Raw genomic sequence first — 56,643 nt, 5'->3', positions numbered from 1 at the left:
CATCCGGGTCTGCAGGGGCAGCAGGTCGCGGAAAATTCCCGAGAGCGTCATCATCACGTCGATTCGCGGACGCCCCAGATCTTCGAGCGGAATGAGATCGGCGCCGCAGAGCCGCCCAAAGGCGTCAAACCGCGGCTTTGCTCCGATCAGCGCCAGCGCCTGCGCCATCGGCGCGCCGTCGGACTTGATGTTGTCCGACCCCCAGAGCACCAGCGCCACCGACCGCGGCAGGCTCTTGTGAACATCGAGCAACCTCTGCGCCTGGCGCGCGCCGTCGCGGCAGGCAAATTCCGTGGGCATGCGGAACGGGTCGAATGCATGGATATTGCGCCCGGTCGGCAGGATATCGGGCGCGCGGATCAGATCGCCCCCCGGCACCGGTGCGGTATAGCGGCCATCGAGCGCCGCCAGCAGCGCGGGCGTCTCGTGATCGACCTGCAAGAGCGTATCGACCCGTGCGCGGGTGGCCGCATCGGCCCCGTCCATGATCGCCAGATAATCGGCGCGCGCCGCGTCGCTCATCGGGCGGCCCAACACATGCAGCCCCTCGGGAATGAGCGCCTGTTCGGTCTCCAGCAGCCTGAGCCAGAGCGCGCCCGCATCCGATCCGTCCATGTCGACCGCAGTGGCCTGCTCTGCGATCAGCGCTTCGACATCGGCGCGCTCGGGCGCATCGGCGGCCATTTCGCGCCAGCGGGTGAGGCTGTCCTTGAGCTCCGCCAATCCCTTGTAGAGCCCTGATACAGCCAGCGGCGGCGTGAGATGCGTAACCGTCACGGCGCCCGATCGCCGCTTGGCAAGGCTCGCCTCTGACGGGTTGTTGGCGGCGTAGAGATAGACATTGGGCATGTCGCCGATCAACCGGTCCGGCCAGCAGCCTGCCCCCGGTCCCGCCTGTTTGCCGGGCATGAATTCCAGCGCGCCATGCATGCCGAAATGCAACAGCACATCGGCGCGAAACGTGTTCCTCAGCCACAGATAGAACTGCGCGAATGCATGCGTGGGCGCAAAGCCGCGCTCGAACAGCAGCCGCATCGGATCGCCCTCGTAACCAAAGGCCGGTTGCAGCCCGACAAAGACCTTGCCGAACTGCGCGCCAAGTATGAACACGCCGCGCCCATCCGATTGAACCCTGCCGGGGGCCGCCCCCCACTGCGCTTCGATTTCCCTCAGCCACGGCGTGTCGCCGACGATCTGATCGGCGCTGACATGGGCGGCGATATTGGCCTCCTGCCCGTATTGCCGGGCATTGCCCTCAAGCACGCTGGCGCGCAGATCCTCGACCGTCGCGGGCGGCGTCAGATCGTAACCGCGCGCCGCCATTGCCTGAAGCGTGTTGTGCAGCGACCGGAACACATCGAGATAGGCCGCCGTGCCCGCCGCACCCGCATTGGGCGGAAACCCGAAAAGCACGATGCCGACGCGGCGCTGGGCCACCTCCTGCCGCCGCAGATGCGCACGCCGCGCCACGCGCGCGGCCAGCATCTCGATCCGCTCGGGGCAGGGGGCCATCGCCTTGACCCCTTCCGCGCCGCCGGTGCAGCGTTGGGCACAGCCCTCGCAGGCCACGTCGCCATGCCGCCCGGCGAATACCGTGGGGTTGGTCGCGCCGTCGAGTTCCGGCAAGGCCACCAGCATCGTCGTCTCGATCGGCCCGAGGCCCTGCGCCGACCCGGCCCATTGCGCCAGCGTCTGAAACTCCAGCGGATGCGCCGCCACATAGGGCACATCCAGACGGCTGAGCAGACCCACCGCCGCATCGCTGTCATTATAGGCCGGACCACCCACCAGGCTGAACCCGGTAAGCGACACCAGCGCATCGACCTGGCCCATGAAATACCGCTCGACCGCGGGCCGCCCGTCGAGACCCGAGGCAAAGGCCGGGATCACCCGCAATCCGCGCGCCTCGAAGGCGCGGATCACCGCGTCATAATGCGCGTGATCGCCCGACAGGACATAGCTGCGCATCAACAGGATCCCGACCGTACCCGTCGCCCCCGCAGGTGCGGGCAGGCTTGTGGGATCGGTGGTGATCCGCCCGGCCATATCGGGATGGTAGAGACCCACCTCGGGATATTCCTGCGGGGCGGGTGCGCGCAGGTTGCGCCATTCCACCCGCCGCCCGTAGCGCGACATGAGAAACCGCAGCATCGCCTCGATATTGTCATCCGAGGTGCCCAGCCAGTATTGCATGATCAGAAACCACGCCCGCAGATCCTGCGCCTTGCCGGGAATGAATTTCAGGATGCGCGGCAGCCGACGCAGCATGCGCATTTTCTTCTCGCCCGATTCGGCCGAGGGCTTGTCGGAACCGCGCAGCCGCTTCATCAGCTTGCGCATGCCGCTTTCGGGGGCAGTCATGTCCAGCGTGCCCATGCGCGTCAGCCGGACGATCTGCGCATCCGCGATGATGCCGATCATCGCATCGCAGGCATCGCGCCGCGTCTGAAGATCGGGCAGGATCGCCCTGATGTGATCCTCCAGAAACAGCAGGCTGACCAGGATCAGGTCGCCCCGCGCGATATCGGCGCGCGCCGCCGCGAGGGCATCGGCATTCCCGCCCCATTCGGCCGCCGCATGCACCCCGAGTGTGAGGCCGGGAAAATCGCCTCTCATCCGTTCAGCGACCCGCGCACAGGCCCCGGCGGCATGCGCATCCAGCGTCAGGATCACGACGCGGTAGGTGGCCTCGGCCATGGGGATCACATCATCTCGCATAATGCGCCTTTGCCTCGTAGAGCGTGTCGATGCCGATTTCTCTGAGGCCCTTCCGCGTCGCGAAGATCTCGGTGTTGCGCCGTGCCTTGCCGCGTACGAAGAACGGAATCTTGCGCAGCTCGCGCTCGGCATCCGCCAGCCAGATCACCTCTGCCCCTGCCTGTGCATTCTCTTTGGCGGAAATACCCCGGGGGGAAGCCGCAGGCTGGGGGGCTGGCCCCCCTGCCTCATTGGCCACATGCGCGCCGCCATGGTGGCTGGCCCCGGCCGCGTCGTGGAATTCGAAATCGTCGCGGAACATGTGCAGCAGATGCTCCTCGAGCCCCATCACCAGCGGATGAACCCAGGTGTCGAAGATGACATTGGCGCCCTCGATCCCCATCTGCGGGCTGTAGCGGGCCGGGAAATCCTGGACATGTACGGGCGCGGAAATGACGGCGCAGGGGATGCCGAGGCGCTTGCCGATCATCCGCTCCATCTGGGTGCCAAGGATCATTTCGGGGGCGAGCGCCTCGATGGTTGCCTCGACCTCGAGATAATCGTCGGTAATGAGTGGCTCGACACCATACTCCATGGCTAGCGCCCGGATGGGCCGCGCCATTTCGCGGTTGTAGCAGCCCAGGCCCACCACCTCGAACCCCATCTCGTCGCGGGCAATGCGGGCGGCGGCGGCGACATGGGTGCCGTCACCGAACAGGAACACGCGCTTGCCGGTCAGATAGGTGCTGTCCACGCTCGCCGAATACCACGGCAGGCGCAGGCGGCTTTCGTCCAGCCTGACCGGCAGGCCGGTCAGGACGCTGATCTCGGTCAGGAAGTCACGGGTTGCACCGACGCCGATCGGCACGGTGCGGGTAAAGGGCAGGCCCAGCTCGCGCTCCATCCAGCGGCAGGCGGCCTCGCCGGTTTCGGGATACATCAGCACGTTGAAGTGCGCCGCCCCGAGGCGTTTGATGTCCGACGGCGTGGCCCCATAGGGCGCAGTGACATTGACCGAGATGCCCATGTCCGACAGGAGCCCGGTCAATTCGGTCATGTCGTCGCGGTGGCGAAAGCCAAGGCCGGTGGCGCCGATCAGGTTGCAGGTGATCTGCGCGGTTCTGTCAGCCGGTCGCGCGAGCGCGCGGATGATCCGGAAAAGCGTCTCGTCCGCGCCGAAGTTTTCCTTGCGCTGATAGCTGGGCAGTTCCAGCGCGATGACCGGCACCGGCAGGCCCATGGTTTCGGCCATGCCGCCGGGATCGTCCTGGATGAGTTCGGCGGTACAGGAGGCGCCGACGATCATCGCCTCGGGACGGAAACGGTCATAGGCGTTCTGGCAGGCGGTCTTGAACAGGTTGGCCGTATCGGCCCCCAGATCGCGGGCCTGAAAGGTGGTGTAGGTGACCGGCGGGCGATGATTGCGTCGCTCGATCATGGTAAAGAGAAGGTCGGCATAGGTGTCGCCCTGCGGCGCGTGCAGCACGTAATGCAGCCCCTTCATCGCGGTGGCGACCCGCATTGCCCCGACATGCGGCGGTCCCTCATATGTCCAGAGCGTCAGCTTCATTCCGCCGCCTCCAGCCGCAGGGCCGCGCGGCGGCGCAGCGGGCGCGAGAAGAGCCCGGCCAGATCGCCCGCCTGTTCGTAGAAATGCACCGGCGTGAACACCAGTTCGATCGCCCATTTGGTTGCCAGCCCCTCGGCTTCGAGCGGGTTGGCAAGGCCGAGGCCGCAAACCGTCAGGTCGGGCCGCGCGGCGCGGCAGCGGTCGAGCTGGCAATCGACATCCTGCCCCTCGGCCAGTTGCGGGCCGGTCTCCAGCAGTTCGAGATCGGGGCCGACGATGGATTTGTGGATGAAGGGCGCGCCGACCTCGATCGCGGTCATGCCGCATTCGCGCGTCAGGAACCGGGCCAGCGGAATCTCTAGCTGGCTGTCGGGAAAAAAGAATACTGACTTTCCGGCCAGCGTTTCGGCAGCCTGTGTCACGGCGCGCGCGGCGCGGGTGCGCGGGGCGGCGGTGACTCGTTCGAACGTGGCGTCGTCAACGCCGAATTCATCGGCAACCGCGCGCAGCCAGGCGGTGGTGCCCTGCTCGCCGAACGGAAACGGGGCCGGGAGATGGCGCGCGCCACGCCGTTCAAGCGCGGTCAGCGTATCGCCAAGAAAAGGCTGGGTCAGGGCGAAGACGGTGTTTGGCCCCACGCTGAGCGGATCGTCGCGGCGTCTGGTGGGCAGCACGCAGACCGCTTCGATCCCCATTTGCGCCAGCAGTTCGAGCGCCTGATCCTCGACCACATCGGGCAGCGCGCCGACCAGCATGAGCTGGCGTGCATCCGTTTCCGGAAGGGTAGGCACCATCGACGCGAGACAGGCATCCTCGCCCTGGGTAAAGGTCGTTTCGATGCCGGAACCCGAATAATTCAGCACCCGCACATGGGGGCTGTGTGTCAGGGTCAGGCGCTCGGCGGCGCGGGCAAGGTCGAGCTTGATCACCTCTGACGGGCAAGAGCCGACGAGGAATAGCTGCCGGATGTCGGGGCGGCGCGTCAGCAGGCGGGCGACCTCGCGCTCAAGCTCGTCCTGCGCGTCGGCAAGGCCCGCAAGATCCGTCTCTTCGAGAATCACCGTGCCGAATCGCGGCTCGGCAAAGATCATCACGCCTGCCGCCGATTGCAGCAGATGGGCACAGGTTCGACTGCCCACGACGAGAAAGAACGCATCCTGCATCTTGCGGTGCAGCCAGATGATTCCGGTCAGGCCGCAGAACACTTCATGCTGGCCGCGCTGCTTGAGGATCGGTGCATCGCGGCAGCCGGCGGCCGGGGGTGTATCGAAACTCATGCCGCTTCTCCCGCCTGAAGGCGCGCCACGCGCAGCTTCCACAGGAATTGCGCCGCGTTGATCGCATAGGCCGCATAGGCCGCCAGAGCGAGGCCCATCAGCCCCCCAGGGCCGAACGTCCCCGACCAGAGCGCCAGCAGATAGGCCGTGTGCAAGGCAATGACACCAAAGCTGAAAACGTCTTCCCAGAAGAAGGCGGGCGCGAAAAGGTATTGCCCGAACACGACCTTTTCCCAGATCGCCCCGGTGACCATGATGAGATAGAGAATCCCGGTCTTGAGCACGATAGACCAGGTTGCGATGACATAGCCCTCGCCGGTCATGAGATAGCGCAGCACCAGCGCGAGCGAGATCAGGAAGACCAGAAATTGCAGCGGTGCGAGAACGCCCTGCACCAGCGTCCAGGCCGAGGTATCACGCCGGATGCGCTGTTCGACCGTGTAAAGCGCCCTTTTGCCGCGTTGAACCTGGGCTTGCCGGGCCATCTCTGTTCCTCACCTTTCAGACATCTGGCACCTTGATGCTACGGCTTGTGGGGCAAAAGTGTCAATTATAATTTACACAATGCGACACAAGTCATGTCTCGACATCTGGACAGGCCGGAGATTCGCGCGCTGGCGGGCCCAAATGGGCGATTTCCGAGCAGGTGAGCGGCTTTCGTCCGATATTTTCCGAATGATTTTCAGCGGCATGAGGTGTTTCTGACCTGGTGTGTCAGGATAATTTGACATTTGATTTTCCCGGGAACAGACTAATTTCCAACAAAGCAGAGAAACGCTTGTATCTGTTTTCTGCGCGCACATCGCGCTCGCGAGATGTGATGAGGACCGCAGAGCCGCAGAAGTGTCTGGGAGGGCATCGCATGGGTGGCGTCAAACGTATCGGCTCTGACAAGGCTCCGCCTCAGAAAGAGGGAATTCGGTTTCTCGTGGAATCCGCGCTGCGCAAGGTCGCCCTTGAAAAACACGGTGGGGAAAATCCCCGCACGCATGATGAATGGGTGGCGCGCCTCTGTGCCGTGCTGACGGACGAATCCGATACGGCCTACAAGAACCTGATTGCGGCCATGATAGCCAACGGTATCCCGTCCGAGGATATCTACGACCGATATGTGCCCGAGGCCGCGCGTTTCCTAGGCGAGATGTGGGTGCAGGACAAGGCGAGTTTCGTGGATGTGACGATCGGTGCTTCCCGTCTGCAGGCATTGTTCCGTAACCGCAACGCCACGGCAAATCGCAACTGGCTGGAGCGCAGCATTCCGCTGGGACAGTCGGTCCTGATGGTCGTGCCCATGTTCGAGGATCATTCCATCGGGGCGTTCGTGGTCGCCGATCAGTTTCGCCGGCACGGACTCTGGGTGCATATGGCGATCGGTCTTGAGACCGAGGAACTGCAGCATCTTGTGGGATCGGGGCGGTTTGCCATGGTGGGCATCACCAGCGGAAGCATCAAAATGCTTGAACCCCTGACCGAACTGATAGATTGTCTGCGCGCCAAGGGGCAAAATCGCCCGCCAATAGTTGTAGGCGGGCATATCGTTACTAAGTCAAGGGATGTGGAAAAGCGGATCGGTGCCGATTTCGCGGTCAGGACAGCACGTGAGGCGATTGAAAGATGCGGTTTGGCATCCGTCGCAGAGCCGCTGTCAATAGATTCGGGACCGTAGACGCTATCCTGAGTAGCCTTGCAGTTGGGGTAAATGCGTGACGAAAGAGACCAGAACGTCCAGAATACCCCTGCCGGGCAACATGCCCGAACCTTCAAGCGTTGATCGCCTGATAGAGCAGGCATTTGATATTGCCGTTTTCATTGACAATTCCCTCGTGGTTACTGCGATATCGGTCAGCCCGGATTCGCCCTCTCTGGGCCGTCTGGATCACTGGATCGGGCGCGAGTTCGAAAGCTTCCTGAACGTCGAGAGTCGTGAGAAGTTCGCCCAGCGCATCGCGCTGATGCGCGCCGACCCCGACAGCGTGCCGGGTCCGATCGAGCTGAACCACAGCGACAATGCAAACTGGGAATTCCCCGTGCGCTACACGTTGCACCGCGAGGCCGGCAGCGACGGTCTCTTGCTTCTGGGGCGCGACATGCAGCCGTTGGCTGAGATACAGCAGCGGCTGGTGCGCGAACAGGTGGCGCGCGAGCGCGAGGTCGAGAAATATCGCGGGATCGAGACCTGTTATCGCGTGGTGCTCGAGGCCTCCGAGACCCCGCTGGTGCTGGTCGAGCCGGAAGCGGGCCGGATCCGTGACATCAATTCCGCCGCTGCCCTGCTGCTGGGGTCAAAGCGCGACGTGCTGACCGGCAGCAGCTTTGCCCAGGTCTTCGAGGGTCAGCGCAGGGGTAACTTTATCGAACAGCTCAAAGCGGCGGCATCGTCGGACGATGTGACCGGGTTCGAGGCCGTGGCCCGGCGCAACGGGCGCGTGGTCAGCCTGAGCCCGAATTTCTTTCGTGCTTCCGGCGAGGTGCTGATGCTGTGCCGTCTGGCGCTGATCGAGGACGAAGATGCCGCGCGGCCCGAATCGGCGCAATCGCTCTCGGCGCTGTTCGAGGCGTCGAGCGATGCGATCGTCCTGACCGATGGCAACGGTGTGATCCGCGATGCCAACGAGGGATTTCTGATCCTCTCGGACGCCGCGCAACTGCGCGATGTGCAGGGCCGCTCTATGGCGGATTTCCTCTCGCGCGGCAGCGTTGATCTCAAGCTCATACTCGACAATACCCGCAAGAAGGGCCGGATGCGCAGCTATTCGGCGCAGTTTCAGAGCGTGGTGGGCACGCGCGCCTCGGTCGATATCTCGGCGACCAGCCTGCGCGGGCGCAACGCGGATCTTGGTGTGGGGTTGATCATCCGCGACGTGACGCCGCGCGATGCGCCGCTCGTTCAGGACAGCGGGGCTGCGGTCAGTGACGAGGCGATGCGCAATGTCATGGATCTGGTCGGCACCGCCTCGCTCAAGGAACTGGTTTCGGCCACATCGGATGTGGTCGAGAAGATGTGCATCGAGACCGCCGTGCGGCTGACCAACAACAATCGCGTCGCCGCCGCCGAGATGCTGGGCCTGTCGCGTCAGAGTCTCTATGTGAAACTGCGCAAATACGGGCTTTTGAACGCTCAGGACGAAGACTGAGTGCCAATCCGCAGGGCGAAGCCGGAGAATCCGCTTCCCTGAAATGGAATTGTATAGTTTAATTGACATTATGGATGTCTCTAAATCATTACATTTCCCGCACCGCCTGCCAGAGCCTCGGGCCCTGCTGATCCTGGTCAAGCCGATCACATGGTTCCCGCCCATCTGGGCCTATCTCTGCGGTGTGGTGTCCTCGGGCGTTTCCCCCTGGAGCAACTGGGGCATGGTGGTCCTCGGGATGGTGCTGGCTGGTCCGGTCGTCTGCGGCATGAGTCAGGCCGCGAATGACTGGTGCGACCGTCATGTGGATGCCATCAACGAACCACACCGCCCGATCCCATCGGGCCGCGTGCCGGGGCGGTGGGGGTTGTGGGTGGCTCTCGTCATGTCGGCACTGGCGCTTGGGATCGGCGCATTGCTGGGGCCATGGGGTTTCGGGGCGACGGTGTTCGGCGTGCTGGCCGCCTGGGCCTATTCGGCAGAGCCGGTGCGGCTGAAACGCTCCGGCATCTGGGGGCCGGGCCTGGTGGGATTGTGTTATGAGGGTCTGCCGTGGTTCACCGGGGCTGCGGTGCTGGCGGCGGGGGCGCCGTCCTGGCCGGTGATCATCGTGGCGTCGCTCTATGCGCTGGGCGCACATGGCATCATGACACTTAACGATTTCAAGGCGTTGGAGGGAGACCGGCAGACCGGTGTCAATTCCCTGCCGGTCACACTCGGGCCGGAACGCGCGGCGCGTGTCGCCTGCTGGGTGATGACCCTGCCGCAACTGGCGGTGATCGCCCTCTTGCTGGGGTGGGACCGCCCGTGGCACGCGCTGGCGATTGGCGCGCTGCTGATCGGGCAATTCTGGGCCATGCGGATCCTTCTTTCGGATCCCAAAGGCCGCGCGCCCTGGTATAACGGCACGGGCGTTCTGTTCTACGTGAGCGGCATGATGGTTGCCGCCTTTGCATTGCGCATGACCGGAGGCAGCGGATGAACCTCAACTGGATGCAGATCGTTCGCATGGGTCTGGTGCAGATGTGCCTGGGCGCCATCGTGGTGCTGACCACGTCGACGCTCAACCGGCTGATGGTGGTCGAACTGGCATTGCCCGCCGTGCTGCCGGGCCTGCTGGTGGCGCTGCATTACGGGGTTCAGCTCACCCGGCCCAACTGGGGCTTTTTGTCGGACACAAGCGGGCATCGCACACGCTGGATCATCGGCGGCATGGCGGTGCTGGCGGCGGGCGGATATCTGGCGGCTCTGGGCGTCGTGGTGATGGAGGATCGCCTTGCCGCCGGTCTGGCGCTGTCGATCGCCGCCTATGCGTTGATCGGGCTGGGCGTGGGGGCCTCCGGCACCTCTCTTCTGGCGCTGCTGGCCACGGCCACCGCACCGCGCCACCGCGCCGCCGCTGCGACGATCACCTGGCTGATGATGATCGCGGGCATTGCCGTGACCGCAACCACAGTGGGCGCGTTTCTGGATCCCTATACCCCTGCGCTCTTGTTGCGGATCGTGGGCATTGTCACCTTTGGCGCGGTGGTCCTGACCACGCTGGCAATCTGGGGTATCGAGTGTCAGGTGGGCGCACAGCCCGCGACCGCCGACAGACCGATGCGCTTTCGTGAGGGGCTGGCGGAAATCTGGGCGGAACCCGAGGCGCGGAATTTCACCATCTTCGTCTTTCTGTCGATGACCGCCTATTTCATGCAGGAACTGATCCTCGAACCCTATGCCGGCCTCGTTTTCGGTTTCACTCCGGGGCAGTCCACCCAACTGAGCGGCGCGCAGAATGGTGGCGTCTTTCTGGGGATGCTGACGGTCGGCATTGCCGCCACGGGGCTGCGCATCGGCTCGCTCCGGCATTGGGTGGTGACGGGTTGTCTTGGTTCGGCCTTGTCTCTCGCAGCGATCACGCTGCTTGGGGCCTCGGGCGCGGCGGCGGCCCTCGTCCCGGCTGTCGTCGCGCTCGGGGTTTTCAACGGCATGTTCGCCGTGGCCGCAATCGGAGCGATGATGGCGCTTGCGGGGCAGGGTCGCGATTCGCGTGAAGGCACGCGCATGGGTCTCTGGGGTGCGGCGCAGGCGATTGCGGCGGGGTTCGGCGGGCTGTTGGGTGCGGCCTCGGTGGACGCGATGCGCGCGGCCCTGAGTAGTGACGCGCAGGCATTCGGCGCGGTCTTTGCCTTTGAGGCCGCGCTGTTCGTGCTCGCGGCGCTGCTGGCGCTCCGGGTGATTGATCACGGCCGCGACCGGGGCGCGGCGCTGGTTGCGGGGGAATGATCATGTTTGATGTCGTTGTCATTGGCGGCGGGCCGTCCGGGGCCACGGCGGCCGAGGATCTGGCGCGTTCGGGGCACAGCGTGGCGCTCCTGGACCGGGCCGGACGGATCAAACCCTGCGGCGGCGCGATCCCGCCGCGCCTGATCGCCGATTTCGATCTGCCAGACGATCAGCTTGTGGCCAGGATCACCACGGCGCGAATGATCTCGCCCACCGGACGGCATGTGGATATTCCCATCGAGAACGGCTTTGTCGGGATGGTGGACCGCAAGGATTTCGACGAATTCCTGCGCGCCCGCGCAGCCGGGGCCGGGGCCACGCGCGTCACCGGCACCTATTTGCGGATCGACCGCAGTGATGCGACCCCGGCCGTCCTCTATCGCGACAAGGCCAGCGGTGAGGAGCGGCGTCTGGACACGCGCCTCATTATCGGGGCCGATGGTGCGCGCTCGACCGTGGCGCGCGACGAGGTGCCGGGGGCTGACAGGATACCCTATGTCATCGCCTATCACGAAATCATCGAGGCGCCTGCCGCCGCCGGCAGCTATGACCCGGCGCGCTGTGACGTGATCTATGACGGGGCTATCTCGCCCGATTTCTACGGCTGGGTGTTCCCGCACGGCAAATCCGCCAGCGTCGGCATGGGTTCGATGATGCGCGGCGTGGATCTCAAACAGGCGACCGCCGATCTGCGCGCCGCCTCGGGCCTGAGCGATTGTGCCACCCTGCGCCGCGAAGGCGCGCCGATACCTCTCAAACCACTCGACCGCTGGGACAATGGCCGCGACGTGGTGCTGGCGGGCGACGCGGCAGGCGTGGTGGCGCCGTCGTCCGGCGAGGGAATCTATTATGCCATGGTGGGTGGCCGCGTCGCCGCCGCCGCCGCAAGCGCCTGTCTGGCAACGGGGCGCGCGCGCGATCTGAAGCTGGCGCGGCAGCTTTTCATGCGCGAGCATAAAACCGTGTTCCGGGTGCTGGCCTCGATGCAGAATGCCTATTATAGATCGGACGAGCGGCGCGAGCGCTTTGTCTCTCTGTGCCATGACATCGACGTGCAGCGGCTGACATTCGAGGCCTACATGAACAAGAAACTGGTCAGGGCGCGACCGATGGCGCATCTCAGGATCGGGTTGAAAAACCTCGCGCATCTGACGCGGCTGGTGCCCGCGACCCGGATATGAGCGCGCTCATCCCGACATGGGTTGACGGCAGTCTGATCGCCCTCGACAAGCTTGAGGCGCATCAGCGCGGGCTGCGGCACATGGCGGTGTCGGTCTTTGTGATGGCGGGCGAGGATCTTCTGATCCAGCGCCGCGCGCTGGGCAAATATCACACGCCGGGGCTATGGGCGAACACCTGCTGCACGCACCCGCATTGGGGCGAGGAGCCGCTGGCCTGCGCGCAACGCCGATTGCGGGAAGAACTTGGCATCGGCGACCTCACGCTTACCCACCGCGACCGCGTGGAATACCGCGCCGATGTCGGTGGCGGACTGACCGAACACGAGGTGGTCGACATGTTCATGGCACGGCTGCCCGAACGCATCGCCCTCGACCCCGACGCCGAAGAGGTGATGGACACGCGCTGGATCAGCCTCGATGCGCTCAACGCCGCCATTCGCGCCGATCCGGCGCGCTACACCCCCTGGCTGCGGATCTACATGCGCGAGCACGCGGCGCAGATTTTCGCCTGATCGAGTGCGCGCGGCGCAGCTATTTCCCCTTCCAGACCGGGTCGCGCTTTTCTGCAAAGGCGCGCGCGCCCTCCTGCTGATCCTCCGAGGCATAGAGGATATCCACCGTCTCGAACTGCCGCCGGGTGATCCGGTTCAGCGCATCCTGGAAACGCATGGCCTCGGCCTCGCGCACGACCTCCTTGATCGCCGCATAAACCAGCGGCGGGCCAGAGGCGAGCTGATCCGCCATGGCGCGCGCCTCGTCCATCAGCCGCACGGCGGGGTAGATGCGGTTGACCAGCCCCCAGCGCGCGGCCTCATCGGCATCGAACCAGCGCCCGGTCATCAGCAGTTCCATGGCGATGTGATAGGGGATGCGCTTGGGCAGCTTGATGCTGGCGGCATCGGCCACGGTGCCGGAGCGGATCTCGGGCAGGGCGAATGTGGCGTGATCGGCGGCAAGGATGATATCGGCCGAAAGTGCCAGCTCCAGCCCGCCCCCGCAGGCGATGCCGTTTATGGCGGCGATCACCGGCTTGTTCAGACCGCGCAGTTCCTGCAACCCGCCAAAACCGCCCACGCCGTAATCGCTGTCGGGGGCCTCGCCCCCTGCCGCCGCCTTCAGATCCCAGCCGGGGCAAAAGAACTTCTCGCCCGCGCCGGTCAGGATCGCCACCCGCAGGTCGGGATCGTCGCGAAAATCGCGGAACACCTCGCCCATGATCCGGCTGGTGGCGGCGTCGATGGCGTTGGCCTTGGGGCGGTCGAGCGTCACTTCGAGCACGGTGCCACGGCGTTCCGTTCTGATGGGGGTATCGGTCATTGGTCCTCTCCCTTGGTGATAAGCGCATCCACCGCGACCGCATCAGAGGCGGTGCAGAGCAGCGGGTTGATCTCGACCTCTTCTACGGTCGCGGTCATGGCCGTGACATAGGACTGCACGGCCATGACCGCGCGCAGGATTGCGTCACGGTTCGCCGGGGGTTTGCCCCGGTATCCCGCAAGCAGCGGCGCGAGACGCAGGCGGTCCAGTGCTTCGGTCACATCATCCCCGGTGGCGGGCAGCAGCAACGAGACCGTATCACGCAGGATTTCCGTCAGTATGCCCCCCGCGCCGAGTGTCAGCACAAAGCCATGCGCGGGATCGCGCACCACGCCGACCAGCACCTCTGCCACCGCATCGACGATCATCTCCTCGATCAGCCAGCTTGTACAGGGCATGGCCAACGCGGCCTCCTGCGCGGCAGACAGCCCCGCGGCATCGCGGGCAAAGACCACGCCGCCCGCGTCCGACTTGTGCGCCAGACCCTCGGCCTTGATGACCAGCGGCAAGGAAAACCCGGCCAGCGCAGCCGTCAGATCCGCAGGAGTCTTCGCGCGACGGGACCGCGGAATGCGCACCCCATGGGCCGCAAGCGCGGCCTTGGCCTCAGCCTCGCGCAGGGTGCGCGGGTTTCGTGGTGCGCCGGGCAAGAGCAGCGGGGCAACCGGCGCTCGATGACGTCCCAGCCATGCGGCGCGGGCGATGGCGGCCAGCCCGTCATCAAGCCCGGCCAGAGGGATCAGCCCGCCCGCGACGGCCCGCGCGGCAACATCCTCCGGCAGACAGTCGGGCAGGGTGGCGACGAGCGCCAGCGGCTTGCCCACCCGGCGCCGCGCCTCGGCGCCCGCCGTAAGGATACAGTCCCAGGCCGCCGGATCGCAGCGGTCGGGCCGGGGGAAATCGGCGATCAGCACACCGATATCGGCAGGCCCGTCCAGCGCGGCGGCAAAGGTGGCGGTCATGGCGGGCACGTCGCCCCAGATGAAGGTGTGGTAATCCAAGGGATTGGCCAGCGCCACCTTGGGACCGAGCGCCGCACGCAGGGCATTGGATTGCTCGGCGGTGAGGATCGGCAAGGTGATGTCGTGATCAAGGGCGGTGTCGGCCATCAGGCTAGCCTCGCCGCCCGAACAGGAGATCGAGGCGACGGCATTGCCCGGCAGCGGTCCCGCGTAATGCAACAGTTTCAGCGTCTCCAGCAGTTGCGGCAGCGATGTCACCTGCGCCATGCCCAGCCGCGACAGCAGCGCCGCCGCCCCCGCCCCGCTGCCCGCCAGCGAGGCGGTGTGCGACTGCGTCGCGGCGCGCGCCTGCTCCGAGCGCCCGGATTTGAGCGCGACGATGGGCTTGCCCCGCGCCTGCGCCTCGCCGGCCAGCGCCTCGAACCCGCGCAGATCGCCCACGCCTTCGATATGCAGGCCCAGGGCGGTAACTCGGCTGTCAGCCAACAGCGCACGACCCAGATCGGCCAGCCCCAGCTGCGCCTGATTTCCGGCCGTCATGAGATAGGCAATCGGCAGGCCGCGCGCCTGCATGCTGAGATTGATGGCGATGTTCGAGCTTTGCGTCAGGATCGCGACACCGCTGTCGCAGCGCGCGCCGCCATGCTGATCCGGCCAGAGCAGCGCGCCGTCGAGATAGTTGATGAAGCCATAGCAATTGGGGCCGATGATCGGCATGTCGCCCGCGGCATCCAGAAGCCGCGCCTGCATCGCGGCACCATCGCCCAGTTCCGCCTCGGCCTCGAGAAAGCCCGCGGCAAAGCATACGGCGCCGCCCGCGCCCATATTTCGCAGCCTCGCGATGGTGTCGATGGTGGTCTCGCGGTTGACCCCGACAAAGACTGCATCGGGCACGCCGGGCAGGGCATCGAGCGATGGATAGGCGCGGGTGCCGCCGATCTCTGCCTTCGCGGGATGAACCGGCCAGACCGGCCCGGCAAAGCCGATCCGGCGGCACTGGTCGACCACATTGGCGCACCATGCCCCGCCGCCGATCACGGCGATGGAAGCGGGGCGCAGCAGACGCGAAAGGTCGGACGTCATGGCCGCGCACCGCGCCGCTGCGACCGGGCAAGAGAGGGGCGCTGCCCCTCTGGCCCTGCGGGCCATTCACCCCGAGGTATTTCCGGCCAGATGAAACGGTTGGTTAACCAATTTGCGGCAGCGTGGCGCTGCGGTACAGGCTGAGGAGCCGATGACCGCGCCAGGTGAAGCCCCCCGTTCGACAAGGGCGGGGGGCGCATCTGTTTCATCTGGCGAAAAATGCCTCGGGGGTTTGGGGGCGGCGCCCCCAATCTGTCCGTCCGGCAGCGTGCCGCTTGGGCTGTCATCACGCCCCCAATGGCCGCAGCATCTCGCGGCTGATGATGTGGCGCTGGATCTCCGATGTGCCGTCCCAGATGCGCTCGACCCGCGCGTCGCGCCAGAACCTCTCGATCGGCAGATCGTCCATCAGTCCCATGCCGCCGTGGATTTGCAGCGTCGCATCGGTGACGCGGGCCAGCATCTCGCTGGCGTATAGCTTGGCGCTGGCGATCTCGCGGTTGGCGGGCAGGCCCTGATCCAGCCGCCAGGCGGCGTTGAGAGTCAGCAGATCGGCCGCGTCGATCTCGGTGATCATGTCGGCGAGTTGAAAGCTGACGCCCTGGAATTTGCCGATCACCTGTCCGAACTGTTCGCGTTCGGCGGCATAGCCGAGTGCGTGATCGAAACAGCGGCGCGCACGGCCCACCGACATGGTGGCCACGGTGATCCGCGTGGCATACAGCCATTCGTTCATCACCGCGAATCCGCCGTCCACCTCGCCCAGCACCTGTGCGTCGGGCAGGCGGCAGTCGTCGAATTCCAGCACCATGTTTTTATAGCCGCGATGGCTGACCGAGTTATAGCCGTGGCGGATGGTAAAGCCCGGCGTGCCGCGATCCACGAGGAATGTGGTGATGCGTTTCTTGGGTCCGTGTGGCGTCTGATCCTCGCCGGTGGCGGCAAAGACGATGACGAAATCGGCGTGATCGGCGCCCGAGATGAAATGCTTGGTGCCGTTCAGAACCCAATCGCCGCCCTCGCGGCGTGCGCTGCATTTCATGCCGCGCACATCCGATCCGGCGCCCGGTTCGGTCATCGCCAGCGCATCCATCCGCTCGCCGCGCACCGCAGGCAGCAGGTAGCGTTCGACCTGTTCGCCGGTGCAGGCCATCAGGATGTTCTGCGGTCGGCCAAAGAAATGCGTGAGCGCCATGGAGCCACGCCCCAGTTCGCGCTCTACAAGGGCGAATTCGAGATGAGAGAGGCCCGCGCCGCCCACCGCTTCGGGAAAGTTGCAGGCGTAAAAGCCTAGGTCGATGGTTTTTTGCCGGATCGCCTGCGCCACGTCGTGCGGCACTTCGCCGGTGCGCTCTACCTTGGTCTCGTGCGGATAGATCTCGTTCTCGACAAAGCTGCGTACGGTCGAGACGATCATTTCCTGTTCGTCGGTCAGCCCGAAATGCATCTCATGCGTCCTTGTGCAGTTTTGCCAGCGTCTCGATCCGCGCCATGACATCGGCGCGCGGATCGCAGGAGCGGCGGGTTTTCAGATCGACATGCAGCATGAACTGGTCCGAGGTCGCCAACACTTCGCCGTCGCTTTCGCGTTTCATCTCGTGATAGCAGCGCAGTTTCTTGCCTTCGCCCTGGGTCACGCGGGTTTCGACGCGCACGCGCTCGCCGGCGTGCGCCTCGGCGAGAAACCGGATCGTGTTCTCGACGGTGAAATAGCTCAGCCCGCCCGCGATGTAATCGGCATCCGCTCCCACATGGGCCATGACCGCATCCGCCGCATCGCTGAAGATCTGGCCGTAACGCCCCTCGTTCATGTGTCCGTTGTAATCGGTCCAGTCACTCGGGATCACGCGGCGGACGCTGACGATGGGCGGACCGTCGGCAAGCGGGACGAGAAGTGTCGCCTGATGGTCATTGATCAGCCGTCCCGCCGCGTTGCCCTGCTGGCGCAGGGCGCGAATCATGGCGATGAGGTTGTTGTCACGCTTGCGTTCCAGTTGCCGGATCGTCAGATGCCCCGATTGCGCGTCGGACTGATCGGCGATCATCTGCGCCAGTTCATCTGTCAGTTCCGGCACGTCCATGAGTTTCGTCCAGGGCCATTGCAGGCAGGGGCCGAACTGGTCGATGAAATGCCGCATGCCCGCCTCGCCGCCCGCGATGCGGTAGGTCTCGAACAGGCCCATCTGCCCCCAGCGCAGGCCAAAGCCGTAGCGGATGGCGTTGTCGATTTCCTCGGTGGTGGCGATGCCATCCCTGATCAGCCAGAGCGCCTCGCGCCATACTGCCTCGAGAAAGCGGTCGGCGATATGGGCGTCGATCTCGCGGCGCACATGCAGGGGGAATTGGCCGAGAGAGGCGAGCGTTTCCCTGGCGCGGACGATGAGGGCGGGCGGGTTCTTTTCGGTCGTCACCAGTTCGATCAGCGGCAGGAGGTAGACCGGGTTGAACGGATGCGTCACCACGATCTGTTCGGGGCGCGTCGCACAGCCCTGCAATTCCGAGGGCTTGAAGCCGGAGGTGGAAGAGCCGATGATCGCGCTCGGGTCGCAATGTTCCTGAAGCGTCTGGAACACCTTGCGTTTCAGTTCCAGCCGTTCGGGCACGCTTTCCTGGATCCACTCCGCGCCCTTGACGGTTTCGGACATGGTGGGATGAAAGCTCAGCTTTCCCTCTGGCGGCAGCGCCACGTCATAAAGCATCGGCAGCGCATGGCGTGCGTTGGCCAACACCTCGCCGATCTTGCGCGTCGCTTCGGGGTCGGGGTCGAACACCCGCACGTCCCAGCCATTTAACAGGAAACGTGCGGCCCAGCCGCCGCCGATCACGCCCCCGCCGATGATCGCAGCGACGCGGCTCATTTCGGGGCCCGCTTGGTCAGGCGCAGTTTCTCGCGCACCTCTTCGGGGCCGATCACCCGCGCGCCAAGGCCCTCGATGATGCCTTTCGCCCGTTCGACCAGTTGCGCATTGGTGGCAAGCACGCCGCGATCCAGCATCAGGTTGTCCTCCAGCCCGACCCGAACATGCCCGCCCGCCAGCACCGAGGCCGCGACATAGGGCATCTGGTGGCGGCCCAGCGAGAAGGCGGAAAAGGTCCAGCCCTCGGGCACGTTGTTGACCATCGCCATGAAGGTGCCCAGATCGTCGGGCGCACCCCATGGCACGCCCATGCACAGTTGCACCAAGGCATCGGGTTCCAGAATGCCATCCTTGACCAGTTGCCTGGCATACCAGAGGTGGCCGGTGTCAAATGCCTCGATCTCCGGTTTCACGCCCAGGTCGGTCATCATCCGGCCCATGGCCTGCAACATGCCCGGCGTGTTGGTCATCACGTAATCGGCCTCGGCGAAATTCATCGTGCCGCAATCGAGCGTGCAGATTTCCGGCAGGCATTCCGCCACATGCGCCACGCGCTCGGTCGCCCCCGCCATGTCGGTTCCGGCGCGGGCAGGGGGCAGCGGTGATTCAACTCCGCCAAAGGTGATGTCGCCGCCCATCCCCGCTGTCAGGTTCAGCACCACGTCGGTGGCGCTGTCGCGGATGCGGTCGGTGAGTTCGCGAAAGAGTTTCGGGTCACGCGAGGGTGCGCCGGTTTCGGGGTCGCGGACGTGGCAATGCACCACCGCAGCACCTGCCTTGGCCGCCGCAATCGCGCTCTCGGCGATCTGTTTGGGCGAGCGGGGGACATGCGGGCTTTTGTCCTGCGTGGCCCCCGATCCGGTGACGGCACAGGTGATGAAAACCTCGCGGTTCATGGTGAGCGGCATGGCATCCTCCGGCTTGCGTGCAGGGATCAGCCTAGCGCGCTGGCGTGGCAGATGATTTTGCGCTATCAGACAATAATCATGCCGGAATGGACAAAATCACCCGACGCGCCCACGCGCATCGCGATCCTGCTCTTCGACAGGTTCTCGAATCTGTGCCTCGCCAATTGTGTCGAGCCGTTGCGCGCCGCCAATACGCTGGCCCCCCGGCGCGGATTCGACTGGCAGATTCTCACACCGGACGGCGCGCCAGCGCGCTCGTCGAGCGGGATCGAGGTGTTGCCGCACGGGGCGCTTGGGGGGCTTGCGGGCTGCGATTACCTGTTCGTGGTGGCCAGCTATGATCACGAGGGCCACGACACCGCCGCCACGCGCCGCGCCTTGCAGGCGGCGGCGCGGCGGGCGGGGGTGACGGTGGGGCTGGATACCGGGCCGTGGCTGCTGGCCTCGGCGGGGCTCCTGGACGGGCGGCGGGCGACGGTGCACTGGGATCTGCTCGACACCTTTACCGAGCGGTTTCTGGCCGTCACGCCAGAGCGTGCCCGGGTTCTGCGCGACGGGCCGCGCATGACCTGCGCCGGGGCGATGTCGGCGCTCGATCTCACGCTGGGGCTGATCAGCGATCACCTGGGCATGGCGGTGCGGCTGGATGTCGAGGCACTGTTTCTGCATGGCGACCCGCCGGTCGCGCCCGCGCGCGAGGGGGTCGCGGTGGGCGATCCGCTGCTGCGCCGGGCGCTTGGTCTGATGCGGGACAATGTGGAGAAACCGTTGCAACTGAGCGATCTGGCGCGGCGGCTGTCGTGCCAGCCGCGCACGCTGGACCGGCGGTTCCGCGCGGGGCTGGGCGCGCCGCCCGGCACGGTTTACCGGCATCTGCGTCTGGCTGCGGCGCGCAAGCTGGTCGAGAACACCCGCCTCGGGATTGCCGAGGTGGCGCTGCGCAGCGGCTACGATTCGCCGGCTGCGCTGACCCGTGCGCTGCGGCGGCATTACGGGGCCACGCCGCGCGACCTGCGCAGAGGCTAGGCCGCGGGCAGACGATACATGCCCGAACTGGAAAAGGCGATGGAGTTGCCATCCTCGATATCCTCGGCAAAGCAGTGCGCGATGACGCGCAGCGCCGTCTGCCGCCCCTTGTCGATCAGCGCGCGGCGCGACGGCAGGGTCGGACCAAGGCCGGGGCTGAGCAGGGTCTGCGACCAGATCAGCGGATGCAGTTCCTGCAGGTGGTTTTCCAGCAGCCAGTCGAGACAGGCATGGATGCGCTGCCGCGTCGCCTCGACCTGGGCGGGGGGCCGCGCCTTGCCGCTCTGCGCGGCCATCACGATCCCGCAGAACGCCGCAAGCTGGTTGATCACATGCTGGTCACGCTTGCAGGCCACGATGTCGCGCAGCCCGTCCACGAAAAGATCGGCATCCAGCCGGGTCATCGCCCCGGGATCGCGCGCCAGAGCATCGAGATAGACCCAGACGTAGCCGCCCGCGCCCCAGATCTCGCCGGTATGCGCGGCGGTGCGCCGCGCCTCGCTGTCCAGCATGTCGTAATCGCCATAGCGCGCGGGCAACAGCGCCTCGCCGAACGCGCGCATGTGGCGCGGACTGTCAGGATCGAGGTCGATCAGCTTCGCGTAATCCTCCGCCACCCGCTGACGTGGCTGCGGCCGCCCCGCCAGCAGCGCGCATTGCGCCGCCGCCAGGGACGGGGCGTCAAGATCCACCGGATCGAACGGGGCCAGAATCTCTTCGGCGCGTCTGAAATGATCAAGAAATCGTATCTCATGCGTGGCGGCCGCAGGCGGCGACACGGTGGCCCTCCAAGCGAGCCCAATGTCGATATGCGCCAGCGCCACCACCAGCGCGCAGGCATAGTTGTCCGGGAAATCGGTTGCGATCTCTTCCAGAGCATCAATCCCCGACGGGTCCGGCTCTGTCCCGTCGAACAGCGCGTCCTGTGCGGCAGCCAGCAGATCCGACCGCGCCCCGCCGGCCAGAAGCAATGTCGCGGGTTCCCCCGCAGGGGTGTGCAGCCGGGCTGTGTCGCAATAGTTGATCCGCCGCGCAAGATCCGCCCACATGTCCTGACGGGCCAGCAGCCGCCCGTAATCGTGATGGGTGGTGCAGGCCATGTTCTCGTCCGTCACCGGCAGCGACGGAAGCTGAATCCGCTGCATCAGCGTCTCGAAATCCATCGCTGGCCTGCGCCGCAAGAGCGCCAGAAGATCCGGCAGCCGCCGCGCGCGGGTTTTGCGCGCGCGCGGATCCTGGGGTGGTTCCTCGGGCGATACGATCGGGTCAAAGGACATGGTGTCTCCGGCAATCTGATACCTCCTAATTTGCCGCCGCATCTGGGCCAAAAGAGGGCAAGCGGCAGGTTACGGCGGGGAAAGTTTCCGTTGCGGGCAACCATTGCCGCAGTCTGCGATTTACGTCAGAATTGCCGGATGTTCAGGATTTCAACGCTTGCATTCATTGGGTTTTTCGCATGCGCCGTGCAGGCGCAAGAGGTGCGGACAACCGGATATGACCTCGACGTGCCGCTGCGCGACGGCAATATTCCGCGCACCAGGTGGGACCATCGCGCCGATGCGGCCCTGCTCACGCGCAGCGCGCTGTCGGCTCTCAAGGCGCACGGCGCGCCGCTCACCCGGATCGTGCCGGATGACATCGCCGCGTGGTGCCCGTCCTATCCGCGGGCGAACGAGGCGCGGCGCCGGGCCTTTTGGGTGGGGTTCCTGTCCGCGCTTGCCAAGCATGAGAGCACCTTTGACCCCGGGGCTATCGGTGGCGGCGGTCGCTGGCACGGGTTGTTGCAGATCCAGCCCTCGACGGCGCGCGGCTACAACTGTCGTGCGGGCACTGGCGAGGGGCTGCGTCACGGGCCTGAAAACCTGTCCTGCGCGATCCGCATCATGGCTCATACCGTAGCGCGCGACGGCGTGGTCTCCGAGGGGATGCGCGGGGTTGCCGCCGACTGGGGCCCGCTGCACAGCGCCGCAAAACGCAACGACATGCAGCGCTGGACGCAGCGCCAGGTCTATTGCAGGCCGCTGTCATCGGTGCGCCCGCGCGAGCGGCCGGCGAAACTCGCGCAGGTCACACAATAACCCGGCTCAGGCTCCCCGGATACGGTTGACCATCTCGGTGGTGTCCCGGCTCAGTCCCGGCGTGGCGAGGATGCGGTCCAGTTCGGCGGCGATCAGCCCCTGGCGGACGTCATCGTAACGCCGCCATGTCTCGAACGCAGAGCACATGCGCGCGGTGGTCTGCGGATTGAGCGGATCGAGGCGGATCAGCATATCCGCCAATAGCCTGTAACCCCGGCCCGATGCGTGGTGAAAGCCTGCGGGCGACATTGCCAGCGCCCCCAGCGTGGCGCGGAACCGGTTGGGGTTGCGCAGCGTGAAATCCGGGTGCTTGGTGAGGCGCGCGGCGATCCTTGCGGTCTCTTCAGGGGCGGCATGGATGATCTGCAGGCTGAACCACTTGTCGATCACCAGTCGGTCGTGTTTCCACTGCGCGTAGAAGGCCTCTGTCGCCCTGTCCCCCGTGCCTGCCTGCAACAGACAGGACCAGCCCGCCAGTTGCTGCGTCATGTTGTCGGCGGCATCATACTGTGCCTGTGCCATCGCCCCGCCGTCGCGCCGGGTGATCATCGCCAGGGCCGCATTGACCAGCGCCCGCGCGCCCGCCTGATCGGGATCCGGGCGGTAGTGGGCGGTGACCTGATGGCGTGCATAGAGGCCGCGCGCGGTCTCCTCCATGGTGGCGGCGCGGGCATCGCGCAGCCGTTCCAGCGCCTCCCAGATCGCCTGCGGGTCCGGGGTATGGCCCACCTCGAACAGCGTCTGCGCCAGATCGTCCTCGCCGGGCAGGCCAAGGGCCAGCGCACGGAACGCCGGATCAAGGCCTTCGTCGCGCGCCATGCGCTGCACGGCGTCGAGATAGGTGGGGTCCGGCCCGGCTCCCTCGCGGATCATGGCGATGAGCCCGTCACGGGCCAGCGCGCGCCCGGCCTCCCACTTGTTGAACGGGTCGGTGTCATGCGCCAACAGAAAGGCGCGCTCGGCGTTCGTCGTCTCGCGTTGCAGGATCACCGGCGCGGAAAAATTCCGCAGGATCGAGGGCACGGGACGTGCAGCCAGCCCATCGAAGGAAAAGCTCTGCCGCGCCTCGGTCATCTCCAGCACGCGGGTTTCCATCACCTCGTCGCCGTTGGGACCGAGCAGACCCAGGGCAATCGGAATGACGCGGGCGCGCTTTTTCTCCTGCCCCGGCGTGGGCGGGGTCTGCTGTTCGAAATGGAGCGTGTAGGTGCCGCCGTCGAACTCCTCCGTGACGCGCAGCCGCGGCGTGCCCGCATCCTCGTACCAGCGTTTGAACTGCGTCAGATCGCGGCCCGTCACATCCTCGAAAACCCGCAGCCAGTCCTCGATGGTGCAGGCCTGTCCGTCATGCCGGTCGAAATAGAGATCAAGCGCCCGCCTGTAGGCCGCATCGCCCACCAGCCGCTTGAGCATGCCGATCAGTTCTGCGCCCTTCTCGTAAACCGTCGCGGTGTAGAAGTTGTTGATTTCTATGAAACTGTCGGGGCGCACCGGATGCGCCAGCGGCCCCTGATCCTCGCGGAACTGCCGCGCGCGCAGGTCGATCACGTCGCTGATCCGCTTGACCGGAGAAGAGCGCATGTCGGAGGTGAATTCGCTGTCGCGGTAAACCGTCAGCCCCTCCTTGAGGCAGAGCTGGAACCAGTCGCGGCAGGTGATCCGGTTGCCGGTCCAGTTGTGGAAATACTCATGCGCGATGATCGCCTCGATACGTTCGAAATTGGCATCTGTCGCGGTCTCGGGGCTGGCCAGCACCGCTGACGAATTGAAGATGTTGAGTCCCTTGTTCTCCATCGCGCCCATGTTGAAATCGTCCACCGCGACGATGTTGAACAGGTCAAGGTCGTATTCGCGCCCATAGACCTCTTCGTCCCATTTCATCGACTTCTTCAGCGCCTCCATGCCAAAGGCGCATTTGCCCTCGTCACCGGGGCGCACCCAGATGTTGAGATCGACGTGACGGCCCGAGCGGGTGGTGAAGCTGTCGGAATGCGCCACGAGATCGCCCGCCACGAGGGCAAAGAGATAGGCCGGTTTCGGCCATGGATCGTGCCATTCGGCCCAGCCCGCGCCCTGCGCGACCGGATTGCCGTTGGACAGCATCACCGGCTCCGGCCCCTCGATCCGCACGGTAAACACGCCCATCACGTCGGGGCGGTCGGGGTAATAGGTGATCTTGCGGAATCCCTCGGCCTCGCATTGCGTGCAATACATGCCGTTCGACATATAGAGCCCCTCAAGCGCGGTGTTGTTGCCCGGATCGACCTCGACCTCCGCCTCAAAGGTAAAGGGCGCGTCGGGCACATCGGCGCGCAGCCCCTCGGCGGTTAATTCCGGGGTGATCTCCGCCCCGTCGATCCGCGCCCGGATCAGGCGCAGTGCCTCGCCATGCAGGAAAAATTCGCGCGATGTGGCCGCGGGATTGGGCCGAAACGCGATGCGGCTGATGACCCGCGTGGTGTGTGGCGCGAGGCGAAAGGTCAGATGCACCCGGTCCACCAGATAGGCGGGGGGCGTGTAATCCCTCAGGTAGATCGGCTGCGGCGCGGCATCTTTCATCGGCATCTCCTGTCTCTCTGGCGCGACCCTAAGGGCTGCTGTCAGGGGCCGCAATGGGGCTTTCCTTCGGGCGGCTTGCCGCTATCTGAGGCCGCATGGAACGCCCCGTAATCCTCTGGTTCAAACGCGATCTGCGGGTGCAGGATCATCCGGCCTTGACCCATGCCGCGCGGCTGGGGCCGGTGATCGCGCTCTATATCGTCGAGCCGGAGTTGTGGGCACAGCCCGATGCCTCGGGCCGCCACTATGCGTTTGTGCGCGAATCTCTGGACAGCCTGCGCGCCGATCTGGCGGGGCTTGGCCTGCCGCTGGTGCTGCGGGTGGGCGCGGCGGTGGCGGTGCTGGAGGATCTGCGCGCGGCGCATGGGGTGGCGCATCTCGTCAGCCACGAGGAAACCGGCAACCTCTGGAGCTATGCCCGCGACCGTGCCGTGGCGGGCTGGGCGCGGGGACAAGGGGTAGAGTGGCACGAACTGCCGCAATCTGGCGTGGTGCGCCGGCTGCGCAGCCGCGATGCCTGGCACGGGCAGCGCGAGGCGTTCATGCGCGCGCCGACTGTTCCGCCGGCGCGGGCCGTCCGCGCGGTCGACGTGGCGGGCGCGGCGTTGCCCGAGGCCGCGATGCTGGGCCTCGATGATCCCTGCCCGATGCGGCAAAAGGGCGGGCGCGGTGCCGCGATCCGGGCGCTCGACAGCTTTCTCACCACGCGCGGCGAGACCTATCAGCGCGCCATGTCCGCGCCGCTGACCGGCGCGCGCGCCTGTTCGCGGCTCAGCCCGCATCTGGTCTTTGGCACGCTCTCGCTGCGCGAGGCGGTGCAGGCGGGGCGCGATGCGCCCACGGGCAGGGGTGCGGATTGGGCACGCGCCATGCGATCGTTCCAGGCGCGGCTGGCATGGCGCGATCATTTCATGCAAAAGCTGGAGGACGAACCAGCGATAGAACAGCGCTGCCTGCATCCTGCCTATGAGGCGCTGCGCCGCCGCATCCCCGATCCCGTGCGGCTGGGGGCGTGGTCAAGGGGTGAAACCGGCCTGCCCTTTGTCGATGCCTGCATGCGGTCGCTCATCGCCACCGGCTGGCTCAATTTCCGCATGCGCTCGATGCTGATGGCGGTGGCCTCCTATCACCTCTGGCTGGACTGGCGCAGCACCGGCCCGGTGCTGGCGCGGGTCTTTACCGATTACGAGCCGGGGATTCACTGGCCGCAGGTGCAGATGCAGTCGGGCACCACGGGGATGAACACGATCCGCATTTACAACCCGGTCAAGCAGGGGCTGGATCAGGATCCGACAGGGGCCTTCACCCGTCGCTGGCTGCCGGAACTGGAGGCGGTGCCGGATGCGTTCCTGCAACGCCCGTGGGACTGGCCAGAGGCGGCCAGGCTGCTGGATCGCGCCTATCCCGCCCCCGTGGTGGATCATGTCGAGGCCGCCCGCACGGCGCGCGAGGTGGTCTGGGCCTGCCGCCGCGCCCATCGTGGCGACGCCGAAACCGCGCGCATCGTCACCCGGCATGCCAGCCGCAAACGCCCCAGGCGCGCCGCGCGGCCTGATCGTCAGCTGAACCTCGACCTGTAGATGCCACGCGCGCGCCGCAAATCTGACCTGCCGGTCAGGACGTGCGCCACCTGCGGGCGGCCAATGTGCTGGCGGCGCAAATGGGCCCGCGTCTGGGCCGAGGTGCGCCATTGCAGCGCCCGCTGCCGCCGCGTACGCAGGGCCGGTCGTGTGGACGAGGGCACCCCGACCGACCAGGACAGCCTCTGACCGGTCAAGCGGTCCCTGCGCCCACATCAAGAGGATGACGCCACAGGATTAAGAAATCGTGTAGCCGCCTCGGACAAATCCGCATCTCTGCACGGAAATATGTGCGTGGATTGATGTTTTGTTATTCCAATCGGGTCTATATTTTGGGCAAATCACCTGAAACACGGCCCAACCAGGAAAGATGACAATGAAACGCCCGATCGTTGGCATCATCGCCAACCAGTATCAGATCGACAACCGCTATCCGACCCATGCGGGCGGCACGATCAATTCCTCCGCCGTCGCCGATGTGGCCGGGTGCATGCCGCTCATAATTCCCTCGGATCCGCGCTATGTGACGGTGCCCGAGTTGATGCAGGTCTGCGACGGTTTTCTGCTCACCGGCGGGCGCCCCAATGTCCACCCCGAGGAATATGGCGAGCCTGAGACAGAGGCGCATGGCGCGTTCGACCGGGCGCGCGATGCGATCACCCTGCCGCTGGTGCGCGCCTGCCTGGAACGTGGGCAGCCGTTTCTGGGCATCTGCCGCGGCTTTCAGGAGGTGAACGTTGCCCTTGGCGGCACATTGCACCCTGAGATCCGCGATCTGCCGGGGCGCAGCAATCACCGCATGCCGCCCGACGGCACGATGGAGGAACAGTTCGCGCTGCGCCACAAGGTCCGCTTTGCCCGCGGCGGCGTCTTTCACCGCCTGATGGGGGCAGAGGAGGTCATGACCAACACCCTGCACGGACAGGGCATCCTGCGCGAGGGCCGCGGCGTGGTGGTCGACGGCTGGGCCGACGACGGTACGCCAGAGGCGCTTTATGTCGAGGGGGCGCCGGGCTTTACCCTGTCGGTGCAATGGCATCCCGAATACAACGCGGTCAACGATCCGGTCAGCCGCCCGCTGTTCTCCGCCTTTGGCGACGCGGTGCGCGCCTGGGCGGCAGGGCGCGCCGCCCCGGTTCTGCGATCCGCCTGACAGGGCCCGCCGCCGCCCGGTTCAGGTCACCGCCGCGCGGATGCGATAGGCGGGATCGTCCCACAGCCGCTCCGTCATCACGCTCGCCAGTCGCGCTGCCGCTTCCCCCACGTCCTCGGGACTGATGTAAAGCGGGGCAAAGCCAAAGCGCATGATATCCGGTGCGCGGAAATCGCCGATCACGCCACGGGCAATCAGCGCCTGTATCGCCGCATAGCCCTCGGCAAAGCGGAACGATACCTGCGAACCGCGCGCCGCCGGGTCGCGCGGGCTGGCCAGTTCCAGCATCGGGCAGGCGGCCTCGACCCTGGCGATGAACGCCTCGCTCAACTCTATCGAGTGGGCGCGCAGCGCGTTCATGTCCACGCCCTCCCAGACATCCAGCGACGATTCGAGCGCGGCCATCGCCAGCACCGGCGGCGTGCCCACGCGCATCCGTTCGATACCCGCGCCGGGCCGGTAGCCCTGCTCGAACGCAAACGGCGCCGCATGACCCAACCAGCCCGAGAGCGCTGGCGCGGCCCGATCCGCATGGCGCGGGGCCACGTAGACAAAGGCCGGCGCGCCGGGACCACCGTTGAGATACTTGTAGGTGCAGCCCACCGCGAAATCCACGCCGCACCGCGCGACATCGACCGGCAGCGCGCCCGCGCTATGCGCCAGATCCCAGACCGCCAGCGCCCCTGCCGCGTGTGCGCGCGCGGTCAGGTCCGCCATGTCATGCAGCCGCCCGGTGCGGTAATCCACCTCGGTGATCAGCGTCACGGCGACCTCTTCGGTGATCGCATCCGCCACGTCCCCGGGGGCCACGACACGCAGCTCATGCCCCCGCCCCAGCATGCGGATCAACCCTTCGGCCATGTAGAGGTCGGATGGAAAATTGCCGCTGTCCGACAGGATGACGCGGCGCTCCGGTCGCATCTCCAGCGCGGCGGCCAGCGCCTGATAGACCTTGACCGACAGTGTGTCGCCCAGCACCACGTGCCCCGGCTCCGCCCCGATCAGTCGCCCGATCCGGTCGCCCAGAGTGCGCGGCTGCGTCATCCACCCGGCGCGGTTCCAGCCGGTGATCAGCATTGCGCCCCATTCGTCCCGCATCGCCGTCCGCATCCGCGTCTCGGCTGCCACAGGCAGCGGCCCAAGGGAATTGCCGTCGAGATAGATCACCCCTTCGGGCAGCCGGAACATCGCGCGCGTCCTGTCGAAATCGGTCATTCTTTGCCAACCTCCCCGGTCATGCGGCACGCGGCCCCCACAGGATGATCGCTGCGCCGAACAGGCACAATGACGCGCCGGTCAGATCCCAATGATCGGGTCGGTGCCCCTCTGCCATCCAGAGCCAGATCAGCGACGAAACAATGTAGATTCCGCCATAGACCGCATAGGCACGCCCGGCCTCGCTTGCGGGGCTAAGGGTCAGCAGCCATGCGAACACCGCCAGCGACACGATCCCCGGTGCAAGCCACAGGATCGACCGATCCAGCCGTAGCCACATCCAGAAGGCAAAACAACCAAGGATTTCAGCAAACGCGGCAGCAAAATAGATCATGACTGTCTGCATGTATTCGTTCCTCGATGTGCAGGGTTCAGAACTGCCCGCCCGCGATCTCGATGGCCTGTCCGTTCACACTCTGCGATCCCGGACCACAAAGCCAGAGCACGGCTTGCGCCACCTCGTCCGGCTCGATCAGTCGCTTGTGGCGGTTGGCCCCGACCATGAGCGCGCGCGCCTCGTCCTCCGGGATGCCCGCCCGCTCGGCAATGGCGGTGACATTGCGGGTCACGATCTCGGTATCAACATACCCCGGACAGATCGCGTTGAAGGTCAGGCCCGTGCCCAGGTAATCCTCGCTCAGCGCCCGGATCAGACCGATCATCCCGTGTTTGCTGGCGGTATAGGCGGCGGCCCCCTTCAACCCCTTGATCCCGGCAATCGAGGAAATGGCGATCACCCGACCCCAATCCGTGCCGCGCATTTCCGACAGGCATTCACGCACCGTGTAGAAGGCACCATCGAGATTGGTCGCCATCACCTGCCGCCAGAAGGCCGCATCGGTCCTGTGCAGCGCGCGCCCCTCGGCGATGCCCGCGTTGGGGATGCAGATCTGCACCGGGCCACGCTCGGCCACGGCACGCGCGACACCCTCAACGACCTGCGCCTCGTCGGTCACATCCATCGCCAGCGGATGAATACCCGCGCCCGTCACCGCCTCGAGCACGCCCATGCGCCGTCCGGTGATCGTCACCTGCGCGCCAGAATCCGCCAAGGCCCGTGCAGTCGTCAGACCGATGCCGCTGCCGCCGCCGGTGATCAGCGCGTGTTTGCCGTTCAGTGTCATCTTGCCTCCCGCATTTCTCAGGCTACTGTAGCCACCTGCCGCGACGATGCAATCAGGCGTGGAACAGAGGATGTCGGATGCGCAAATGGATCGACATGCCGCCGGTCTGGCTGGCGGGATTTCTGGCGCTGGCCTGGATGCAGGCGGCGTATTTGCCTATGGGGCTGGGTTTCGGCGGGGGCTGGGCCGATCTGGCCGGGGGATTGCTGGTCGGCGGGGGGATATTGCTGATCGTGCTGGCCGCCGCCGAATTCCGCCGCCATCGCACCACCATCGTCCCCCATCGGGAGGCCGAGCGCCTGATCCGCTCAGGCATCTTCAGCCGCTCGCGCAATCCGATCTATCTGGGCGATTCCCTGATCCTTGCCGGGCTGATCCTGAGATGGGATGCGGTTCTGGCGCTGCCGCTCATTCCCGTCTTTGTCTGGATCATCGAAAAACGCTTCATTCTCCCCGAGGAGGACCGGCTCAGGCGCAAATTCCGCATGGATTATGCGCAATATTGCGAAAAAACGCGGCGGTGGGTTTGAAAGTTCCGACAATCTTGATATCGCCACTCGCCAAATTGTGTGAAATAACGACCTTCGAAACAGCGAAACCGGCACCCGCATCACCGGGGCCTACAGACCAATTGATCTGCCAGAGGGGGAGACAGCATTGAAGATCGGAACGCCAAAGGAAGTGCTTGAGGGCGAGAACCGGGTGGCAATGACGCCCGAATCGGCGCTGCAACTGCAGAAACTCGGCCATACATGCGCGATCGAGAGCGGCGCGGGCGAGCGCGCCGGATTTTCGGACGCCGATTACGAGGCCGCCGGGGTCGAGGTGATCAAGACCGCCGCCGCGCTGTGGAAGGGCTGCGACATCATCGCCAAGGTGCGTATTCCGACCGATACCGAGGTCAAGCGCCTGCGCGAGGGGCAGACGCTGATTTCCTTCTTCAATCCGGGCGGCAACGAGAAACAGCTCAAGATGGCCGCCGAAAAGGGCGCCACTGTCATCGCCATGGAAAGCGTGCCGCGCATTTCCCGCGCGCAGAAGATGGATGCGCTGTCCTCGATGGCCAATATCGCGGGTTACCGCGCGGTGATCGAGGCGGGTAACAATTTTGGCCGCTTCTTCACTGGCCAGATCACGGCGGCGGGCAAGGTGCCGCCGGCCAAGATTCTGGTCATCGGCGCGGGCGTTGCAGGGCTGGCGGCCATCGGCACCGCGACCTCGCTGGGCGCGATCACCTATGCCTTCGACGTGCGCCCCGAAGTGGCCGAACAGGTCGAATCGATGGGCGCGCAATTCGTCTATCTCGATTTCGAGGAGGCCGCACAGGATGGCGCCGCGACGGGCGGCTATGCCTCGGTTTCCAGCCCGGAATTCCGCGAGGCGCAGCTTGCCAAGTTTCGCGAACTGGCCCCCGATATGGACATCGTGATCACCACCGCCCTCATTCCCAACCGCGAGGCGCCGGAACTGTGGACCGAGGACATGGTCAAATCCATGAAACGCGGCTCGGTCATCGTCGATCTCGCGGCGGAAAAGGGCGGCAACTGCAAGCTGACGGTGATGGACGAAAAGATCGTCACCGAGAATGGCGTGACGATCATCGGCTATACCGATTTCCCGTCGCGCATGGCGACGCAGGCGTCGATGCTCTACGCCACCAACATCCGCCACATGCTGACCGACCTCACGCCCGGCAAGGACGGCGTCGTCAATCACAACATGGAGGATGACGTGATCCGCGGCGCGACCGTGACCCATGCGGGCGAGGTCACCTTTCCACCGCCGCCGCCCAAGGTGGCCGCGATAGCGGCGGCCAAGCCCAAGGAAAAGGCGAAGGATCTGACGCCCGAGGAGCGCAAGGCGCAGGAAATGGCGACCTTCAAGGCGCAGACGAAACAGCAGGTCACGCTGCTGACCGTGGGCGCGGTGCTGCTGCTGGCCGTGGGGCTGGTGGCCCCTGCCAGCTTCATGCAGCATTTCATCGTTTTCGTGCTGGCTGTCTTTGTCGGCTTTCAGGTGATCTGGAACGTCTCGCACAGCCTGCACACGCCATTGATGGCGATCACCAACGCGATCTCGTCGATCATCATCCTCGGGGCGCTGATGCAGATCGGGTCGGGGTCGTTTCTGGTGATCCTGCTGGCGGCGCTGTCGGTCTTCATGGCGGGGATCAACATTTTCGGCGGCTTCCTCGTCACCCGGCGCATGCTTGCCATGTTCCAGAAATCGTAAGGAGTAGAGGATAATGGATTTCGGCTTCACAACCGCCGCCTATGTCATCGCGGCGATCCTCTTCATTCTGGCGCTGGGCGGGCTCTCGGGACAGGAGAGCGCCAAGCGCGCGGTCTGGTACGGCATGGCGGGCATGGCGCTGGCGATCATCGCCACGCTGATCGGCCCCGGCGCGGGCCTGTGGCTCCTGTCGCTCCTTCTCATCGCGGGTGGCGGCGTCATCGGCTGGGTGGTGGCGACGCGGGTGCAGATGACGGAAATGCCACAGCTTGTGGCGGCGATGCACAGCCTCGTCGGCCTGGCGGCGGTCTTTGTCGGCCTGAACGCCGATCTCGAACTGACGCGCGTTCTGGCGCTTGACGAGACCGCCCGCAAGGGGCTCGAAGGTTTTGCCGCCGTTCTGGCCAAGAAGGATGCGGTCGAGGTTTCGATCCTGCGGGTCGAGGTGTTTCTCGGCATCTTCATTGGTGCTGTGACCTTTACCGGGTCGGTCGTGGCCTTTGGCAAGCTGGCGGGCAAGGTGAACTCGGCGGCGAAAAAGCTGCCCGGCGGGCATATGCTGAATGCCGGGGCGGCGATCCTGTCGGTGATTCTTGGCATCCTCTATTTCAACGAGGCCGGTGTCTGGACGCTGGTGGTGATGACACTGCTGGCCTTTTTCATCGGCTATCACCTGATCATGGGGATCGGCGGGGCCGACATGCCCGTCGTGGTCTCGATGCTCAACAGTTACTCGGGCTGGGCGGCGGCGGCCATCGGCTTCAGCCTCGGCAATGACCTGCTGATCGTGGTGGGGGCGCTCGTGGGCTCTTCGGGTGCGATCCTGAGCTACATCATGTGCAAGGCGATGAACCGGCATTTCATCTCGGTGATCCTCGGCGGTTTTGGCGGACCGCAGGGTCCGGCGGCGGAAATGGAGGGCGAGCAGATCGCGATCGACGCCGACGGCGTGGCGACAGCCCTCAACGAGGCCGACGAGATCATCATCGTGCCGGGTTACGGCATGGCGGTGGCGCAGGCGCAGGGGGCGGTTTCGGACCTGACCCAGAAACTGCGCGCCAGGGGCAAGACCGTGCGCTTCGGCATCCACCCGGTCGCGGGCCGTCTGCCGGGGCACATGAACGTGCTTCTGGCCGAGGCCAAGGTGCCCTATGACATCGTGCTGGAAATGGACGAGATCAACGAGGACTTCCCCAATACCGACGTGGTGATCGTCATCGGCTCGAACGATATCGTCAACCCGGCGGCGCAGGACGATCCCAACTCGCCCATCGCCGGAATGCCGGTGCTCGAGGTGTGGAAGGCCAAGCAGGTGTTCGTGTCCAAACGCGGGCAGGGCACCGGCTATTCCGGCATCGAGAACCCGCTTTTCTACAAGGAAAACACGCGGATGTTCTACGGCGACGCCAAGGACAGCGTCTCAAGCCTGCTGAGCAGGATCGACTGATCCCAGGGGGGCTTGTGAACTGGAAGGGGCGTGGCCAGAGGGCCGCGCCCCTTTCCTGTTGTTTCGCCTTTGGCGGGTCGCGGATTCGGGGTATTTAGACCAAGAAGAAGCCGAGGCGTTGGGCAGTATACGGTCGCATTCCGCTAAATCATTGGCTTTGCTTGAGAAAACGCTTTTTCGTGTCGGCGGGACAGGTTATGGAGGCGCTGACATCAGGAGACCGGCGCATGTCCCCCATCAAAGATCATCCGCTGCGCTATGAGCTGGCCAACGAGCTGCACGCGCGGCCCTTTCCCTCGCTTACCGCGCCCTGCACGGCGGTGTTTCTGGCCGTAAAGCAACCGCATGACGCGGCCAAGCGCGACCGGGCGGCGGATCTGGCGCATCTGACGGCGCTTCTGGATCGTTACGGGGCCACGCACCCGCAGCCTGGCGCCACGCATTACTCGGGCCAGATCGGGCGGCACAGCCTGAAATGGGAAAGCCATACCGAGATGGTGACCTACACCGTCTTTACCGAAGGCGTCAGTTCCCGCCCCTTCGATCCGGCGGATTTCGAGGTGTTTCCAACCGAGTGGCTGGCCGCCGCGCCGGGTTTGCGGGTGACCTCCGCGATGATCCGTGTTGCGCCATGGAAAAGCCGCGAGACCACCCGCGACGAGATCGATCATTGGTTCGTCTCGGAAAGCGTGGCGGTGGCGCGTGTGCTCGACGATGCCGCCGTGATCGCGGGGGATTTCCGGATCGACCCGGCGGGGCACCTGCGCTTTTCACTGCATGTCGCGCCCACGACCGGCGCGCGGCGGATCGGGCGGATCGTGCAGCGCCTCTGCGAGATCGAGACCTACAAGGCGATGTCGATGCTGGGCTTTGCCCGCGTCCGCGAGATGGGCCGCCAGATGGGCGAGACCGACAGCCAGCTAAGCCGCCTCATCGGCGACATGACCGGCGGCAGCCAGCCCGCCGAGCAAACCCTGCAGAGCCTGCTGCGCGTCTCGGCGGAACTGGAATCGCTGGTGGCGCAATCCTCGTTCCGGTTCGGCGCGACCGCGGCCTATGAGCAGATCGTGCATCAGCGCATCGCGGTGCTGCGCGAGGAACGTTTCGAGGGCCGCCAGACATTCGCGGAATTCATGATGCGCCGCTATGATCCGGCGATGCACACCGTGCGCGCCACCAAGGACCGGCTGTCGGCCATGGCCGACCGGGCGATGCGCGCCGGAGAATTGTTGCGCACCCGCGTCGATGTGGACCGCAGCGCGCAGAACCAGGCGCTGCTGGAGAGCATGGACCGCCGCGCCGATCTGCAACTCAGGCTGCAACGCACGGTCGAGGGGCTGTCGGTGGTGGCGATCAGCTACTATGCCGTGTCGCTGGCGGGCTATCTGCTCTATCCGGTATCGGATGTGTTTGGCGTGAGCAAGGGCATGATCACCGCCGCCGTGACCCTGCCGGTGGTCGCACTGGTCTGGTGGATGGTGCAGCGGATTCGGAAAAAGTTGCATTAATTTCATTGCGTAGTTGGTCTGCGCCGCTCAAGCTGAAGCTTTCCAAGCAAGAGGTGACGCAGATGAGCTTTCCCAATTTCATCATGGGCTTCCCGTCAATCGACGTTCCCTTTTCCGAAGACGTGGTCCAGACGCGGGCAATCCGCTCTGATCATGGGCTGTGCGTGTTCTTTACCTTTCTCAAGGATATGGAACTGCCGCCGCATCGTCACGGGGCACAATGGGGAACGGTCGTAGAGGGCGAGATCGAGTTCACCATCGGTGGCAAGACAAGGGTCTATGGTCCGGGTGACAGCTATTCGATCGACGCAGATGTAGAGCATGGCGCGCTGATCAAGGCGGGCACGCGGGTGATCGACGTGTTCGCCGAACCAGACCGGTATCCGATCCGGATCACCTGATCCCGCATGGCCGCGCGGCAATGAGCCGTGTCATGTCACGTAGTGTAACCGGTCAAAGCTCTGCCGCCATTCCGACACTTCCGGCAACAGCGCGTCCGGGTCATTGCCCCTGAGCGCCCGCGCGATCAGCCCGGCCATTCGGGTCGCATCTTCTGGCGTCACACCCCAGCGGACCAGTTCCGGCGTACCGATGCGCAGCCCGTTCATGTCGCCGACCACGGGAGCGATCGGCAAGCCGATGCCGCAGGCCAGAAATCCCGCCCGGCGCAGCGTCTTTGATGCCGCCTGACCGCCGCCAAACCCGGTCGCCTCGACCGCGAACTGATGCGACTGCGTGGCGCCCTGCGCCGCCTTGAAAACCGGCAGCCCCTCATCCTCCAGCGCCGCCGCCAGCGCCTGCGCCACGGCCACCATCTGCGCCGCATAGGCGCGCCCATGCACCCGCCAGTCCAGCAGCGTCACCGCCAGCGCCGCCGATTTCGCCGCGTCGAAATTGGCGGTCATGCCCGGAAAGGCGATGGCGTCCAGCCGTTCGGCCAGACCCGCCTCATTCGTAACGATAAGGCCCCCGGCGGGGCCACCGAGGCTCTTGTAGGTGCTCATCGTCATCAGATGTGCGCCCTCGTCCAGCGGGTTCCGCCATGCGCCCCCCGCGATGATCCCGCACTGATGCGCGGCGTCGAACAGCAGCTTTGCGCCCACCTCGTCGGCAATCGCGCGCACCTCGCGCACCGGATGCTCACACAGGTTCAGGCTCGCGCCCAGGGTAATCAGCCGGGGCCGTTCGGCCAGCGCCAGCAGGCGCAGCGCCGCGACATCGACCGTATAGCCATCCGCGTTCACGGGGGCCTCAAGAATCCGCAAGCCGTAAAGCCCCGCGCAACCCGGCGCATGATGCGTCACATGCCCGCCGATGCTGGCAGGCGGGGCGATGATCGTGTCGCCCGGCCGACAGGTGGCCATGAAGCCGTAGAGATTGGCAATCGCCCCCGAAGGCACACGAATTTCGGCATGGGTCGCGCCGAATACCTCGGCCGCCAGCTCTGCCGCGATCACCTCGATTTCCTCGATCGCCTCCAGCCCCATCTCGTATTTGTCGCCCGGATAGCCCAGCGACGGGCGCGACCCGATGCCAGAGGACAACAGCGCCTCGGCGCGCGGGTTCATCACGTTGGTGGCGGGGTTGAGGTTGAAACATTCGGCCTCGTGGATGCGGCGGTTTTCCTGCGCCAAGGCCTCGATCCGTGTGGCGATCGCATCCGCGCCCTCGGCGGCGGTGCGGCTGGCAAGCGTCTGGATCAAATCCTCGCAATGGGCGGACACCCAGGGGCGGCGGGCAAGTGTCATGGTCGACCTCTCAGGAATATTTCCGCACAGTCTGAGGCCTGGCGCGGAGGGGTGCAAACCTTAAATCGCATGGCGAGGCGGCGCCAATCCCCTCTGGCCATTGCCGTCCGCCTGCGGTATCCGGGCCGGGCTGCATGCTGCGAGGGGGATCATCCCATGTCCGACACCGTCCCGTTCGAGAAACCCGGCCCCGTCGAGGCCGACCTGCGCCATGCGATCTCTCCCACCGAGGAAATCATCCGTGAGGCGCGCGCGGGGCGCATGGTGATCCTTGTCGATCACGAGGACCGCGAGAACGAGGGCGATTTCGTCATCCCCGCCGAATTCGCCACGCCCGAGGCGATCAACTTCATGGCCACTCACGGGCGCGGCCTGATCTGCCTGCCGATGACCGCTGAACGGATCGACCGGCTGGGCCTGCCGATGATGGCGGTCAACAATTCCTCGCGGCATGAAACCGCCTTTACCGTCTCGATCGAGGCGCGTGAGGGCGTGAGCACCGGCATTTCCGCCCATGACCGGGCGCTCACCATCGCCACCGCGATCAACGAACAGAACACCATGGCCGCGATCGCCACGCCCGGCCACGTCTTTCCCCTGCGCGCCCGGCGCGGCGGGGTGCTGGTGCGCGCGGGTCATACCGAGGCGGCGGTCGATATCGCGCGGCTGGCGGGGCTGAACCCCTCGGGCGTGATCTGCGAGATCATGAAAGAGGACGGCAGCATGGCGCGCCTGCCGGATCTGATCGAATTCGCCGCGCGCCACAAGATGAAGATCGGCACGATTTCCGATCTGATCGCCTATCGCCACAAGCATGACAACCTGATCACCGAGACGCGCCGCGAACAGGTGACGTCCAGCCATGGCGGCGACTGGGACATGCGCATTTTTGCCGACCAGATCACCGGCACCGAACATGTCGTGCTGGTCAAGGGCGACATCACCGACGGTCGCCCGGTCCTGGCGCGCGCCCATGCGCTCAACGCACTTGAGGACGTTCTGGGCATCGGTCTGACCAGACGCACCCATGGCCCGACGGGCAAGCTGCCGCGCGCGATGGAGATCATCGCCCGCGAGGGGCGCGGCGCGGTGTTCCTGTTCCGGCAACCCCGCCCCAAACTCTCGGGAGAGATGGAGGATGACGACACCCCGCGCACCGTCAAGCAGACCGGGCTGGGTGCGCAGATCATGTCGACCATGGGCATTCACGAGCTGATCCTGCTGACCGACAGCCCGCGAACCCGCTATCTGGGTCTGGACGCCTATGGCATCTCCATCACCGGCACCCAGCCTTTGAGCGAGGATTGAGGCCATGGCCGAACATGAATACAGCCTGCCCCGCGCGGAATTCGACAAGCCGGTGAAGCTGCTGATCGTGGTGGCGCCGTTCTATCGCGACATCGCCGACAACCTGATCGCCGGGGCGGTGGCAGAAATCGAGGCTACGGGCGGCACATACGAGATCGCCGAAGTGCCCGGCGCGCTGGAGATTCCGACTGCCATTGGCATCGCCGAACGCATGTCGAATTTTGACGGCTACGTGGCGCTTGGCTGCGTCATCCGGGGCGAGACGACGCATTACGAAACCGTCTGCAACGACAGTTCGCGGGGGATCACCCTGCTGGGGCTTCAGGGGCTGTGCATCGGCAACGGCATCCTCACGGTCGAGACCCGCGCGCAGGCCGAGGTGCGCGCCGATCCCGGCCGGATGAACAAGGGGGCAGGGGCGGCGGCGGCGGCCTTGCATCTGATCGCCCTCGCCCGTAAATGGGGCGGTCCGCGCGAGGGCGTGGGATTTCAGCCCGCCACCGAGGATTACCGGCTGGCGGGCGGGACAAAGGACAAGCCATCGGCATGAGCGACAAACCCGCCCTCTCGGGCAACCGGAAACGCCAGATGAAATCCGCAGCACGGCTTTACGCCGTGCAGGCGCTGTTCCAGATGGAACATTCCGGCCAGACCTCTGACGCGGTGCGCGAGGAATTTCTTGAGCACCGGTTCGGCGCCGAGGTGGACGAAGGCGTCGAGATGGCCGAAGGCGATGCCGACCTCTTCCGCAGGCTCATCGACGATGCGGTCAACTGGCAGGCCAGAATCGACCAGATGACCGATCGGGCGCTGGTGGCGAAATGGCCGATCGCGCGGATCGACCCGACCTTGCGCGCGCTCTTTCGGGCCGCAGGGGCAGAGATGACACAATCGGATACGCCGCCCAAGGTGGTGATCATGGAATTCGTCGACGTGGCCAAGGCGTTCTACCCCGAAGGCAAGGAGGCGAAATTCGTCAACGCCGTGCTCGACCACATGGCGCGCGAGGCAAGGCCCGACGCCTTCTGAGGCGCTCGGGCGCAGACCATGATTGGGGGCCAGCCCCCAAACCCCCGGAGTATTTTGAAGAACAGTGAAAGAGTGTTCTGGTCCTCCCGGCATCGTCACGGTGCTGTGAGACCCGGTTAACCCCGCGTTGATAATTCCCTCGCCCATCGCACCGGCCATGCGCAAGGCGCGCGCAGGCTGCGGGACAACGAAAGGGAACTCCATGAACAAGGCAATCACCGACGGCATCGTTTTCATGCCACTGCCCTTTGCGGCAGGATTGGGTCAATGGTCAAGCGGCGACGGCACGCCCGGCTCTGACACCTATGAAGGCGCCGCCAATGCGACATTTGTGCCGGCGGATCAGGATTTCGGCGGCGCGCTGGAACTGCAGAAGACCGAAAGCCTGCAAAAGCTGCGCTACATGGGCGAGACACCGATCCTGCCCGGCTGTTATTTGCAGATCCGCGCGCGGATCAAGGCCATAGCGGGCAACCTGCCCGAGGTGCGGATTGCGGGCTTTGCCGGGGGTGCGGGTGGCGTGCCGCTGGCGGGCGTGACGCTCAGCGGGCCGTCGGTGACGCTGACCAGTTATGGCGAGGTGGTCGAGGTCAGCGCCATCGTCGGCACCGGCGCGCGCATGGGGGTGGATATGGTCTGGGGCCGTGACGCCCTGTTCGGACATTTCGGGATTGATCTGACCGGACCCAGTGGTGGCATCGTGCGAATCGACGACATCACCATCGAGGATGTCAGCGCGGTCTTTCTGGGCAAGATCGTGAGCGCGGTCGATGTGCGCGATTACGGTGCTATCGGTGACGGGGCGACGGACGATCACGCCGCTTTCGAGGCCGCCGATACGGCGGCGCAGGGCCGCGAGATCATCGTGCCCGCCGGCACCTATTTCCTGGGTCAGAGCACCACGATCCAGAGCCGCATCAGGTTCGAGGGCAGTCTGGTGATGCCCGATGCGGCGATTCTGGCGCTGACCGCCAATTTCGATCTGCCCGCCTATATCGACGCCTTCGGCGATGGCGAGTTGGCCTTCAAGAAGGCGTATCAGGCGCTGCTGAACAATCCGGGCCATGTCGCGCTAGACCTGCGCGGGCGCAAGGTGGCGCTGCGTGCGCCGATTGATATGGCGGCGGCGGTCGGCAACAAAAGCAGCTACAATCAGCGCCATGTGATCGAGAATGGCCAATTCTCGGTCTTTCCCGGCGCGGCCTGGGATACCGAGGTGCTGACCTCGCAGGCGACCTATGATCCGGCGGATGCCAAGCGGCTGAGCAATGTGGTGGATGTCGCCAATATCCCGGTTGGGGCATTGATCCAGGGCAATGGCGTGGGCCGCGAGGTCTATGTCACCGCAAAGAATGTCGCAGCGCAGCGCCTTGATATCAGCCAGCCGCTGTTCGACGCGGCGGGCACGCAGGTGTTCACCTTCCGGCGGTTCAGATACATGCTCGATTTCAGCGGGTTCGCGGATATTTCGCGCATGGTCTTCTCCGAGATCGACTTTCAGTGCGGCGGCCATTGCAGCGCGGTCATGTTGCCGCCGCAGGGGTCGGCCAACCATTTCCGCGATTGCTTCATTACCCGGCCCAGGGATCGTGGCATCACCAGCCATGGCGAAGGCGATCAGGGCATGATGATCGACCGCTGCCAGTTCCTGTCCGATGAAAGCCCGCTCCTGTCGACCCAGCGTGTCTCGATCGGGTTCAACGCCAACGCCAATGACATCAAGGTGCGCGACAATCGCGTGGTGCATTTCCGGCATTTCGGCGTGATCGCGGGGTCCAGTTCGATTCTGTCGGGGAACCATGTGTTCCAGGGCGACTCGGCACAGAACGGCATCCGCACGGCGGGGTTCGTGCTGACGCGGACCAACAATCGTGGCACGCTCACCGGCAATTACATCGACAACTGCTTTGTCGAATGGGGCAACGAACACGATCAGGCGCCGGAATTCGCCAGCGAGTTCTCGTTCAGCGCGCTCAGCCTGATCGGCAACGTGTTTCTCGCCAGCGATGTGGCCCCTTGGTTCACTTTCCTGATGGTCAGGCCGCATGGGGCGGGCCATTTCCTTAACAATCTCAACGTGACTGGCAATTCCTTTCGGATCATCGGCGCGAATACCGATCGGGTCGAGGCGGTGGATACCAGCTTTGCCGATCTGGATTATGACCGGATCCGCAACATCACCTTTGCCGGGAACGCCTTTCACAACGTGAACACAAGCGTGGCAAGCCCGCTCGCGCTCCAGCATACGGAAAGCAGCGCACAGGCGGCATGGGTCGTTTCGCCTGCGCCGAAACTGCCTTTCGGGGCATGGGCGCAGACCGTCGAGTCGGTCGTCGCCGCGGGACCGTTGCGTGATGCGTCCGGGGCGGTCGTCTTTGCCGCACCCTATGCCGAGGCCGGGCAGGGGGGCGCTGGCGATCAGATCACCCTGCGCTGGCCGGGGCCGGTATCCGGCACAGTCGTCCTGCGCGTGCGGATCGACGATCCGTTATGAGCCGCAGGCTCTGGCCTGGGTCAGAACCTGCGCCAGAGACCCAGCCTGATTCCGTTGTCGCCCCCTCCGGCGATGGGTGTGATCACGCCCAGTTCGACCTGCTGGCCCGGTTTCGTCTCGTAGATGAGCGAGGGGGCGAACCGGGCATAGGGATCGCCCGTATCGGGCCGTCCGGATTGCAGTTGCAGGATCATCCTGGTTTTCCGGCTGGCCGACAGCCCGAAAGTGATATCACTTTCCAGGGCCACGTCACGCCCGCCAAAGAGCACCGCGCGACCATCCACTGCCAGCCAGCCTTGACGTCCGCCCAGCATGAAACCGCGCCCCAACGACAGGCCGGGGCGCAGGGCGTTTTTTTCTTCGACCTGTCCGGCGCCCAATTCGAAGGCAAGTTTCAGAGACCTGTCCACCCGCCCCAGTGGCCAGCGCAGAAAGGCAATCGTCTTGTTCATGCGCAGCGCGTCCCCGCCCAGATCGACGCCCAGCGTCAGCCGTCCGGTCACGCCGTATTCGGCATAGAGCGCGTTGCTCTGCCGGTAGAACCCGAATTCATCCGGCCCCTCGATCTGTCCCGAAAGCACGGCAAAGACCTGCCCCTTGTCACGCGGCCACGCGCCTGCGGTGGCCATGACCGCCAGCCACGGCATCAGGATCAGCCCGAGGATCAGGAGTCGCGACATGGTTACCTCTGCGCTAACCATGATTAAAAATGGTAAAGCGGCGGTTAAGACATGTGCGGAATTTACCGTTGCATGCCTGCGTGTTAGGCTAGATCCACAAAGGAGGTGCCCGATGCCGCATATCACCACCGACACCAGCCACCAGACCGTGATCACCACCTTCGAGGTGACGCCGGGCACATGTCAGGATCTGCTCGACCTGCTGACCGAGGCCTACGAGGCGTTCATCTCGCGTCAGCCCGGATTCATCGCCGCCGGTCTGCATGTGAACGACGCCCAGACCCGGATCGCCAACTATTCGCAATGGCGCGCGCGCGAGGATTTCCAGGCCATGCTGCGCAGCGACGAGATGCGCGCCCGCAACCGGGAAATCAACGAACTCTGCAAGAGTTTCGAGCCGGTGATGTATGATGTCGCGGCGACCTTCGGATGAAGGACGAACGGGCAAGCCCGGAGGATCTCACGCGCGAGATCGAGGCGTTGCGCGCCGAACTGCGCCTGCTCAACAGCCATCGCTTCGTTCGTATTCACAATTCCATGCCGCGCCTCCTGGCGTTCAATTTCGCGCGTGGCCTCGCGGTGGGGTTGGGGACGGTGGTGGGCGCCACCGTGCTCCTGTCGATCCTGGTCTGGATGCTCAGCCAGATCGAGGTTCTGCCGATCATCGGCGAGTGGGCGGCAGAAATCGCGGCGCAGATCCGCGAGGCGCAGTAGCGGGGGGTGATCTGGATCAAGGCACGCGCCTGGGTTCCGCGCCAGTCTTGAAGACTGCAACAGGAAAGGACAACCAATGTACAAGCATATTCTGGTGCCGGTTTCGTTTGACAGGGAACGCGACGCCGCTGGCGCGCTGGACGTGGCCCGGCTTCTGGCTGATGAAGGAGGCAAGATCAGCCTTCTTCACGTGATAGAGCAGATTCCCGGCTATGCGATCTCCTATCTGCCGCAAGGGTTTCTCAAGGAGGCGCGCAAGGCGATCGAGGCCGAACTGGCCGATCTGGCTGCAACCTTGCCCAATGGGGCGTCCTATGTGGTGGACGGTCACTCTGGCCGCACCATCCTCGACTGGGCCGAAGCGCATGAGCCCGATTGCATCGTGATCGCCAGCCATCGTCCCGGCATGCAGGATCTGCTGCTGGGATCTACGGCAGCCAAGGTCGTTCGCCATGCCACCTGCGCGGTGCATGTGGTCCGCTGACACGCTCGGGTTCCGCTTGATTTCGCGGCACGCCATGCCTAAGGGCTGGGCATGGCCCGCTTTGTCACCCTGATCCTTGCGCTTGTGATCGCAGCTCTGACCCTGATCCCGCATCCCCCCGGTCCGCAGGGGCCGCCGGGAGTCGACAAACTGTTGCATTTCATGGCCTTTGCGGCGCTGGCCATGCCCATGGCCTATGCCCGTCCTGCCCTGTGGCGCGCGGTGGCGCTGACGGTGCTGGCCTATGGCGGCGTGATCGAGATCGTGCAGCCCTTCGTCGGGCGCGGGGCGGAATGGGCGGATCTGCTGGCCGATGCGCTGGGCGCGTTTGGCGGAGCCTATCTGGCGGCGCAACTGGGGCGGCTGCGGCGCGTAAGGGGTCAGTAGCCCATTTCGCGCAGGCGGTTCTGCATCCACGCGATTTCCGATTCCTGCGCGGCGATCACCTCTTCGGCCAGCCTGCGTACTTCTGGGTCGCTGCCGTATTCGAGCACGATACGCGCCATCGCCAGCGCGCCTTCGTGATGCGGGATCATCCCTCGCAGAAAATCCACGTCGGCATCGCCGGTATAGTCGATTCCCATGTCGGCATGCATCGCGGCATTGGCCTCCTTGTAGGCGCGGGTCGAGGCGGGCATGTCGTGATCCATCTGCATCGAATGCCCGCTGTGGTCGTTGCCGTGGCCGTGGCTCGCGGCCAGGGCAGGCAAGGGGGTCAAGGCGAGAATGGCGGCACTTAGGCCGGGGATCAGGCGTCCGGGCATGGAATCTCCTCTGCATGCAGGTTTTTGACAGAGATAGGAGCTTCCCCCTACTGGAAGGCAACAAGAAAAAACTTGTGATGATCACCCCGAAAAGCTCTGTCACCCCTTGGCGGGTTCGCCCTGAACCGCCTTGTCCGCCTCAAGAAGCCTCTCGAACAGCAGCGCGACCGCTTCCGCGCCGGGATCGTTGTGGCCGGCAAGGCTTTCCTCGGCCAGATAGCTGGCCCGTCCGGCGCGCGCGCGGGTGATCCTCGCGGTTGCATCGGCGCCCTCGCGTGCGGCCTGCGCTGCGACCTGCATCCCGTGCTCCAGCGCGTCCAGAGCGGGCGCGAGCGCGTCGATCATGGTCCTGTCCCCCAATCCCGCGCCACCGACCTGCTGAACCCGGTCAAGACCGGCCTTGAATGCCTCTATCGCCCCCTTGCCGCTGGCAGAGGCATCGCCCGCGGTCGCAAAGAAGATCGCCAGCAGCACGCCGGAGGATCCCCCCATGGTCTGGCTCAGTTCCTGCCCGATGGCCCGGTAAAGCTGGGTATGGTCCGCTTGCGGCAGACGGTCGAGCGCATCAATCAGCGCCCGCGACGCGGTGGCCAGGGTGCTGCCGGTATCGCCATCTCCTGATTTGGCGTCCAGCGCGTTGAGCGGCTCTTCGGCGTCAATCAGGATACGGCAGCATCGCTCGATAAAGGCGCGGGTCTTTGCGTTGTGCGACGGAATCGGCCTGATCGGCGTCAGACCGTCGGGCAGGGCCACCACCGGCACATCCCCCACCACCAGGCATCCGGGCCAGGCCCAGGGCGCGACCGGCGCCGCCAGCGCAGCCTCGTCAGCGCGCGCCGCAGGCAGCAGAGAAACCGAGAAACCCTGCATGTCGAGCGAGGTCATCATCGGCGCCGGACCCACCAGCCAGCGGATCTGCGCGCCGATCCGCGATTTCAGCAATTCCTCGGCCAGAACCGACATCTCCAGCGGTGTCGCCCCGCCCAGATTGTTGAGCAGCGCCACATGCGGTCCCGGCCCGATCCTGCGGGCGAGCCGGTCCACGACCATCTCCATCGCCGCCCGCGCGGTCGAGAAATCCACCTGCTCGATGCCTGCCTCGCCATGGATGCCCAGGCCCAGTTCGGCCTTGCCGGGGCGAATTCGGTCCTCCTTGGGGGCACCGGGGATGGTGCAGGTGTCAAGCGACATGCCGATCGACACGACGCCGCCAATGACGCGCTGCGCCGCCTCTGCCACAGTGTCCAGATCCGCGCCCTGTTCGGCCAGCGCCCCGGCGATCTTGTGCACAAACAGCGTGCCCGCCACGCCGCGCGGCTGCGGCAGATCGGGCAGCGCCACATCGTCATCGACGATCACCATGCGCACGCTCAGCCCCTGCGCGCGGGCGCGTTCGGCGGCTAGACCGAAATTCAGCCGGTCGCCGGTGTAGTTCTTGACGATCAGCAGGCACCCCGCCTTGCCCGTCACTGCAAGGATCCCGGCCAGCACCGCATCGACCGAGGGGCTGGCGAACACCTCGCCGCAGACCGCCGCCGTCAGCATGCCCTGGCCGACGAAACCCGTATGACTCGGCTCGTGCCCCGACCCGCCGCCGGATATGAGCGCAACCCTGGACTTGTCCCAGTCGTTGCGGATCACGACCTTGATATGCGGATAGCCGTCAAGCCGCGCCAGCCGCCCGCCCGCCGTGCGCAGGGTGCCGTCGATGGCCTCGGTCACAAGCGTCTCTCTGGAATTGATGAATTGCGGCATGGGATCCTCCTCAGACGATGCGTGCGCCGGTGGCGTCGAAATATAGCGCGTTACGGGGTTCGATGGCGATGCTGTCGCCGGGTTCCAGATCGGTATGCACATCGGTCAGCGTAACGATGTCATGTCCGTCCAGCCGCAGATGCAGGCGGGTCTGGTCGCCCAGCGGCTCGATGCGCAGCACCTGCGCGGGACGGCCCTCGCCTTGCCGGATATGTTCGGGGCGCAGACCGATGGTTTTTGCACCCGCAGGCGCCCCGGCGAACAGACCGGCGGGCAGGGTGTTGATCCGCGGCAGCCCGAGACGGGCCGCGACATAAAGGCTGACGGGGCTCTCGTAGACCTCGCGCGGGGTGCCGAACTGCACCAGCCGCCCCTGATCCAGCACGCCTATCTCGGTGGCCATGGTCATCGCCTCGATCTGGTCATGGGTCACATAAAGCAGCGTCGCGCCCAGCGTCGCGTGGATGCGCTTCAACTCCACCCGCAGATCGGCGCGCAGCTTGGCATCGAGCGAACTGAGCGGCTCGTCCATCAGGAAAAGCTGCGGATCGCGCACCAGCGCCCGACCGATCGAAACGCGCTGCATCTCGCCCCCCGAAAGCGCCGTGGCCTTGTTGTCCAGCTTGCCCTCGATGCGCAGCACCTCGGCCACCTCGCGCACCTTGCGCGCGATCTCATCCTCTGGCGTGCGCAGCACCGGCGAGCGCAGCGGAAAGGCCAGGTTGTCGCGCACGCTCATATGCGGGTAGAGCGAATATTGCTGGAACACCATCGCCACATCGCGCTGTGCGGGCGTGTCGCGCAGCACCGAACGTCCGCCGATCAGGATATCGCCGCCATCCGGTGCCTCCAGCCCGGAAATCAACCGCAGCGTGGTGGTCTTGCCCGCACCTGTCGGCCCCAGCAGCACCACGAAGGCGCCGTCGGCGATGGTCAGCGACACCCGGTCCAGCGCCACGGTCGCGCCATAGCGCTTGCTCACCTCGTGCAGCGTCACCTCAGCCATGCGACAGCACCCCCTCGTTCAGATCCGACCGGATGGCGCGGCCTGATTGGCTGTCGAACAGCGTCACGGTGGCGCCGTTGAAATCAAGCCCGACCGTTTCGCCCATGCGCGCGCGCTGATCGGAGGGGATGCGCGCCTTGACCTCGCCGTTATGCGTCTTCAGCGTCACGATCTGCGTGGTGCCCAGATACTCCGCGGCGATGATCTCGCCGCGATACCCCGCCGCATCCGACAGGCGCACATGCTCGGGGCGCACGCCGTAAACCATGCCGCCGTCAAACGGCTCGCGCAGCGCGGGCACCGCCAATACCTGATGATGCAGCCGCACATGGGCGTCGCCGGTCGCGACGCTGCCGTGAAAGCGCAGGAAATTCATCGGCGGCGAACCGATGAAATCGGCCACGAACATGGTGGCGGGCTTGTCGTAGATATCCTGCGGCGTGCCGAACTGTTCGACCACGCCGTGATTCATCACCACGATCTTGTCGCCCATCTGCATCGCCTCCAGCTGATCATGGGTGACATAGACGGTGGTTGCCCCCATCCTGTCGTGCAGCGCGCGCAGCTCGTCGGCCATGTGCTCGCGGAATTCGGCATCCAGCGCGCCCAACGGCTCGTCCATCAGAAAGCATTTCGGATTGCGCACGATGGCGCGCCCCAGCGCCACGCGCTGCCGGTCGCCCCCCGACAGACCGCCGACAGGACGGTCGAGAATGTCCTCGATGCCCAGAATGCCCGCAACCTCGGCCACCTTGGCGCGCACCTGCGCGCGCGGCATGCCCTGGCTGACCAGCGGATAGGCGATATTGCGGCGCACATTCATATGCGGATAGAGCGCGAACATCTGGAATACAAAGGCGATGTCACGTTGGCTGGCAGGTTTCTGGCCAACCTCCTCGCCGTCGATATAGACTTCGCCCGCGCTGGGCAGCTCCAGCCCGGCAATCATCCTCAGAGTGGTGGTCTTGCCACAGCCCGACGGCCCCAGCAGCATGAAGAACTCGCCATCCTCGATGCGGAACGAAGATGACTGCACCGCGGTGAAATCCCCGAAGGTCTTGCGCAGGTTGCGGATCACGATCTCGGCCATGGGTCACTCCGGGAAATGGCTGACGATGAGAAACATCACCGTGCCTGTGAGCGTGACGATAAAGGACCAGCTGAACGCCCACAGCGCGTAGGGCTGCATCAGCATCACCACCCCGATGGCAATCAGCACCGAGGCCAGCATTTCCCATGGACCGCGCCGCAGACGCAGGATACCGCTGATGAACGCTCTCATTTCCGCACTGCTCCAAAGGTGATGCCACGCAGCAGGTGCTTGCGCAACAGGACTGTGAACACCACGACCGGCACAAGAAAGATCGTGGCCCCCGCCGCTACCGCCGGCCAGTCGCGCCCGCCAACGCCGATGATCGTGGGAATGAACGGCGGCGCGGTCTGCGCGGTCCCCGAGGTCAGCAGCACGGCAAAGGCGTATTCGTTCCACGCAAAGATCAGGCAGAAGATCGCGGTCGAGGCGATGCCGGTCGCCGCCTGCGGCAGCACCACCTTGGTGAACGCCTGAAACCGGGTATAGCCGTCGATCAGCGCCGCCTCTTCGTATTCGCGCGGGATCTCGTCGATGAACCCCTTGAGCAGCCAGACGGCCAGAGACAGGTTGACCGCAGTATACAGCAGGATCATCCCTGCGTGGGTGTCCGACAGACCCAGATTGCGGAACATCAGGAAAATCGGGATTGCCACCGCCACGGGCGGCATCATCCGTGTGCTCAGGATGAAAAACATCAGATCGTCCTTGAGCGGGATGCGATAGCGCGAGAACGCATAGGCCGCCAGCGTGCCCAAAACCACCGACAGAAAGGTCGACCCGAACCCGATGATCACCGAATTCATGAACCGCTCGCCAAACCGCGAGGTGCCGGTGATGACCATGCCCCTGTCATGCACGATTTTCTCGTACCAGGTCTGCGGCGGGTTGGCGGCCAGATAATCGGCCGTCTGCCGCGTCTGCGTGGTAAAGAGGTTCACATACCCCTCCAGCGAGGGCGCGAATATGACCTTGGGCGGGTAGGCGATGGAATCGGGCGAGGTCTTGAACCCCGTGGCCATGATCCACAGCAGCGGCATCAGCGTGATCAGCGCATAGCCCACCACCAGGATGCCCGCCGCCCATTTCAGCCGCCGCGACGGCCCGGTGACCGATGCGCCGCTCATCTTTCCTTTACCTTGTTGAGGGCCTTGACATAGATCGAGGCCAGTCCAAAGACGGTCACAAACAGGATCACCGCATAGGCCGAGGCATAGCCCGTGCGCCATTTCTCGAAGGCCTCGCGCTTGAGGTTGATCGAGGTCAGCTCGGTGGTCGATCCCGGCCCGCCGCCGGTCAGCTGCACCACCAGATCGAACATCTTGAAATTCTCGATGCCGCGAAACAGCACCGCCAGCATGAGAAAGGGCAGGACCATGGGCACGGTGATCGTCCAGAACTGTCGCCATTTGCTGGCGCGATCGCATTCCGCCGCCTCATAGATCGACTCGGGAATGGATCGCAGTCCGGCAAGACAGATCAGCATGACAAAGGGCGTCCACATCCAGGTGTCCACGATCACGATTGCCCAGGGGGCCAGAGCAACCTCGCCGATCATGGTGAACCCGGTAGGATCCGCGCCGCTGAAGAACGCCACCACGTAATTGAACAGCCCGATCTGCGGCTGATAGAGAAAGGTCCAGAAATTGCCCACCACCGCCGGCGACAGCATCATCGGCAGCACGATGATCGTGGTCCAGAAATTGCTGCCGCGGAACTTGGCATTGATCAGCCAGGCCAGCGCGAAACCGATCAGCACCTGAAAGAACAGCGTCCAGAACAGGAAATGCGCGGTTGCCTGCATCGTCTGCCAGATATCGGGATCGCTCAGGATACGCTCGTAATTGCGCAGTCCCACCCAGGCGGTTTCGGCATTCGGGCGGTTGGCCCGGAAATTGGTGAAACTCAGCCGGATCGTCCATATCAGCGGAAAGATGTTGATCGCCAGCAACAGGAAAATCGTGGGCGCCACGAAGATCCAGGCGATCATCCGGTCCGACAGCCCCCTGATCCGCCGGGCTACCCTTGGCGGTGTTGCACGCGCCACGCTGTCCATCGCCGTCTCTGGCATGCGATATCGTCCTTTCCGGCATGTCATGGAATTGTCGGGTCGGGGCGGGCGGCCCCGGGTCGGGGGCCGCCGCTCTGCACCGGCGGTCGCGGCTCAGAGCTTGCCGTCGTCCTCGAACACCTCGGTCCAGTCACCCACCAGCGCGTCCAGTGCCTCCTGTGCCGTGCCCTCGCCTGCGATCACGTAGCGGTGGACACGGTTCTGCATCGCCAGCAGCAGTTCGGCATAGGTCGGTTCGGCCCAGAAATCCTTGACGATGGCCATCGAGTCGAGAAACGCCTGCGCATAGGGCTGGCTGTCGGCAAATCCTGGCGCCTCGACCACCGATTTCAGCGCCGGAGCGCCTCCCATGTCCCACCAGCGCTGCTGCACCTCGGGCTGCGCGAACCATTTGATGTATTCCAGCGCCGCGTCTTGATTGCTGGAATAGGACACCACCGAAATACCCTGTCCGCCCAGCTGCGCGAACTGCCCTGCAGGTCCGGCAGGATTGGGGAAATACCCCGAGCGGTCGCCGCCCACGTTGGGATCGGCATTCACCCCCGGCCAGATGAAGGCGAAATTCATCTGGAGCGCGGCCTGCCCGGATTTGAAGGCGTCGATCGTTTCGGACATGTACCAGTCCGAAGAGCCCGGCGGGGTGCAGCAATCGTAAAGCGCCTTGTAGAATTCCAGCCCCTCGACCGCGCCGGACGAATTGACGAACCCCTCCATGTCATAGGGTTTTTCCGGGTTCTCGTAGAGGAACCCGTAATTGTAGAGCGCGTTGGTCACCCCCATGGTGATACCCTCCGAGCCGCGCTCGGTATAGATCGCGGCGCCGTAGACGGTCTTGCCGTCGATCTCGCGCCCCTGGAAGAATTCGGCGATGTCCTTCAACTCGGCCAGCGTCGCGGGCACGTCCAGATCACGTCCGTATTTCTCCTTGTATTCGGCCTGCAATTCGGGCCGTGCAAACCAATCCTTGCGATAGGTCCAGCCCACCACGTCGGCATAGGCGGGCAGCGCCCAGTAATTCGGCGTGCCCTTGGGCCATTCGGCATATCCGGTCACGGTGGCGGGGATGAAATCGTCCATCGAGATGGCGTTGGCCTCGAAAAAGTCGTTCATCTTCACGTAATGCCCGGCCTCGGCGCCCAGCCCGATCCACTGGCTGTCGCCGATCATCAGATCGCACAGCTTGCCCCCGGAATTCAGCTCGTTCAGCATCCGGTCGGCGAAATTCGGCCATGGGACGAATTCGAAATTCATCTTGTGGCCGGACTGGGCCTCGAAATCCTTGGACAGCTCCACCAGGGCGTTGGCCGGATCCCATGCCGCCCAGCACAATGTCAGATTGGCGGCATAAGCGTCTTCCGCGGCAAGCCCCGAAGCGGCGGCAATCAGCGATGCCGCCAGAAGATGTGTCTTCTTCATAAGTAATCTCCTCCCATGTCACGGACGCATTTTCTGGCGTCACAATCACCACCATGTTCCGGGGTGCTGAAACGCAGATTACATGAGGAACGTACCTCTTGCCAAGATTTTAATCCGCCACCCCTGCGTTCATGGTCGCACCGGACCCGTCGGCAACTGCAATCGGCCCCCCGCACAGCGATACGATTCAAGGCTTTAGTCGGCCTGCAAGGCCGCCGAAATCCGGCCGGTCCTGCGCGCGGCTATCGGGACGGCCGATGCCGCGGCGCGCGGTTCCGTCATTCCCCGCCCGGAATGGGATGGCCGCAGGTCCTCGAATCAGATGGCTGCGAACGGCGGACGCGGGCGCGGCTCAGACCAGATTCTCGCGCACCAGAATCTCTATTCTCACGCGCTCCTGCGCCTCGTAGATCGGCAGGTTGTCGCTGAGGTTGCGCAGCACGCGCAGGGCGCTGCGCGACAGATGCCCGACATTCTGCGCGATCACCGCCGCGACCTCGTTCTCGACCAGCGCCTTGCGTGTGGTCGGACTCAGTTCATGGGCGATCACAACCAGATCGCCAAGCCGTCCGGTCCGGCGCAGCGCATTCAGCATCGCCTTATTGCCGGACCCCATCGAATAGACCCCCACCAAATCTGGCCGCCGAGCGATGACCTCGGCGATCACACCCTCCATGCGCGCCGGATCGTCAAAGAACTCGACCGAGGGAAGCGTGGTTAAAGTATTAAAATCAAAAGATATAACCTCATCAAATCCCAGCCGGCGTTCCAGGCTGTCGCGCGAACGCATGGAATTGCTGACAACCAGAACCTCACCGCCCCTGCGCACGAAACGGCCCATCAGCAGCCCCGCCGTGCGCCCGGCCGCAACACTGTTCGTGCCGATGAAATAATCTCGCTGGGAATTGGGCAGATCCGATACCAGCGTGACGACCGAAATCCCCTCATGCTTCAGCCGTGCAACCGCATCGCGCACCTGCGGCGTCTCGGGCACCATCAGCGCAACCCCGTCAAGTCTGTCCGTTTGCAGCGACAGCAGATTGCGCACGATGACGTGCGGATCCAGTAGCGGAACCCGGATGATCTCGATCAGTGTGCGGTCGGCGACCTGCGAAGCATACGCCTCTTCGATGGCGGCGGCCAGGGTGTCGACAAACTGGCTTGGCCCTTCCGGCAGGACAAAGGCGAAACGGTATTGCCGCTTCTTGGCAAGGTTGGCGGCGTAGGTGTCGCGCACATAGCCAAGCCGTGCAACCGCCGCCTGGACCTTTGCAATCGTCTTGTCGCGAACCCCGGCGCGCGCGTTCAGGACGCGGTCAACCGTGGCCAGGCTGACCCCGGCCTCTTTCGCGATGTCATGGACGGTAGGTTTGTTCACGCAGACATCCTTTTCCAGAAAGACAGGCTATAAAAATGAGGTGCGTAAATCAAGCCTCCGGGCCGGATGCCAAACGCTTCAGACGCGGTGGGGAGTCAGGCCGAACACCAGCCGCCACCCTACGACACACCGTTCCCCTGCCGGGACTGGCGGGAGCGGTCATGACCTGTCTACGATGACATGTCATGCAGGACATGTCATGCGGACCGCCCAGGCACCGACGCGCTGAGCGACCACAGCAGATCGAGATCCATGTGCCGTTCCAGATGGTCGGCCAGAGCATCGAGCGTCGCCTCGACCGCCCGCTCATACAGCAGATCCGATACAGCACCCAATTCCCTCAGATAGGACGCCCGGAATGCGTCCGAGGCGAACAGCCCGTGCAGATAGGTGCCCCGCACGCGCCCGTCGCCAGAGGCAGCCCCCTCGGTCCGCTCTCCCACCGCCAGCCATGCATGCGCGCAATCCGGGCCGGTGGTCTCGCCCAGATGAATCTCATAGCCCTGTACGTCATCGCCGGTGGCCGGATAGCGGGCCTCGGTCAGCGCCAGCCGCTTGTGCGGCCTCATCACCGTCACCACATCCAGATGTCCCAGCCCCTCAACCGCACCCTGCGGCCCCTCGATCCCATCGGGATCCTCGATGCGGCGGCCCAGCATCTGATAGCCGCCACAGATCCCCAGCACCCGGCCCCCGCGCCGGACATGCGCGGCCAGATCGATATCCCAGCCCTCGGCGCGGAACGCGGCCAGATCGGCAATGGTCGATTTGCTGCCCGCAAGCAGGATCAGACCGGCATCCGCCGGGATCGGCTGACCGCGTTGCACGATCTCGACACTTACCCCCGGCTCGTTGGCAAGTGGTGTCAGATCGTCGAAATTTGCGATCCGCCCCAGTTGCGGCACCGCCACCTTCAGCCCTCCGCGCGCCGTCGAGACCAGATCCATCACATCCTCCGGCGGCAGCCGCCATGCCTCGTCAAACCACGGCACCACGCCCAGCGAGGACCAGCCGGTGCGCGCCACGATCTCGCGCAGCCCCTCGTCGAACAGGCTCACATCACCGCGAAACTTGTTGATGGCAAATCCCCGGATCAACCCGGCATCGATCGGATTCAGCACCGCCTGCGTGCCAACGATCTGCGCAATGACGCCGCCCCGGTCGATATCCCCGACCAGGATCACCGGCACGCCCGCCGCCTGCGCGAACCCCATGTTGGCGATATCGCCGGCCCGCAGGTTGATCTCCGCCGGACTGCCCGCGCCCTCGACCAGCACAAGATCGGCGGTGCGACAGAGACGCCGGAAACTCTCCATCACCGGACGCAGCAAATCCTGCTTTCTGCCGATATAGTCCCGCGCCCCCAGCGTGCCCATGCGTTGCCCTTGCACGATCACCTGCGCGCCGGTCTCGCTCTCGGGCTTCAGCAGCACCGGGTTCATGTCGGTATGCGGCACACGGCGCGCGGCCAGCGCCTGCAATGCCTGCGCGCGACCGATCTCGCCGCCATCCCCGGTCACGGCGGCGTTGTTCGACATGTTCTGAGGCTTGAACGGCGCCACGCTCAGGCCGCGCCGGACAAAGGCCCGCGCCAGACCCGCCAGCAGCAGCGACTTGCCGACGTTCGAGCCGGTACCCTGCATCATGATCGCGCGCGTCATCGCCTGCCTCCCCGCCGGTTGCGCCGGAATAGCGAACGCCCCGGCAAAAGCAAAGACCCCGCCGTTTCCGGCGGGGTCTTGCAAGTCCATCAGCGAAATCGGCCGATCAGGCGGCTTCGGCCTGGGCTGCGGCGTGGCGCCGCTCGCTTTCCTCGCGCGACAGCGCGACCGAGGTGCGCACGCCCTTCGAGACAAAATCCATCAGACCGGCGACAACCCGCTCATTGGGGTCGATCCCGGCGCAACTGAGCACCTCACGGCCATCGCGCGACCGCGCCCAGCGGGCGATCTGCTCGGGGCCATTGCCATATTTCTTGTCATCGGAAATGGCATCATCCAGCGCGGCCAGTACCACAGCCGCAAAGAGTTTACGCGCACGATTGCCCTGTTCAGCATTAAAGGCCGTGCCGTCAACGAAATCCTTCATCATTCGTCCTTGTTGTTATTGCTCTTGCGTTTTCGGCGTGACGGTTGTTATGGCGAAGTTTCAGCGATTCGGATAGAGCGCAAATGCATATCTTCTATGCGTTTTTTGCATGTCTTCCGGTTTCGCCAAACGACATCTCGTTATCTTGCCACCCGACATAACGCCATATATAGGTCCGTCGGAATCCTTATCAACCTTTTGCCATGGTTTGAACGACATGCCCAAGATCAACGGAAACGAAATTCGCCCCGGCAACGTGCTGGAACATAACGGCGGCCTCTGGGCCGCGGTCAAGGTCGATCACGTCAAGCCCGGCAAGGGCGGCGCCTTTGCCCAGGTCGAGATGAAGAACCTGCGCAACGGCACCAAACTCAACGAACGCTTCCGCAGCGCCGACAAGGTCGAGCGTGTGCGGCTGGAACAGAAGGATCAGCAATTCCTCTACGAGGAAAACGGCAAGCTGGTGTTCATGGACACTGAAACCTATGAGCAGATCGAACTGCCTGCCGATCTTCTGGGCGAGCGCCGCCCGTTCCTGCAGGACGGCATGACCATCACCGTGGAATTCCACGAAAGTGAGGCGCTGCATGCCGCGCTGCCGCAGAAAGTGACCTGCAGGATCGTCGAGACCGAGCCCGTGGTCAAAGGCCAGACCGCGGCCAACAGCTTCAAGCCCGCGATCCTCGACAATGGGGTCAAGGTCATGGTGCCGCCCTTTGTCGGGCCGGACGAGGAAATCGTCGTCAACACCGAGACGATGGAATATTCCGAACGCGCCTGACACGGCGGGCCTGGGTGGTCGCCGGGCCGCCGCCGCCACGAAGCAGGGTCGCAAGTCGCCCTAAACCCGTGCCGCCGTGAGCATCCGCGCCTCCCAGGCCCGCAGCACGGGTCGGGCCGTGTCGAACGCGGGCCGGCCCTTGTTCTGCAGCTCGGGGAACAGCGTCAGCAACTCGTCCAGCGTGGCACGCGGGATATGGCCAATCGCCTGCGGACCGGGCAGGAAGGTTTCGGTTTCCAGCCCTTCGGCCCAGATCACGTGATGTGCCTCGCACATGATGTGCAGATACCGCACTCCGTCGGGTTGCACCGCGCGCATGACCGTGCGGTCATTGATCAGATGCTGCGCTGCCACCAGCACCTCGGTCGTGCCGAAATGCAGCTCTGCCGCCCAGTCCCGGACCAGAACCCGGTGCTGCGGCGAGACCAGCATGTCGCGCGCGGGCTTGCCGGGGCCAAAGGCATCGGCGCGGATGCACACCGGCTGAAACTCCGGGCGGGCCCGCAAATCCGCGGCTGACAGATCGGAACCGCCAACCCAGCACAGCCGCTGCAATCCGGCATCGCGCGTGCGCACGCGATCTCCTACCTTCAGATCCTCGACCGCAACATAGCCCCGCTCGGTCAGGATCTCCGTGCCTGGCGTGAAACAGGCGGG

53 protein-coding genes (2 of these 53 only partly in view) are annotated in these 56,643 nt (G+C 64.9%); 25 read left to right on the top strand and 28 right to left on the bottom strand.

Going from position 1 to position 56,643, the window contains the following annotated elements:
- The 4 genes in view from BSG08_RS13055 to bchF are tightly spaced (each overlapping or abutting the next) and all read right to left on the bottom strand, a layout consistent with a single transcriptional unit that may run on beyond the window.
- On the bottom strand, window positions 1-2,718 hold the 5' portion of the coding sequence (locus BSG08_RS13055; RefSeq protein WP_093037657.1) for a magnesium chelatase subunit H. Its footprint begins 843 nt before the window's first position; 2,718 of the gene's 3,561 nt are visible here — the first part of the coding sequence; its start codon is at window positions 2,716-2,718; the stop codon falls past the left edge of the window.
- Window positions 2,708-4,267, bottom strand: coding sequence for a ferredoxin:protochlorophyllide reductase (ATP-dependent) subunit B (gene bchB / locus BSG08_RS13050; protein WP_093037654.1), 1,560 nt, complete (start codon window positions 4,265-4,267; stop codon window positions 2,708-2,710). The genes BSG08_RS13055 and bchB overlap by 11 nt, the downstream gene beginning before the upstream one ends.
- Window positions 4,264-5,544 (bottom strand): ferredoxin:protochlorophyllide reductase (ATP-dependent) subunit N, encoded by a 1,281-nt coding sequence (locus tag BSG08_RS13045; protein ID WP_093037651.1) that lies wholly within the window; start codon window positions 5,542-5,544, stop codon window positions 4,264-4,266. The genes bchB and BSG08_RS13045 overlap by 4 nt, the downstream gene beginning before the upstream one ends.
- Entirely contained in the window at window positions 5,541-6,029 is a 489-nt protein-coding gene (gene bchF, locus BSG08_RS13040; protein WP_093037647.1) for a 2-vinyl bacteriochlorophyllide hydratase, read from the bottom strand. The genes BSG08_RS13045 and bchF overlap by 4 nt, the downstream gene beginning before the upstream one ends.
- A 377-nt stretch (window positions 6,030-6,406) precedes the next feature.
- Here bchF and BSG08_RS13035 point away from each other — a divergent pair, with 377 nt between their 5' ends.
- From BSG08_RS13035 to idi, 6 genes are all read left to right on the top strand, one after another.
- A complete protein-coding gene (locus BSG08_RS13035; RefSeq protein ID WP_175544784.1) occupies window positions 6,407-7,210 on the top strand; it encodes a cobalamin B12-binding domain-containing protein in 804 nt (267 codons plus the stop codon).
- Between the two features lie 82 nt (window positions 7,211-7,292).
- The gene (ppsR, locus tag BSG08_RS13030) at window positions 7,293-8,678 is read left to right on the top strand and encodes a transcriptional regulator PpsR (protein ID WP_093037644.1); all 1,386 of its coding nucleotides are present in this window, start codon (window positions 7,293-7,295) and stop codon (window positions 8,676-8,678) included.
- A 70-nt stretch (window positions 8,679-8,748) separates the two neighbouring features.
- Window positions 8,749-9,660, top strand: a complete 912-nt coding sequence (chlG, locus tag BSG08_RS13025; RefSeq protein ID WP_093037643.1) for a chlorophyll synthase ChlG — start codon at window positions 8,749-8,751, stop codon at window positions 9,658-9,660.
- Window positions 9,657-10,949: a BCD family MFS transporter gene (locus BSG08_RS13020; protein WP_093037640.1), complete on the top strand. Its 1,293-nt coding sequence runs from the start codon at window positions 9,657-9,659 to the stop codon at window positions 10,947-10,949. The genes chlG and BSG08_RS13020 overlap by 4 nt, the downstream gene beginning before the upstream one ends.
- Window positions 10,950-10,951: 2 nt before the next feature.
- Complete coding sequence (locus tag BSG08_RS13015) at window positions 10,952-12,130, top strand: geranylgeranyl diphosphate reductase (RefSeq protein ID WP_093037637.1); 1,179 nt, start codon at window positions 10,952-10,954, stop codon at window positions 12,128-12,130.
- Window positions 12,127-12,642 carry an isopentenyl-diphosphate Delta-isomerase gene (gene idi / locus BSG08_RS13010; RefSeq protein ID WP_093037634.1) on the top strand — a complete coding sequence of 172 codons (516 nt, stop codon included), beginning with the start codon at window positions 12,127-12,129 and terminating at the stop codon, window positions 12,640-12,642. The genes BSG08_RS13015 and idi overlap by 4 nt, the downstream gene beginning before the upstream one ends.
- Before the next feature lie 19 nt (window positions 12,643-12,661).
- Here the strand turns inward: idi and BSG08_RS13005 are convergent, their stop codons facing one another.
- From BSG08_RS13005 to bcoG, 5 genes are all read right to left on the bottom strand, one after another.
- Complete coding sequence (locus tag BSG08_RS13005) at window positions 12,662-13,447, bottom strand: carnitinyl-CoA dehydratase (RefSeq protein ID WP_093037631.1); 786 nt, start codon at window positions 13,445-13,447, stop codon at window positions 12,662-12,664.
- Entirely contained in the window at window positions 13,444-15,492 is a 2,049-nt protein-coding gene (locus BSG08_RS13000) for an acetate--CoA ligase family protein (protein WP_093037628.1), read from the bottom strand. The genes BSG08_RS13005 and BSG08_RS13000 overlap by 4 nt, the downstream gene beginning before the upstream one ends.
- A gap of 286 nt (window positions 15,493-15,778) precedes the next feature.
- Window positions 15,779-16,939 carry an acyl-CoA dehydrogenase family protein gene (locus BSG08_RS12995; protein ID WP_093037626.1) on the bottom strand — a complete coding sequence of 387 codons (1,161 nt, stop codon included), beginning with the start codon at window positions 16,937-16,939 and terminating at the stop codon, window positions 15,779-15,781.
- A 1-nt stretch (window position 16,940) separates the two neighbouring features.
- On the bottom strand, window positions 16,941-18,350 hold the full coding sequence (locus tag BSG08_RS12990; protein ID WP_093037624.1) for a carnitine 3-dehydrogenase: 1,410 nt from the start codon (window positions 18,348-18,350) through the stop codon (window positions 16,941-16,943).
- On the bottom strand, window positions 18,347-19,258 hold the full coding sequence (gene bcoG, locus BSG08_RS12985; protein WP_093037622.1) for a 3-dehydrocarnitine:acetyl-CoA trimethylamine transferase BcoG: 912 nt from the start codon (window positions 19,256-19,258) through the stop codon (window positions 18,347-18,349). The genes BSG08_RS12990 and bcoG overlap by 4 nt, the downstream gene beginning before the upstream one ends.
- Before the next feature lie 78 nt (window positions 19,259-19,336).
- On the opposite strand from bcoG, the gene BSG08_RS12980 reads away from it, so the two are divergent.
- On the top strand, window positions 19,337-20,284 hold the full coding sequence (locus BSG08_RS12980; protein ID WP_093037883.1) for a GlxA family transcriptional regulator: 948 nt from the start codon (window positions 19,337-19,339) through the stop codon (window positions 20,282-20,284).
- Here the strand turns inward: BSG08_RS12980 and BSG08_RS12975 are convergent.
- Complete coding sequence (locus tag BSG08_RS12975; protein WP_093037620.1) at window positions 20,281-21,561, bottom strand: hypothetical protein; 1,281 nt, start codon at window positions 21,559-21,561, stop codon at window positions 20,281-20,283. The two genes, BSG08_RS12980 and BSG08_RS12975, sit on opposite strands and share 4 nt — an antisense overlap.
- 138 nt (window positions 21,562-21,699) lie before the next feature.
- On the opposite strand from BSG08_RS12975, the gene BSG08_RS12970 reads away from it, so the two are divergent.
- Window positions 21,700-22,362 carry a transglycosylase SLT domain-containing protein gene (locus BSG08_RS12970; RefSeq protein ID WP_093037618.1) on the top strand — a complete coding sequence of 221 codons (663 nt, stop codon included), beginning with the start codon at window positions 21,700-21,702 and terminating at the stop codon, window positions 22,360-22,362.
- A gap of 6 nt (window positions 22,363-22,368) precedes the next feature.
- Here BSG08_RS12970 and pepN read toward each other — a convergent pair whose 3' ends face one another.
- Window positions 22,369-24,921 (bottom strand): aminopeptidase N, encoded by a 2,553-nt coding sequence (gene pepN, locus BSG08_RS12965; RefSeq protein WP_093037616.1) that lies wholly within the window; start codon window positions 24,919-24,921, stop codon window positions 22,369-22,371.
- 95 nt (window positions 24,922-25,016) lie between these two features.
- Here pepN and BSG08_RS12960 point away from each other — a divergent pair, with 95 nt between their 5' ends.
- The 3 genes from BSG08_RS12960 to BSG08_RS12950 all read left to right on the top strand — a co-directional run bounded on the left by BSG08_RS12960 (window position 25,017) and on the right by BSG08_RS12950 (window position 27,654).
- Window positions 25,017-26,501, top strand: a complete 1,485-nt coding sequence (locus tag BSG08_RS12960) for an FAD-binding domain-containing protein (protein ID WP_093037615.1) — start codon at window positions 25,017-25,019, stop codon at window positions 26,499-26,501.
- On the top strand, window positions 26,502-26,690 hold the full coding sequence (locus BSG08_RS19840) for a DUF2256 domain-containing protein (RefSeq protein ID WP_093037613.1): 189 nt from the start codon (window positions 26,502-26,504) through the stop codon (window positions 26,688-26,690).
- Window positions 26,691-26,877: 187 nt separating this feature from the next.
- Entirely contained in the window at window positions 26,878-27,654 is a 777-nt protein-coding gene (locus BSG08_RS12950) for a gamma-glutamyl-gamma-aminobutyrate hydrolase family protein (RefSeq protein WP_093037611.1), read from the top strand.
- 21 nt (window positions 27,655-27,675) lie between these two features.
- Here BSG08_RS12950 and kynU read toward each other — a convergent pair whose 3' ends face one another.
- From kynU to BSG08_RS12935, 3 genes are read right to left on the bottom strand one after another with little or no spacing between them, the layout of a single operon-like run.
- On the bottom strand, window positions 27,676-28,869 hold the full coding sequence (gene kynU / locus BSG08_RS12945; RefSeq protein ID WP_093037608.1) for a kynureninase: 1,194 nt from the start codon (window positions 28,867-28,869) through the stop codon (window positions 27,676-27,678).
- A 19-nt stretch (window positions 28,870-28,888) separates the two neighbouring features.
- On the bottom strand, window positions 28,889-29,215 hold the full coding sequence (locus BSG08_RS12940; protein WP_093037606.1) for a YnfA family protein: 327 nt from the start codon (window positions 29,213-29,215) through the stop codon (window positions 28,889-28,891).
- Window positions 29,216-29,240: 25 nt separating this feature from the next.
- Entirely contained in the window at window positions 29,241-29,993 is a 753-nt protein-coding gene (locus BSG08_RS12935; protein ID WP_093037603.1) for an SDR family NAD(P)-dependent oxidoreductase, read from the bottom strand.
- 77 nt (window positions 29,994-30,070) lie between these two features.
- On the opposite strand from BSG08_RS12935, the gene BSG08_RS12930 reads away from it, so the two are divergent.
- From BSG08_RS12930 to BSG08_RS12910, 5 genes are all read left to right on the top strand, one after another.
- Complete coding sequence (locus BSG08_RS12930) at window positions 30,071-30,523, top strand: methyltransferase family protein (RefSeq protein ID WP_245770698.1); 453 nt, start codon at window positions 30,071-30,073, stop codon at window positions 30,521-30,523.
- 127 nt (window positions 30,524-30,650) lie between these two features.
- Window positions 30,651-32,225, top strand: coding sequence for a Re/Si-specific NAD(P)(+) transhydrogenase subunit alpha (locus BSG08_RS12925; RefSeq protein WP_093037600.1), 1,575 nt, complete (start codon window positions 30,651-30,653; stop codon window positions 32,223-32,225).
- A gap of 13 nt (window positions 32,226-32,238) precedes the next feature.
- On the top strand, window positions 32,239-33,672 hold the full coding sequence (locus tag BSG08_RS12920) for an NAD(P)(+) transhydrogenase (Re/Si-specific) subunit beta (protein ID WP_093037597.1): 1,434 nt from the start codon (window positions 32,239-32,241) through the stop codon (window positions 33,670-33,672).
- Window positions 33,673-33,899: 227 nt separating this feature from the next.
- Window positions 33,900-35,180: a DUF3422 family protein gene (locus BSG08_RS12915; RefSeq protein ID WP_093037877.1), complete on the top strand. Its 1,281-nt coding sequence runs from the start codon at window positions 33,900-33,902 to the stop codon at window positions 35,178-35,180.
- A 62-nt stretch (window positions 35,181-35,242) separates the two neighbouring features.
- Window positions 35,243-35,581 (top strand): cupin domain-containing protein, encoded by a 339-nt coding sequence (locus BSG08_RS12910; protein WP_093037594.1) that lies wholly within the window; start codon window positions 35,243-35,245, stop codon window positions 35,579-35,581.
- Between the two features lie 30 nt (window positions 35,582-35,611).
- Here BSG08_RS12910 and BSG08_RS12905 read toward each other — a convergent pair whose 3' ends face one another.
- Window positions 35,612-36,928, bottom strand: coding sequence for a serine hydroxymethyltransferase (locus tag BSG08_RS12905; RefSeq protein ID WP_093037591.1), 1,317 nt, complete (start codon window positions 36,926-36,928; stop codon window positions 35,612-35,614).
- A 156-nt stretch (window positions 36,929-37,084) separates the two neighbouring features.
- On the opposite strand from BSG08_RS12905, the gene ribB reads away from it, so the two are divergent.
- From ribB to BSG08_RS12885, 4 genes are all read left to right on the top strand, one after another.
- Window positions 37,085-38,236, top strand: a complete 1,152-nt coding sequence (gene ribB, locus BSG08_RS12900; RefSeq protein ID WP_093037588.1) for a 3,4-dihydroxy-2-butanone-4-phosphate synthase — start codon at window positions 37,085-37,087, stop codon at window positions 38,234-38,236.
- Between the two features lie 4 nt (window positions 38,237-38,240).
- Window positions 38,241-38,786: a 6,7-dimethyl-8-ribityllumazine synthase gene (locus BSG08_RS12895; protein WP_093037585.1), complete on the top strand. Its 546-nt coding sequence runs from the start codon at window positions 38,241-38,243 to the stop codon at window positions 38,784-38,786.
- Complete coding sequence (nusB, locus tag BSG08_RS12890; RefSeq protein ID WP_093037582.1) at window positions 38,783-39,265, top strand: transcription antitermination factor NusB; 483 nt, start codon at window positions 38,783-38,785, stop codon at window positions 39,263-39,265. Before BSG08_RS12895 ends, nusB begins: the two co-directional genes overlap by 4 nt.
- 202 nt (window positions 39,266-39,467) lie before the next feature.
- Window positions 39,468-41,759 (top strand): glycosyl hydrolase family 28-related protein, encoded by a 2,292-nt coding sequence (locus BSG08_RS12885; RefSeq protein WP_093037579.1) that lies wholly within the window; start codon window positions 39,468-39,470, stop codon window positions 41,757-41,759.
- Window positions 41,760-41,779: 20 nt separating this feature from the next.
- On the opposite strand, the gene BSG08_RS12880 is transcribed toward BSG08_RS12885, so the two are convergent.
- Window positions 41,780-42,439 (bottom strand): hypothetical protein, encoded by a 660-nt coding sequence (locus BSG08_RS12880; RefSeq protein WP_093037576.1) that lies wholly within the window; start codon window positions 42,437-42,439, stop codon window positions 41,780-41,782.
- A 112-nt stretch (window positions 42,440-42,551) separates the two neighbouring features.
- Between BSG08_RS12880 and BSG08_RS12875 the strand changes: the two genes are divergently transcribed.
- The 4 genes from BSG08_RS12875 to BSG08_RS12860 all read left to right on the top strand — a co-directional run bounded on the left by BSG08_RS12875 (window position 42,552) and on the right by BSG08_RS12860 (window position 44,024).
- Window positions 42,552-42,872 (top strand): antibiotic biosynthesis monooxygenase family protein, encoded by a 321-nt coding sequence (locus BSG08_RS12875; protein ID WP_093037573.1) that lies wholly within the window; start codon window positions 42,552-42,554, stop codon window positions 42,870-42,872.
- Entirely contained in the window at window positions 42,869-43,153 is a 285-nt protein-coding gene (locus BSG08_RS12870) for a DUF5665 domain-containing protein (protein WP_093037570.1), read from the top strand. Before BSG08_RS12875 ends, BSG08_RS12870 begins: the two co-directional genes overlap by 4 nt.
- 76 nt (window positions 43,154-43,229) lie before the next feature.
- On the top strand, window positions 43,230-43,637 hold the full coding sequence (locus BSG08_RS12865; protein WP_093037567.1) for a universal stress protein: 408 nt from the start codon (window positions 43,230-43,232) through the stop codon (window positions 43,635-43,637).
- A gap of 51 nt (window positions 43,638-43,688) precedes the next feature.
- The gene (locus BSG08_RS12860) at window positions 43,689-44,024 is read left to right on the top strand and encodes a VanZ family protein (RefSeq protein WP_093037564.1); all 336 of its coding nucleotides are present in this window, start codon (window positions 43,689-43,691) and stop codon (window positions 44,022-44,024) included.
- Here the strand turns inward: BSG08_RS12860 and copM are convergent.
- From copM to BSG08_RS12805, 11 genes are all read right to left on the bottom strand, one after another.
- A complete protein-coding gene (gene copM, locus BSG08_RS12855) occupies window positions 44,018-44,401 on the bottom strand; it encodes a CopM family metallochaperone (RefSeq protein ID WP_093037561.1) in 384 nt (127 codons plus the stop codon). The genes BSG08_RS12860 and copM overlap by 7 nt on opposite strands.
- Window positions 44,402-44,500: 99 nt before the next feature.
- Entirely contained in the window at window positions 44,501-46,156 is a 1,656-nt protein-coding gene (locus BSG08_RS12850) for a dihydroxyacetone kinase subunit DhaK (protein WP_093037557.1), read from the bottom strand.
- A 10-nt stretch (window positions 46,157-46,166) separates the two neighbouring features.
- The gene (locus tag BSG08_RS12845) at window positions 46,167-47,162 is read right to left on the bottom strand and encodes an ABC transporter ATP-binding protein (protein ID WP_093037554.1); all 996 of its coding nucleotides are present in this window, start codon (window positions 47,160-47,162) and stop codon (window positions 46,167-46,169) included.
- Window positions 47,155-48,252: an ABC transporter ATP-binding protein gene (locus BSG08_RS12840; RefSeq protein ID WP_093037551.1), complete on the bottom strand. Its 1,098-nt coding sequence runs from the start codon at window positions 48,250-48,252 to the stop codon at window positions 47,155-47,157. The genes BSG08_RS12845 and BSG08_RS12840 overlap by 8 nt, the downstream gene beginning before the upstream one ends.
- Before the next feature lie 3 nt (window positions 48,253-48,255).
- Window positions 48,256-48,444 carry a hypothetical protein gene (locus BSG08_RS12835; protein WP_093037547.1) on the bottom strand — a complete coding sequence of 63 codons (189 nt, stop codon included), beginning with the start codon at window positions 48,442-48,444 and terminating at the stop codon, window positions 48,256-48,258.
- Window positions 48,441-49,379, bottom strand: coding sequence for a carbohydrate ABC transporter permease (locus BSG08_RS12830; RefSeq protein ID WP_093037544.1), 939 nt, complete (start codon window positions 49,377-49,379; stop codon window positions 48,441-48,443). The genes BSG08_RS12835 and BSG08_RS12830 overlap by 4 nt, the downstream gene beginning before the upstream one ends.
- On the bottom strand, window positions 49,376-50,323 hold the full coding sequence (locus tag BSG08_RS12825; RefSeq protein WP_093037541.1) for a carbohydrate ABC transporter permease: 948 nt from the start codon (window positions 50,321-50,323) through the stop codon (window positions 49,376-49,378). Before BSG08_RS12825 ends, BSG08_RS12830 begins: the two co-directional genes overlap by 4 nt.
- 93 nt (window positions 50,324-50,416) lie before the next feature.
- Window positions 50,417-51,739, bottom strand: coding sequence for an ABC transporter substrate-binding protein (locus BSG08_RS12820; protein ID WP_093037538.1), 1,323 nt, complete (start codon window positions 51,737-51,739; stop codon window positions 50,417-50,419).
- 352 nt (window positions 51,740-52,091) lie between these two features.
- Window positions 52,092-53,117, bottom strand: a complete 1,026-nt coding sequence (locus tag BSG08_RS12815) for a LacI family DNA-binding transcriptional regulator (protein WP_245770697.1) — start codon at window positions 53,115-53,117, stop codon at window positions 52,092-52,094.
- Between the two features lie 197 nt (window positions 53,118-53,314).
- Window positions 53,315-54,778, bottom strand: coding sequence for a cobyric acid synthase (locus BSG08_RS12810; RefSeq protein ID WP_093037875.1), 1,464 nt, complete (start codon window positions 54,776-54,778; stop codon window positions 53,315-53,317).
- Between the two features lie 106 nt (window positions 54,779-54,884).
- The gene (locus BSG08_RS12805; RefSeq protein WP_093037872.1) at window positions 54,885-55,205 is read right to left on the bottom strand and encodes a DUF6280 family protein; all 321 of its coding nucleotides are present in this window, start codon (window positions 55,203-55,205) and stop codon (window positions 54,885-54,887) included.
- 217 nt (window positions 55,206-55,422) lie between these two features.
- Here BSG08_RS12805 and efp point away from each other — a divergent pair, with 217 nt between their 5' ends.
- Window positions 55,423-55,986, top strand: coding sequence for an elongation factor P (gene efp, locus BSG08_RS12800; RefSeq protein WP_093037532.1), 564 nt, complete (start codon window positions 55,423-55,425; stop codon window positions 55,984-55,986).
- A gap of 60 nt (window positions 55,987-56,046) precedes the next feature.
- Here the strand turns inward: efp and BSG08_RS12795 are convergent, their stop codons facing one another.
- Window positions 56,047-56,643 carry the 3' portion of a Hint domain-containing protein gene (locus BSG08_RS12795; protein WP_093037529.1) on the bottom strand. It continues 486 nt past the right edge of the window, so 597 of the gene's 1,083 nt are visible here — the last part of the coding sequence; the start codon falls outside the window, past its right edge — the gene reads right to left on this strand; it ends in the stop codon at window positions 56,047-56,049.

Source organism: Roseovarius azorensis (assembly GCF_900109455.1).
In the GTDB taxonomy this organism is placed as follows: Bacteria; Pseudomonadota; Alphaproteobacteria; order Rhodobacterales; family Rhodobacteraceae; genus Roseovarius; species Roseovarius azorensis.
Note: the sequence above shows the minus strand (reverse complement) of the source record. Positions and strands in the feature narration are given on the sequence as shown.

Coding starts and splice junctions, on each gene's coding strand:
- bchB (WP_093037654.1), bottom strand. CDS start 4,267: ATGAAGCTGACGCTCTGGACATATGAGGGACCGCCGCATGTCGGGGCA.
- BSG08_RS13035 (WP_175544784.1), top strand. CDS start 6,407: ATGGGTGGCGTCAAACGTATCGGCTCTGACAAGGCTCCGCCTCAGAAA.
- BSG08_RS12940 (WP_093037606.1), bottom strand. CDS start 29,215: ATGCAGACAGTCATGATCTATTTTGCTGCCGCGTTTGCTGAAATCCTT.
- BSG08_RS13045 (WP_093037651.1), bottom strand. CDS start 5,544: ATGAGTTTCGATACACCCCCGGCCGCCGGCTGCCGCGATGCACCGATC.
- BSG08_RS12870 (WP_093037570.1), top strand. CDS start 42,869: ATGAAGGACGAACGGGCAAGCCCGGAGGATCTCACGCGCGAGATCGAG.
- BSG08_RS12875 (WP_093037573.1), top strand. CDS start 42,552: ATGCCGCATATCACCACCGACACCAGCCACCAGACCGTGATCACCACC.
- BSG08_RS12885 (WP_093037579.1), top strand. CDS start 39,468: ATGAACAAGGCAATCACCGACGGCATCGTTTTCATGCCACTGCCCTTT.
- BSG08_RS12860 (WP_093037564.1), top strand. CDS start 43,689: ATGGCCCGCTTTGTCACCCTGATCCTTGCGCTTGTGATCGCAGCTCTG.
- BSG08_RS12895 (WP_093037585.1), top strand. CDS start 38,241: ATGGCCGAACATGAATACAGCCTGCCCCGCGCGGAATTCGACAAGCCG.
- bcoG (WP_093037622.1), bottom strand. CDS start 19,258: ATGCCGCTCACCATGAACCGCGAGGTTTTCATCACCTGTGCCGTCACC.
- BSG08_RS12995 (WP_093037626.1), bottom strand. CDS start 16,939: ATGCATTTCGGGCTGACCGACGAACAGGAAATGATCGTCTCGACCGTA.
- BSG08_RS12975 (WP_093037620.1), bottom strand. CDS start 21,561: ATGTCCTTTGACCCGATCGTATCGCCCGAGGAACCACCCCAGGATCCG.
- BSG08_RS12835 (WP_093037547.1), bottom strand. CDS start 48,444: ATGAGAGCGTTCATCAGCGGTATCCTGCGTCTGCGGCGCGGTCCATGG.
- BSG08_RS12970 (WP_093037618.1), top strand. CDS start 21,700: ATGTTCAGGATTTCAACGCTTGCATTCATTGGGTTTTTCGCATGCGCC.
- BSG08_RS12935 (WP_093037603.1), bottom strand. CDS start 29,993: ATGACACTGAACGGCAAACACGCGCTGATCACCGGCGGCGGCAGCGGC.
- BSG08_RS12920 (WP_093037597.1), top strand. CDS start 32,239: ATGGATTTCGGCTTCACAACCGCCGCCTATGTCATCGCGGCGATCCTC.
- copM (WP_093037561.1), bottom strand. CDS start 44,401: ATGCCCGGACGCCTGATCCCCGGCCTAAGTGCCGCCATTCTCGCCTTG.
- BSG08_RS12960 (WP_093037615.1), top strand. CDS start 25,017: ATGGAACGCCCCGTAATCCTCTGGTTCAAACGCGATCTGCGGGTGCAG.
- BSG08_RS13000 (WP_093037628.1), bottom strand. CDS start 15,492: ATGACGTCCGACCTTTCGCGTCTGCTGCGCCCCGCTTCCATCGCCGTG.
- nusB (WP_093037582.1), top strand. CDS start 38,783: ATGAGCGACAAACCCGCCCTCTCGGGCAACCGGAAACGCCAGATGAAA.
- BSG08_RS13020 (WP_093037640.1), top strand. CDS start 9,657: ATGAACCTCAACTGGATGCAGATCGTTCGCATGGGTCTGGTGCAGATG.
- kynU (WP_093037608.1), bottom strand. CDS start 28,869: ATGACCGATTTCGACAGGACGCGCGCGATGTTCCGGCTGCCCGAAGGG.
- BSG08_RS12850 (WP_093037557.1), bottom strand. CDS start 46,156: ATGCCGCAATTCATCAATTCCAGAGAGACGCTTGTGACCGAGGCCATC.
- BSG08_RS12910 (WP_093037594.1), top strand. CDS start 35,243: ATGAGCTTTCCCAATTTCATCATGGGCTTCCCGTCAATCGACGTTCCC.
- BSG08_RS12930 (WP_245770698.1), top strand. CDS start 30,071: ATGCGCAAATGGATCGACATGCCGCCGGTCTGGCTGGCGGGATTTCTG.
- efp (WP_093037532.1), top strand. CDS start 55,423: ATGCCCAAGATCAACGGAAACGAAATTCGCCCCGGCAACGTGCTGGAA.
- BSG08_RS12805 (WP_093037872.1), bottom strand. CDS start 55,205: ATGAAGGATTTCGTTGACGGCACGGCCTTTAATGCTGAACAGGGCAAT.
- bchF (WP_093037647.1), bottom strand. CDS start 6,029: ATGGCCCGGCAAGCCCAGGTTCAACGCGGCAAAAGGGCGCTTTACACG.
- BSG08_RS12820 (WP_093037538.1), bottom strand. CDS start 51,739: ATGAAGAAGACACATCTTCTGGCGGCATCGCTGATTGCCGCCGCTTCG.
- BSG08_RS12830 (WP_093037544.1), bottom strand. CDS start 49,379: ATGAGCGGCGCATCGGTCACCGGGCCGTCGCGGCGGCTGAAATGGGCG.
- pepN (WP_093037616.1), bottom strand. CDS start 24,921: ATGAAAGATGCCGCGCCGCAGCCGATCTACCTGAGGGATTACACGCCC.
- BSG08_RS12990 (WP_093037624.1), bottom strand. CDS start 18,350: ATGAGCCGCGTCGCTGCGATCATCGGCGGGGGCGTGATCGGCGGCGGC.
- BSG08_RS12915 (WP_093037877.1), top strand. CDS start 33,900: ATGTCCCCCATCAAAGATCATCCGCTGCGCTATGAGCTGGCCAACGAG.
- chlG (WP_093037643.1), top strand. CDS start 8,749: ATGGATGTCTCTAAATCATTACATTTCCCGCACCGCCTGCCAGAGCCT.
- BSG08_RS12950 (WP_093037611.1), top strand. CDS start 26,878: ATGAAACGCCCGATCGTTGGCATCATCGCCAACCAGTATCAGATCGAC.
- BSG08_RS12880 (WP_093037576.1), bottom strand. CDS start 42,439: ATGTCGCGACTCCTGATCCTCGGGCTGATCCTGATGCCGTGGCTGGCG.
- BSG08_RS12825 (WP_093037541.1), bottom strand. CDS start 50,323: ATGCCAGAGACGGCGATGGACAGCGTGGCGCGTGCAACACCGCCAAGG.
- BSG08_RS19840 (WP_093037613.1), top strand. CDS start 26,502: ATGCCACGCGCGCGCCGCAAATCTGACCTGCCGGTCAGGACGTGCGCC.
- BSG08_RS12840 (WP_093037551.1), bottom strand. CDS start 48,252: ATGGCCGAGATCGTGATCCGCAACCTGCGCAAGACCTTCGGGGATTTC.
- BSG08_RS12845 (WP_093037554.1), bottom strand. CDS start 47,162: ATGGCTGAGGTGACGCTGCACGAGGTGAGCAAGCGCTATGGCGCGACC.
- idi (WP_093037634.1), top strand. CDS start 12,127: ATGAGCGCGCTCATCCCGACATGGGTTGACGGCAGTCTGATCGCCCTC.
- BSG08_RS12980 (WP_093037883.1), top strand. CDS start 19,337: ATGCCGGAATGGACAAAATCACCCGACGCGCCCACGCGCATCGCGATC.
- BSG08_RS12905 (WP_093037591.1), bottom strand. CDS start 36,928: ATGACACTTGCCCGCCGCCCCTGGGTGTCCGCCCATTGCGAGGATTTG.
- ribB (WP_093037588.1), top strand. CDS start 37,085: ATGTCCGACACCGTCCCGTTCGAGAAACCCGGCCCCGTCGAGGCCGAC.
- BSG08_RS12810 (WP_093037875.1), bottom strand. CDS start 54,778: ATGACGCGCGCGATCATGATGCAGGGTACCGGCTCGAACGTCGGCAAG.
- ppsR (WP_093037644.1), top strand. CDS start 7,293: ATGCCCGAACCTTCAAGCGTTGATCGCCTGATAGAGCAGGCATTTGAT.
- BSG08_RS12865 (WP_093037567.1), top strand. CDS start 43,230: ATGTACAAGCATATTCTGGTGCCGGTTTCGTTTGACAGGGAACGCGAC.
- BSG08_RS13005 (WP_093037631.1), bottom strand. CDS start 13,447: ATGACCGATACCCCCATCAGAACGGAACGCCGTGGCACCGTGCTCGAA.
- BSG08_RS13015 (WP_093037637.1), top strand. CDS start 10,952: ATGTTTGATGTCGTTGTCATTGGCGGCGGGCCGTCCGGGGCCACGGCG.